The following is a 55,264-nucleotide window of genomic DNA, read 5'->3' as shown; positions in this document are numbered from 1 at the left end:
CCCGCATGGCTACTCTTCTGTATCGGATCGGACGATCCGCCTACCTTCACCGCTGGCGGTTCCTCGCGGTGTGGCTGCTGATTCTCATCGCCACCGCAACCGCCGCCGCGACCCTCAGCAAACCTACCACCTCGAACATGACCATCCCGGGGCTGCAGTCCCTGGAGACCAACGACCGCATCCAGGAAAAGTTCGGCGGCGAGGACGCGATGTCCGCGCCGTCGGGCAACGTCGTCGTCCGCGCGGCGGACGGCAAGACGCTGTCGGACCCGGACGTTCAGGCTGACGTCGACAAGCTAATAAAAGACGTGCAGTCGAAGGGCTACCTGAAGAATACCGACGGTATCGTCGACCCCGCCACCGCCGCCGCCGGCATGGAGCAGCAGTTCACGCAGCAGAAGATGCCGCAGCTGCTGGCGCAGGGGCTCAACGAGGAGCAGGCGAAGCAGCAGATCGCCACCGATGTAGCCGACATCTCGCCGCTGAGCGAGAACGGACGCACCGGCACCATCCCGATCACGTTCGACGCCTCCACGATGCAGGACGTCAAACCGGACGACAAGAAGGACCTGCAGTCCACCGTCGAAGGCGACGCCACCGGCAACCTCGAGGTGGCGTTCAACGGCAACGTCTTCCAGACCCAGGAGATCGGCGGCACCGCCGAGATCATCGGCCTCATCGTCGCCGCAGTGGTGCTGCTGGTCACCTTCGGCTCGCTCGTGGCCGCCGGCCTGCCGCTGATCACCGCCGTCGTCGGCGTGGGCACCGGCATGGGCCTCATCTTCGCCGGCACCGCGCTGACCGACACGATCAACTCCATGACCCCGACCCTGGCCTCCATGGTGGGCCTGGCCGTGGGCATCGACTACGCGCTGTTCATCGTCTCCCGCTTCCGCAGCGAGCTCGTCTCCCACATCGGCATCGACGAAATGAAGCCGAAGGACCTCGTCAAAGAGGTGAAGAAGATGAGCGCCGCCGAGCGCGCCCACTACGCGGGCCTCGCCGTGGGCAAGGCCGGAACGGCCGTGTGCTTCGCCGGCCTGACGGTGCTCATCGCGCTGGCCGCGCTGTCGATCATCAACATCCCGTTCCTCACCGCCATGGCACTCGCCGCGGCGCTCACCGTCGCCATCGCCGTGCTCGTGGCTGTCACGCTGCTGCCGGCGATCCTCGGCCTCATCGGCGCGAGCGTGTTCTCCGTGCCCGTGCCGGGCATCAACGCCCCGGACCCGGAGAACGAGAAGCCGACGATGGGACTGAAGTGGGTCCGCCAGATCCGCGCCCGGCCGACCATCTTCCTCATCGCCGGCGTGATCGTGCTCGCGCTGCTGGCGATCCCGGCCCTGCAGATGCGCCTGGCCATGCCCACGGACAGCACCTCGGCGCTGGGCACGCCCACCCGCACCGCCGCGGAGTGGATCGACGAGGACTTCGGCCCGGGCCGCAACGCTCCGATGATCGCGCTCGTCGAGGCCGACACGAACGCCTCGCCCGAGGACGCGCAGAAGGCTTTCACCACCGCCGTGCAGGACATCAAGGACGTCGACGGCGTGAAGAACGCGCAGATCGTCGGCATGACCGAGGACATGCACGACGCCCAGCTCCTGATCACGCCCGAGTACGGCGCCACCGACGAGCGCACCAGCGAGACGCTGCAAGCGCTTCGCGACGCCGCCCCCGGCTACCACGACGAAACCGGCGCAACCTACGAGGTTACGGGCACCACCCCGATCTACAACGACATCTCGGACCGCCTGTCCAACGTGCTCATCCCCTATATCGCGATCGTCGTCGCCCTCGCGTTCGTGCTGCTCATGGCGGTGTTCCGCTCCATCTGGGTGCCGCTGATCGCCGCGCTCGGCTTCGCGTTGTCCGTCGCCGCGACCTTCGGCGTCACCGTGGGCATCTGGCAGGAGGGCTGGTTCGGCCTGTCCAAGGACCCGCAGCCGTTGCTGTCCTTCCTGCCGATCATGCTCATCGGCATCGTCTTCGGCCTGGCGATGGACTATCAGGTCTTCCTGGTCACCCGGATGCGCGAGGGCTACGTGCACGGCAAGACCGCGGGCAACGCGGTGTCCAACGGCTTCAAGCACGGCGCCCGTGTGGTCACCGCCGCAGCACTCATCATGATCTCCGTCTTCGCGGCGTTCATGCTGATGGACGAGCCGTTCATCAAGGTCATGGGCTCCGCCCTGGCGATGGCCGTGTTCTTCGACGCGTTCATCGTCCGCATGACCATCGTGCCGGCGACGCTGTTCCTCCTGGGCGAGCGCGCCTGGAAGCTGCCGAAGTGGCTGGACAAGATTCTCCCGCGCGTGGACGTCGAGGGTGAGGGGCTGAAGGATCAGGGGGTCCCCGAGGCTCACGCTGATTCCGGATCCACTGCAGTGTCCGCGCAATGACCGGCGTGATGAAGAACTGCATCGAATCGAAGCTCACCCTGCGGGAACGCAAGAAGGAGCAGACGCGGCGGGCGCTGGCCCGCGCCGCCGCCGAGCTTCTCCTGCTCGCGGGCGACGAGGGGATGACAGTCGCCGCGATCGCCGCGCGCGCCGGGGTGTCCACGCGGACGTTCCACAACTACTTCCCGCGGCGTGAGGATGCGCTCATCGCGTTTCTGGAGACGACCGTCGCCGAGTTCGCACAGAAGGTGCGGCAGGCCCCGGAGGGGGAGACCCCGCTGGCGACGCTGCACCACCTGATTTCCGAGCGCGTCGGTTCGCACGAGTCGGGCTCGCCGGACACGCTGCTGAACCTCATGACCATCGGCGATCACCTGAGCTACACCACCAGCCCGGAGGAGCGCGAGCAGGTCCGGCATCTGCTCGACGAGCTCCTCGACGCCCTCCACCGCCGCGGCGGGGGCAGGTTGACCCGCCACGCGACGGCGCTGCTGCTCGGCTCCGCCCTCACGGCGGGGGCCATCGCCGTCGAGTCCGCGCAGGGCGGGAAGGACGCTCGGCGCCTGTCACCCTGGGTGCTCGCCGAGGACTCCCCGAGCACGACCGAGCTTCTCGACGCCCAATTCACCCTCCTGGCCGAAGGCTTCGGCGCCTAACTCCGCTAACCCGCTAGCCCGTCTGGCTCTGCTGCTTCAGCAGCCGGTAGTGATCCCCTGCAAACGCCGAAGCAGCAAGCATGGCGGAGCTGGCCAGGTAGTTGCGGGCAAAGAGAATGAGGATCGCGGCGATGGCCATCGCAATCGACGCGAAAAGGTAGAGGTGTTCGAACTTCATCGTGGTGTGCTCCTTCCCCAAGCTAGGAATTAAAGCAGTATTCAGCGACTCCGGCGACGCCGAGGACCTCAAGTCCCAAATTGCGTAGCGAGCCACCTGCCTGTTGAATGCTTGGCCAGCTGAAGTTGTGCGCTCGTAATTCTGCGACTGCGGCGTTTACCCCACCAAGCTCGTTGATGTAGCGCTTGATTTTCAAAACCTTGGCAACGGGGAGGGCGGCTGTCCCGATCGCGCTAAGGATGCGACGCGCACCCTCGCAAAGCGGGAGCTTATTCAGGCTGTAAGGCGAACTCACGGAAATCTGGCAAACGCGGCACGAAAGTTTCATTGGATGGTACGAAAGTATAATTTCGTTCGAACCTGTGGTCGGACGAGCTGCGTATCCAGACGCAATAGGCGGGGTCGCTGTTGGCTGCCTGTTGTTCAGCTAGCGGTGTCCGTTTGCAGGGGGTATGGCGGCGAGAAGCTTGCTACATCCTCTTCTTCGTGCGCGCCGTCGCGATCGCCGACCACGGGTCCTCGGGCCAGGGGTGCTTGGGGTAGCGGCCGCGCATCTCCTTGCGCACCTCCTGGTAGGGCCCGTCCCAGAAGCTGCGCAGGTCGTCGGTGACGGCGAGCTCGCGCCCGGCGGGCGAGAGCAGGTGGAATAGCACGCGCACGCCGCTGGCTTCGGGGCTTTCCGCCAGCCCGAAGCATTCCTGCAGCTTGACGCGCACGACCGGGCGCCCGGTGGCGTAGCTGATGCGCGGACGCGAGCCGCTCGGCACCTCGAGCCGGGCGGGCGCGAGCCCGTCGAGTCGCGCGGCCTCGGGCCAGGGCAGCTGCCGCATGAGCGCCGCCCGCATGTCGAGCTCGCTTAACGACGCCCCCTCCGCCAACCTGGCCACCTCCAGCGAGTAGTCGCCCTTCTCCACGTCCGGCCAGGGCGCACCCACGGTGGCGTGCAGGAAGTCGAGGCGCTCCTTCAGCTCGCGCGCAGCCTCGTCGAGGCGGAAGTCCGCAAAGCGGAGATCTGTCAGGGCTGCGGCGGCGTCTTTCGGGTCCAGGCGCACCGGGGTGGAGGTCAGTTCGATGGCGCCGACGGCTGTGACTTCCCGGGCGCGCACTTTGGCGTCGATGAGCGATGCCCTCTTTTCTTTCGTGACCATGTCCTTCGGGAACGCGATGGGTGCGGCCGCGCGGATGACGGCGCCGCCGCGGGTGAGCTGCACCTCGGCCGCCGCGATCCACTCGGGCGCGCCGAGCGCGACGCCGAGGCGGGCGCGCGTGCCGCTGGCCAGCAGGTACTCCTCGCCGACGCGCTTGGCCACCCACTGCGGAAACGCCGCGGCGACGACCTCGCCGGCGGGGACGGCCTTCGATGGGCGCGTGAGGCGGGCCAGCCTTTCTATCTGGCGTTTCGGTGCGCGTGCCTGGGTGAGGTCGCCGCTCATTCCCTCCGCGAGTGCCGCGACGGTCGGCGCCGCGCCCGAGCCGTGCTCGAGCAGCGCCGCGCCGAGGCGGGGGTCGACGGGCATGCGGGCGAGCGTTTCGCCTAGGTCGGTGATGGCGCCTGTGTCGTCGAGCGCTCCGATGAGGCGCAGGGTTGCGTGGGCGTCGTTAAGCGCCTGCGCCGGCGGCGCGGTGATGAGCGGCAGGTCCGGCGAGCCCCACGCGGCCATCGTCAGGGCGGCGCCGGTGAGGTCGCTCGTGGTGATCTCCGGGGCGATGTCGGCCTGAAAGTGCTGGTAGTCCGCCTGCGAGTAGGCGCGGACGACCTTGCCGGGCCCGAGACGCCCCGCACGGCCGGCGCGCTGATCCGCGCTCGTCCTCGCCGCGGAGACGGTGACCAGCCCGGTCATGTTGCGGGCGGCGTCGCGGCGCGGGACGCGCGACAGGCCGGCGTCGACGACCCTTCTCACCCCGGGGACGGTCAGCGAGGACTCCGCGATGGAGGTGGACACGACGATTCGGGCGTTGCCGCCCAGCGCCTCGTCCTGCTCCGCGCTGCTCAGCCGCCCGTGCAGCGGGGCGGCGTCGTCGAGGTGCTGGCAGACGAGGTCGACCTCCCGCGCGCCGGGCACGAAAACCAGCGTCCGTTCGGTGCCGCGCTGGGCCAGCTCCGAGACGTGCCGGTAGAACTCCCGGGTCCCCTCCGTGCGCCCCGGGTGCGGCGCGTAGCTGACCTCCAGCGGGTGGGTCACCGCCTCGGTGCTCAAGATCTGCGCGCCCATGTGCTCGGCGAACTTCTGCGCGTCGAGTGTTGCGGACATTGCGGCCAAGTACAAGTCGTCCCGGAGCACCGCCAGCTCCATGCACATGGCGAGAACCAGGTCGGTGTCCAGCTGGCGTTCGTGCACCTCGTCGATAACCACCGCGTCGACCCCCTCCAGGCCCGGGTCGCGGATGAGCCGGTTGAGCAGCACGCCCGGGGTGACGAATTCCACCAGCTCGGCCGGCGTGTGTTCGCCACGGATGGAATACCCCACCCGGTTTGCCTCCGGGCTGGTGTCCAGCTGCTTCAGGCGGCGCGCCGCCGCGCGGACAGCCACCCTGCGCGGTGCGGTGACCAGCGTTTTGCCCCTCAGGTTGCTGATCGCCGGGGGGATCAGCGTCGTCTTGCCGGTGCCGGGCGGGGCCTCCACGACCAGGGGGCCTTCCGCGGGAAGGTCGCCGATGACCCGGCTGACCGGCAGGCCCTGGCCTATGGCATCGAGGTCGAAGGGGAGCATGGGTGTCAGGGTAGTTGCTCGGCGCCGGAGCTCGGCCTGGGGCTGGTGGGGGGATGTTCGCTTGGGGACTCCCGAAGGGGGATAGGTCGCCGTCGCGGGTGGCGGCGGTGGTGGTGGGGGTGTGGCGAGATATCCCCTCGCCGGTATCCCGGTTTCGCCGCGGGGCCGCGGGGCGGCGCCGGGCGGGCAGTGGTGGTCGGCCGCAGCGCGCAGGTGGGACTTTAGAAGGGGGATATGTCGCCGACGCCGGCGAGGCGGCCCGGCGACCGTGGCGAGGTATCCCGCTTCCACAGTCCCGATTTCCCAGGAGCGCAGCACCACACGCCCAAGCCCGCCACCAGCCACAACGCGCCCACCCTTGCCCACATATACCCCCCGGGCGCGGCACCGATTCAGCTGCCGGGCGCGCTGACCCTGCGCAACGTCGAGGACCTCGACGCGATGAAGGAGGCCATCGAAGGCAAGAGCAGCGCCACGATCATCGGCGGCGGCTTCATCGGCCTGGAGGTGGCGGAGAACCTGCGCAAGCGCGGGATGGAGGTCACCGTCATCGAGGGCGGCCCGCAGGTCATGGCGCCGCTGGACCCGGAGATGGCGGGGATCGTGGCGAAGCGCCTGGAGGACAACGGCGTCAAGGTGGTCACGGGCACCATCGTCAAGGACATCAGCGAGCTCGACAGCGATGTCGTCATCGCCGCCATCGGCGTGCGCCCCGCCACGGAGCTGGCCGAAAGCGCCGGCCTGGAAACCAACCGCGGCATCGTGGTGGACGAGATGATGCGCACGTCGGATCCGAATATCTACGCGGTGGGGGATGCCGTCGAGAAGCGCCATGCGAACGACGGCGAGCTGACGCTCGTGCCGCTGGCGCAGACCGCGAACCGCCACGGCCGCCTCGTAGCGGACGTGATCACCGGCCGCACCACAAAGGCGAAGCAGGTCCTGGGCACCGCGGTCGTCGGCGTGTTCGGCCTCACCGTGGCCACCGTCGGCTGGGCGGAGAAGACCGCCCGCGCGCAGGGCCGCAACGTGCGCGCCATCCACCTCCACCCGGCGAACCACGCCGGCTACTACCCGGGGGCGACGACGATCCACCTCAAGCTTGTCGTCGACGCCGACACCGACGCCATCCTCGGCGCCCAGGCCATCGGGGAGGACGGGGCGGACAAGCGCATCGACGTCATCGCCACCGCCATGCGCGGCGGGCTCACCGCCTCGGACCTGGCCGACCTCGAGCTGGCGTACGCGCCGCAGTTCGGCTCGGCGAAGGACCCGATCAATATGGCGGGCTTTATCAACGACAACATCGTCACCGGCGCGAAGACGGTGCAGTACCACGAGGTCGCCGACTACGTCGCTGACGGCTGGAAGCTTGTCGACGTCCGCACCCCCGCCGAGCACACCGCCGGCACCATCGACGGCGCGGTGAACATCCCGGTGGGCGAGATCCGCGACCGGCTCGACCAGTTCACCGGCGAGAAGGTTCTGGTCTTCTGCCAGGTCGGCATGCGCGGGCACACCGCGGCCAGCCTGCTGCACAACAAGGGCGTCGAGGTGGCTAACGTGGACGGCGGATACCTGACGTGGAGCCTGGCGGGAGGGGCGTAATGCAGTTGACCGAGGCGGAGATGAAGCCGTCGATAAGCAGGCTCAAGCGGGCCCGCGGGCAGCTCGACGCCGTGATCCGCATGATGGAGGAGGGCCAGGACTGCACCGACGTGGTCACGCAGCTGTCCGCGGCGAACAAGGCTGTGAGCAGGGCGAGCTTCCAGGTGCTGTCGACGATCATGAAGCGCTCTTACGGAGACGACGCGGCGGGGATGGACCCGGCGGACGAGGAGAAGATGTTCCTCTCCTTCGCGTGACGCCTGTAGGGGGGATGTCAGTTGGGGGATATCTCGCCACCGCCGGTGAGACGCGGACGACGGCGTGGCGAGATATCCCCCTTCCGCTGTCCCGCCAGGGATATCCCCCCATTAAGCTGGCCCCCATGAGGAGGTTGTTCGCGGCAATTATGCTCCCCGATGCCGCCCGGGAGCACCTGGTCACGGCCCTGCGGCCCCTGCGCAGCCGCGAGCTGCGCTGGACTGAGCCCGACAACTGGCACCTAACCCTGGCGTTCTACGGCGACCAGCCGAACGACGCCGCCGGCGTCAGCGACGTCCTGGCGCAGGCCACCGCCTTCCGCCGCCCGCTCAGCCTGCATCTCCACGGCTCGGGGTGCTTCAACAACCGCACGCTGTGGGTCGGCGTCGGCGGGGACAAGGAGCAGCTGCGCGAGCTCATGGCGGACTGCCTGCTCGACTCCGCCGAACGGCACCGGCAGCGCGCCCACCTCACTGTCGCCCGGGGGCGCGACGGCTGGCTCATGGCCGACCACGCCCACGCCCTGAGCGTCTACCGCGGCCCCGATTTCACCGTTGACGAGGTCGCGCTGGTGGAGTCCCACCTGGGTGAGGGCCGCGGCGGGGGCCCGCGCTACGAGGTGGTGGACACCTTTACTCTGCGTTAGCGGGTGCCTCGCGCCGCGCCGCGAACACGGCGAGCAGCGCGGCGGCCAGCGCCACGACCGGGCCCAGCCAGCGGCCCTCGGAGAGCAGGAGGGCCACCGCGACCACCGCCACGACGGTGGCAACGACGGCGATCATGTTCACGTCACGTTTCATGCGCCCCAGGGTAGCGTGTGGGCATGCTTCTCGACGCCACCGACCTGCCCCGGCCCTCCGCACGCATAGCCCCGGGCGTCGTGCACCTGCCCGGGTTCCTGAGCCGGGAGCAGCAGAAGGAGCTGGTCGATCAGGCCCGGGCGATCGCGGCGCAGCACGCGGGCACCCCGGTGGCGATGCGCCGGCCCATGATCGGCCACAACCAGATGAAGGCCTACCTGATGTCGCTCGGCTGGTTCTGGGCGACGAACCCCTACCGCCTGGTGCAGGAGATCGAGGGCCACGCCGTCCCGCCGGTGCCGGAGAACTACCAGGCCATCGCGGACCGGGTCATCGGCGCGGCGCGGGAACTCGACCCCGCGCTCACGCCGATGCGCGCGGAGACGGCCCTGGTGAACTTCTACCCGCCCGGCGCCGGGATGGGCGAGCACGTCGACGCCCAGGAGGAAGCCGACAACCCGGTGGTCAGCCTCTCCCTCGGCGAGGAGACGACCTTCCGCATCGAGGGCCGCAAGGTCGTCCTCATGTCCGGCGACACGCTGGTCTTCGGCGGGCCCGCCAGGCGCGCCCGGCACGGGGTGACCCCGCCGCGGCCCGGGACGGGGCCGGACTCCATCGGGCTGGCCGAGGGGCGCATAAACATCACGATGCGCCAGGTGCGCCCCACGTAGACTGGCCGACTATGAACAAGATTGCAGTGGTAACCGGCGGTTCGGCGGGGATCGGGGAGGCGGCGGCGCGCGCCCTGGCCGCGGACGGCTGGACGGTCTACGTCGCCGCGCGGCGCCTCGAGCGCTGCGAGGAGATTGCGAAGGAGATCGGGGGTGTGGCGGTGGAGCTCGACGTGACGAGCCAGGAGAGCGTCGACAAGCTTGCGGCGCAGCTCGACCGCGTCGACCTTTTGGTCAACAACGCGGGCGGGGCGAAAAACCTCGACTACCTGCGCGATGCCAGCGAGGAGGACTGGAACTGGATGTACCAGACCAACGTCTACGGCACCGTGCGCGTGACCAAGGCGCTCTACCCGCACCTGAAGAAGGCCGAGGGCCTGGTGATCAACATCGGGTCGGTCGCGGGCACGGACGCCTACAAGGGCGGCTCCGGCTACAACGCGGCGAAGTTCGGGCTGCGCGGGCTGACCCGCGCGCTGCGCCGGGAGGAGGCGGAGAACTCGATCCGCGTCACCGAGATCGACCCGGGCCGCGTCAAGACCGACTTCGCCGCCAACCGCTTCGGCGGCGACGAGGCTCGCGCCGCCGAGGTCTACGAGGGCAAGCTCAACCTCACCGCCGAGGACATCGCCGAGACGATCCGCTGGGTGGCCAGCCTGCCCAAGCACGTCAACGTGGACACCCTGAGCATCATGCCGACCGACCAGGCTGAGCGATGAAGGCAGGGCGATAGAGTTGGACACCATGGACGTCACCATCAGCGGAGAGTCGATCAAGCTCGGCCAGTTTCTCAAGTTGGCCAACCTCGCCGAGACCGGCGGGCACGCCAAGGAGCTCATCAGCGCGGGCGAGGTGGAGGTCAACGGCGAGGTTGTCACGTCGAGGGGCCTCACGCTTCACGACGCCGACACAGTCACCGTCTCCGGCACAGCGGCCACCGTGGTGACCGGCGCCGAGGGCGAGGACGACTACTTCGACGAGCGCACCGCCAACGACGACTTCGATCCCGAAAAGTGGAGGAACCTGTAAATGCCGGCATTCGAGGCGATGGAGGGCATGCCGTACTGGCAGGACCTGGCCACCAGCGACACCATGAAGTCCACCTACTTCTACTCCCGGCTCCTCGGCTGGGAGGTCTCCGCCGACGCCTACCGGGTGGCCCGCAGGCAGGGCCTGCCCGTGGCGGGCTTCATCAACCAGCTCGACGACCCGACCATGCCCGATGCGTGGGTCACCTACTTCTTCACCCGCGATGCGGGGCGGGACCGGGAGGGCGTCGAGAAGCTCGGCGGGAACGTGCTCGCCACCGCCGAGGTGTCGCTGGGGGAGATGTCGCTGTGCACCGACCCCGCGGGCGCCGTGTTCGGGCTGATCGAACCCGCCGGTGAGGACCAGTTTGTCGCCGCCGGCGAGCCGGGCACCCCCGTGTGGCACGAGTACGTCGCCGTGGACAAGGCCCGCGAGTGCATCGACTTCTACGCCGAGCTGTTCGACTGGGAGGTCCGCCAGTCCGACGGCTACTACCTGGCGCTGCGCGACGGCGCCCCCTTCCTCGGGCTGCGCGACGAGTCCTCCCACGAGGACCTCGAGGGCATGCCCGGCTTCTGGGAGACCTACCTGGGCGTGGCGGACGCGCGCGCTGTCGCCCGGCAGGCGGCGGAGCTCGGCGGCGAGGTGCTCGTCGGCCCGGAGGAGCACCCCTTCGGACTGCTCGTCGTGGTGGCCGACCCGACCGGGGCGACGGTCACCCTCTGCGAGGTCGAGGAACCGACGTTTGAGGAGGTCAACGAGGCCGAATCTATTCTGGGCCTCTAGGGTGCCATAATGTGAGGCGTGAAAAAACTGGTCCCCTTGCTCTGCGCCTGCCTGCTCCTCTCGGCGGCACCGGCGCAGGCCTACGAGGTTGACCGCACCTACGACAACGAGCGCACCGCCCTGGCGGTCTACCACCCCGACGGCCGGTGGTCAGGAACCCGGGACGCCCTCGAGCCGCGGCCCGCGCTCTCCCTGGCCAAGCTCTACCTCGGCTACTACGTCCTCTACAACGGCACGGACGAGGAAAAAGACCTGGTGAAGAACATGGTGCGGCGCTCAAGCGACACCTACGCCCAGCAGCTCGACGCCGCCTACCCTGACGCGATCGACGAGATCGCCGCGGACTTCGACCTGCCCGGCACCTCCCGCAACGGCGCCTGGGGCCGCACGACGACGACCCCCTACGACATGTCGAAGTTCCTCGCCTCGATCCTCTGGGACCCGAAGGCGAAGCCGCTTCTCGACGGCATGCGCAGCGTCTCCTCCACAGCCGAGGACAGCTTCCCCCAGGTCTTCGGCGCCGCGAAGCTCGACAACGTGGAGGGCTTCAAGACGGGCTGGTCGGACGACAAGGAATCGGAGACCGGCAGCGTCGCCTTCGGCGAGATCGGCGACGAAACCTGGGTGGTGGCCGCACTGACCAACGGCGACGCCTACGACAACACCGCCGACGCGATCCGCGGGGTGAAGCAGATCGAGGAGCAGAAGCACCGCGCCCGCCTCATGCACAACCTGCGCGGCTGGAAGCTCGGCGACCCCCTCCCGGTGCCCTTCACGAAGCTCACCGGCTAGGGCCGCCCCGCTCAGGCACCCGCCCGCAGGAACTCGGCGACGTCCGCCACGCGGCGCCGCGCCTGGGCGGGGGTGGACACCCACCCGGCGGTGAAGTAGTCCTCCCGCCTCTGTACCAGCACGTTCTCCGCGGCCGAGACCTCTGCCTCCGGGAAGGTGGCCACGTAGGAGTCCGCCTCGGCCCGGGGAAGATCTCCCCGCGCCCCCAACGCCCACAGCGCCACGGAGGCCGCGCTCCGCGCCCGGGCGTACTCCACCGCGGCGGGGATGTCGCCCGCGTCGGCGACGTCGAGGATCGTCACCCCGGACAGCTCCGCCGCGCCGGCGACCTCCGGGCGCCACGCGTGCTCGCGCGCCTGCGGGCCCAGCACCGGCGCGCAGGAGACTGCCCATGCCCCCGACGGGCGCGACGGGGTGAACAGGGTGCCCAGCTCGACGTCCTCGGCCGACACGTCACCCGGGAAGGCCACGCCGGGCATCGTGTGGTCGACCGCCGAGCCGAGCATGAGCATCGCGGCGTGCGTCAGCCGGTCGGGCAGCCGCGCCAGGTAGGTGTCCGAGGGCTCGCCGTCCACCGGGTACGTGGCCTCCATGTAGGACACGATCTGCTCCATCTGCAGCTGCTCCGGCAGGATGCGCTCGACGCCGCCGACGTTGAACTCGGGGGTTCCCTGGACGTTTTCGGGGTAGGCGTCGTCAAGTGAGCCCTGCTCGAGGGGTTTTCTCACCAAATCGTCACCCGGTCCTGCTCGTCGAGCCACATCGCGGAGCCCGGCTCCACGTCGAAGGCCTCGTAGAACTCGGGGATGTTCGCCGCGATGACGTTGCAGCGGAACTCGTTCGGCGAGTGCGGGTCGATGGCCAGCAGCTGGGCCGCCATCTCCGGGCGTGTCTTCGAGCGCCACACGCGCGCCCACGAAAGGAAGAGGCGCTGGAAGCCGGTGAACTGCCCGTCGACGTCCGCCACGGGCAGCGCGGGGCCGTCGGAAAGCCCCTGCTCCTTCAGGTAGAGCTTGTACGCCACGACGGCGATGCCCAGCCCGCCGAGGTCGCCGATGTTCTCGCCGAGGGTGAACTTGCCGTTGACGCCGCTGATGTCCTCGCGGCCCTGCAGCACCGAGGGAACCAGGCCGTCGAACTGCTCCACCAGCTTCGCGGTGAGCTCGTCGAAGCGCTCGCGGTCCTCGTCGGTCCACCAGGACTGCAGGTTGCCCAGGCCGTCGTAACGCGAGCCCTGGTCGTCGAAGCCGTGCCCGATCTCGTGGCCGATCACCGCGCCGATGGCGCCGAAGTTGTCCGCCGCGTCCGCCTCCGGGTCGAAGAACGGAGGCTGGAGGATGGCGGCGGGGAAGGTGATGTCGTTGACCACCGGGTTGTAGAAGGCGTTGACGGTCTGCGGGGTGGTCACCCACTCGTCGCGGTCGGCGGGCTTGCCCACCTTCGCCGTCTGGTAGGCGTGCTCGAAGGCGGCGCCGCGGCGCACGTTGGCCAGCAGGTCCGCGCCCTTCGGGGAGAAGGTCAGCTCCGAGTAGTCGCGCCAACGGTCCGGGTAGCCGATCTTCGCGTTGAACTGCGCGAGCTTCTCCAGCGCCCGCTCGCGCGTGTTCGGGCCCATCCACTCAAGCTCGGTGATGCGCTCGCGGTAGGCCTGGATGAGGTAGCCGACGAGCTCCAGCATCCGGTCCTTGGAGGAAGCGGGGAAGTGCTTCTCGACGTACACCTGGCCCATCTCCTCGCCGACCAGCGACTCCGCCAGGCTCACGCCCCTCTTCCAGCGGTCGCGCTGCTCCGTCGCCCCGGACAGCACGGTGCCGTAGAACTCGAAGTTGGCCGCGCCGACTTCGTCGGGGAGCACGCCCGCCCGGGAGCGCAGGATGTTCCACGCGCCCCACAGCTGCCAGTCCGCGAAGGTCTCCGGGCGCAGCATCCCCGCCAGGTCCTCGGTGAAGGAGGGCATCATGTTGATCACGCGGCCGTCCCCGAGCCCGGAGGCGCGCAGCAGCGTCTGGATGATCGGCGGCAGCTCGCTCAGCTCGACCGGGTTGTACGTGGCCATCGCGTCGCGGGTGGACACGACATCCCAGTGGCTGTGCGCCAGCTGCGTCTCCAGGTTGACGATGCGCTGCGCCGCAATCTCCGGCGTCAGCCCGAAGAGGTAGGCGGGGTCGAGGAAGCCCAGCATCCTCTCCACGTGCGCGCCGTACTTCCGCAGCGTCTCGGCGTGCTCGGGGGAGTGGTAGTAGGCCTCGTCGGGCAGCCCGAGCCCGCTCTGGATGAGGTAGGGCACGGACTCCTCGCCCTGCGAGTCCTTCTCCACCCAGTAGGACAGCGGACCGCCGACGCCCTCGCGCTCGAGGAGACCGAGGTTGTGCACGAACTCCTCGATGTCGGCGGCGCCCAGCCGCGCGAGGTCCTCCTCCAGCGGGGCCATGCCCGCGGCGTTGACGGCGTCGGTGTCCATGAAGGAGAGGTACAGGTCGCCGCCGCGGCCGGCGCCCTGCTCCAGAAGGGCGCGGACGTCCTCCTCCGCCTTGTCGCGCAGGGCGTAGAAGGCGCCGTCGATGCCGCGGTCGGCGGGGATGGTGTGGGATTCCACCCAGTGGCCGTTGACTAGTTCAAACAGGTCGTTCATGCCACTACCTTAACGCGGGGCGGAAGACCGACGCGCGGGTTCGCGCGCCGGGCCCCGCCGCCTAGGTTTCGTCGGGGTTGCGGATCTTCATCGGGCCCGGCGACCACCAGCCGCTGCGGGTGATCTCGTCGTGGCTGATCTCCGCGAGGCGGGGCTCCCTGCCCGCCGAATCGGTGCGGCGCTCGTACTTCGCCACGGAGCCCCAGTCGCGCTGCCAGTCGCCGTCGAGGTAACCCGGGATTTCGTAGGAGTAGTTCACGGCCTCGGCGGTGGCGAGGGCGCCCCCGCCGAGGAAGTCCATGAAGCCCGAGAGCTGCTTCTTGCCCGGGGCGTCCGGCATGATGCGGAACTCGGGGATCTCCGCCACGCCCGCGTAGTGGTTGAACGTGCGCTGGCAGGGATACTGGAAGGCCACCGACCAGTCGAGCAGGCCCGGGGTGTCGGGCTCGAGGACGTCGCCCAGCGGAGCGAGCGTGGGCACGCGCAGCGGGGTCACCGCCATCCAGTCCTCCAGCTTCAGCGAGGCATCCTCGCCGACCAGCCGGGCCACGTCCGCCTCCTCGGGCAGGTCCGCCAGGGGGTAGCGCAGGTTGCGCCACGACGGGGTCGGGCCCTGGTCCAGCATCTCGACGTCGCCGAGCACCTCGACCTCACCGTCGCCGGTGCGCTTGCCGTACTCCAGCTTGAGGTCCGCGCCCTCCTGCTCCACGCCGTTGATGTCGTGGTGCGCGATGCGCCCGGCCACGGAGGTGACCAGCAGCGGGGCGTCCTCGCGGGCGTCGGGAAGCTCGTACCAGGAGGTCTCGATGTAGGAGGAGGCCTCCGGGTTGTCCGAGAAGGTGCCCAGGACGGGCACCCGGTTGTAGTCCAGGTTGAAGGGCAGGCGCACCGTGGAGCCGTTGACCCCGCGCATGTTGGCGGGCCTGTTGCCCTGGGTGCTGGTGCGGGAGGTCGACTGCTCCTGGGCGGTGGTGTCCGCCACCTTGGAGTCGGTGCCGCCCGCCGCCTGCGCGGTGTCGGTGGTGCCGTCCGTCGTCGCCCCGCCCGCATTCGTGCCCGCAGCGGCGTTGTCCGCCGGGGCCGCGGCCGCCGCGTCGCCGCCGGTGGTGCGCGAGTCGGAGGTGGCCACGTTGTCCTTCTCCGAGACGATGTAGGCGGGCACGCCCTCGGGGGCGAAGCCGCGGTTCTCTCCCGAGTCGAGGGAGCGGCCCAGCGGCACCCCGGCGAGCGGGGTGAGGAAGGAATCGTTCGTGTCGGTCTCCAGCAGCACCTCGCCGCCCAGGGCGCAGCTGTTGCCCGCGAAGGTCTTCACGTTGCCCATGCCCACCGAATAGGCCGGTGCCTGGTCGATGAACGCCTTGAGGAAGGTGAGGCAGGAGAACGCGACCATCAGGACGGACACGACGGCGATGGGGGAGGACATGACGCCTGCCCAGCGGCCCCGCTCGGCCCGGCTCAGGCGCCCGCCCGGGCGCAGGGCCTGCACCACCGCGACGCCCAGCACCAGCAGGGTGATGGCCAGCATCACCGTGTTCGCCTCCACGGCCTTCAGCTGGACCGTGCGGTCCCACCACGGGACGCCGAAGGAGGAAACGTACCACCAGGCGTTCCAGCCCGCCAGGGAAAGGGACATGATGAACAGCACCGCGGCAATCGCCAGGGTGCGGTTGCGCGCCGAGCGCAGTGCCACCTGGCTGAGCACCACCGCGCCCACGGCGGCGGCCGCGCCGCCGACGCCGGCGTAGATGCCGAAGTGGTGCGTCCACTTCGTCGGCGTGAACATGAAGAAGAACGTGGTCAGGCCGACGATCATGACCAGCCTGTTCACCGGCCCGCGGGAGGCGCCCGGCACCCCGCCGAAGCGGGAGAGCGCCCAGAGGATGAGCACGAAGGAGAAGGCGAAGATGAACATCGGGAAGCGGCGCGTCATCGAGCCGTCCACGGACTGCTGGAACAGCGTGTAGTAGCGCGCCGCCTCGGCGTACCACTCCAGGGCCGGTCCCACCTCCGAGCGCACCGCCGTGGCCTCCAGCACCGCCGCGAGGGTCTGGTCGTGGAACACCGGGATCATCACCGCGGTGCCCACGCCCAGGAACGCCGCCACGTAGGAGAGGCGGGGCGCCAGGTCCAGGCGGGCGTTCATGGTGCGGAACAGCTCCGGCAGGCTGATGAGGAACACGCCCACCGCCGCCAGGCCCGTCGGCCCGCACGCCAGGGTGAACGCGGCGATCAGGGTGCCCACGGCCGCCGGGAACAGGCGCTGCGAGGCGATCGAGCGCTCGAAGGCCGCCCAGGTGGCGATGAGCCCGAGGGCGATGATCGGCTCGGGGCGGGTGCCGTTGTCGTAGGGCAGCCAGAACGCGAGGAAGACGAAGGCGGCCGTCCAGTAGGCCACGCGGCGGTGCGCGATGGCGGTGCCCAGGCGCGGCAGGATCTCGCGGGAGAGGATCCACCAGATCAGGATGCCGGCGAGCAGCGTGGGCAGGCGCATCCACATCGACGCGGTGGACACCTTCGCCAGAAGCGAGAGCAGGTCGTAGAACGGGGAGCCGAAGGGCGACTCCGGCACCCCGTACCAGCGGTAGTAGTTGGCCATGTAGTCGGACTCGTTGGCCACCCGGGCCATGGTGAGCAGGTAGCCGTCGTCCGAGGTGTTGGCGCCGAAGACGTGCCAGAAACCGAGCACGCCCAGCATCACCCCGTCCAGCGGGGTGAAGGAGCGCCACGCGCGGGTGAACAGGGGCAGGCGGCGCCCGTCGGCGCGGTCGAGGCGCCAGAGGCTGTACAGGGCGACCAGCGTCGCCAGGGAGCCGACCACCATCGCCAGGGTCTTGATCAGGGTCGGCGAGGAGGTGAAGCGGGAGTTGATCTGCACCTGGGAGGAAAGTCCGGCGTCGCTAAGCGCGGCGGCGTCTCCCTCGAGCTCCGTGTAGATGCCGGTGACCTGGGGCCTGAGGTCGTCCTCCGTCTCCTCGCGGAGGTCGGTGCCGGGCACCTCGACGGTCGCGCTCTCGTCGGTCGCGCGGACCTTCACCGTCGCCCCCTGCGGCAGCTCCTTGACCTCCTCGGGGGTGAGCTCGAAGATCACCTTGTTGACGGAGTTGACCACGATGCCGCCCCCGGGCGCGGTGACGAACATGCCGCGGTCGTAGGCCTCGCTCGACGAGTCGGGCAGCGTGCCCACGATGGTGTTCTGCCCTTGCCGGATCGAGCCGATCGCGGAGACCGGCACGCTGAGCTCAATCTCGTCGGGGGCGAGCGAGATCAGCGGCGCGTTGACCGAATCCAGCGACCCCTGCTGCGGCCAGCTCAGCGAGGACTGGACCTGGTTGACCGGCAGCAACGGGGTGAGGACGAAGCAGACGAACGCCACAAGGCCCGAGACGGCGGCCAGGCGCGCGAAGCTTGTCGACGCCCCGCCGCGCGCCACCGACGTCGAGCCCGCCTGCTGGTTGGAGACTGTTTCAGGTGCTGTCACGTGTTGTCACTCTACTTTCCGGCTCACGGGTTGCGAACTGCCACCACGAAGGGGCCGATCTTCCTGACGTCCCAGGCGGGGGAGTCGAAGGCGGCGGGGTTGAAAAACAGTGCCTCGTAGCGCACGTTCGGCTGGCTGGGGAAGATGTCGTGCGCGATGTGGGTCTTCCACGGCTCGTCGGGGGTGTCCAGGTCGCCGCGGAAAATGAACGCGTCCGGCGCGCGCCAGGGAGCGGAGTCGAGCGCCGCCGTGAACTCCCCCGGCTCCGACAGCTGCGCGAAGGAGCCCGCGGACCACTCCTGGAGGGCCGCGTTGCGCAGGTGGAACTCGCCCAGGGGGTTGGCGTAGTGGCTGGTGAAGGCGTTGAAGCCGTAGAAGGGGTTGAACGCCATGAAGTTGATCTCGTCGGTGAACACGACGGAGTCCTGCTGGGGGTGGCCGTGGTCGACGATGAAGTCGGTGATCTCCGCGTAGTACTGCGCCGCGTCCGGGGGGAAGCGGTCGGCGCGCTCGCCGTAGCCGTCGGTGTCGGCGTAGGCCTGGTCGATGTGGGCCTCGTTCTCCTTCGGGATCTGCTGCACCAGCGATAGCCCCGCCCCGGCGAGCAGGACGGTGAGGACGGCTGTGACGGCGCGCTTCCCCGCCCCGCCAACCCGCGCGGGGTAGAAGTACTCGATTCCGATGAGGCGCGCCTCCGCCAGCGCCAGCACGCCCGCGGTGACGAAGAGCAGGGTGATCAGCACTTCGAGCCGGAAGCCCAGCAGCGACGTCCCAGCCAGGGAGGCGGCCATCGAGCCGAGCGCCCAGACGTAGCAGACCGCGATGGCCAGCGCGAGGCCGGTGAAGTCGGTGTTCTTGAGCCGCAGCAGCAGAAACGCCAGGCCCGCGAGGCTGAGCGCTCCCACGATGGAGAGGGAGAAGAACGGCAGGGGGAACACGGTGCCCTCGGTGGGCAGGAAGTGGTTCGCCGTGCTGCGCACCTCGTAGCCGCCGAAGAGCACCTGGTAGAGGTAGGGGCCCCACGAGATCAGCGCGATGAGGATCGAGCCGACGCCGATGGCCACCAGGTGCGTGACGGGGGTGAGGCTGCGCTCCTTCCGGGCGTAGCACACCGCCGCGAAAACGACCACGGTCAGCGCAGAGATGGCGGTGTAGAGGGTGTAGAAGTTCGCCGAAACACCCAGGTAGACGGCAAGCGCGGCGGTGGCCGGCCACGAGCCGGTGAGGGCCTTCGCCGAGGCGATCGCCGCGGCGGGGACGAACATCGCCACGATGGCGGCGTAGGGCTCGTCCGGCGTCTGCGTGAGCACAACCGCGGTGGTGATGAGCGCGACGGTCGCCGCCACCGGCAGGGACGAGGTCAGCTTCTGCCACAGCGGTGTGAGCGCCGCCGCCGCGGCCGCCAGGGAGACGATGGCCCACGGCTGGTAGACCTCCCATCCGGGCATGCCGAGCAGGTTCGCGGCCCGCCCGCCCAGCCAGAACCATCCCAGCGGGTAGAAGGTGGGCAGATCGATGTAGCTCATGTCGTGGTTGCCCAGCTGCTGCGCCATGCGCGACAGGAACTGGGTGCGGAAGCCCTGGTCCACCTGGATGCCGTCCAGGTAGAGCTTCGTCGCGCTGAGGGGCAGGCCCAGGGAGGTGAGCACCAGGGCCGAGGGGGCGAGGGTGGCGGCGACCTCCGTGAGGACGCGGCGCCACCGGGGGCGGGGCGCAGACGCGTCGGCGTCGCGCATCCAGAGCCACAGCAAAAGCGCCACCGCCACGATCACGACGAAGGAGGTCGCGGTGGCCAGCGCCCGCGTCGACATCGACGTGTTGAACGCCGGCAGTGAGACGGAGTGGAGGACGAACCAGCCCAGCAGGGCGAGAAGCGCGCCGCCCGCGGCGGCGGCAAGGGAGCGCCAGACGGTGGCGCCCACGCTCAGCGCGTCCGGGCTGTACTCGACGGTGCGGAACTCCGCGCGGTGGTCGGCGTCCGGGTCCGGGGGTGTTTCCGTGTGAGAAACGTGCATGCCTTCCAGTTTCTCACACGGGTCCGACAAACCGGTGGTGGCGAGCGGGCGGGGCCTGGGATCAAGCCGGGGATCAAGCCGGGGATCAGGCTGGGGATCTGGGCCGGCGCCCGTGGGGCGTCGTGAAGCTTAGAAGCTCAGGCGACGCATGATCGGGGCCGGAATGTGCTGGAGCACGAAGGAGACCGGGCCGAAGAGCTTGTGCACGAAGACGCTGCGCTCGCCCTTGAGCGCCGCCTCGACCGCGGCCTCGGCGACGTCCTCCTTGTTCACGGTCAGCGGGGCCTCGTCGAGGCCCGCCGTCATCTTCGTGCGCACCTGGCCGGGGCGAACCACGGTGACCTTCACCCCGTCGCCGCGCAAGGCCTCCCCGAGCTGCAGGTAGAAGCCGTCCATGCCCGCCTTGGCGGAGCCGTAGACGAAGTTGGAGCGGCGCACCTTCTGGCCCGCCACGGAGCTCAGGGCGATGATCGTGCCGTGGCCCTGCGCCTTCATCGCCTGGCCCAGCAGGACGCCGACGGAGACGTAGGCGGTGTAGTTGGTCTGCGCGGACTCCACGGCGAGGGCCTGGTCCTGCCACAGGGCCTCCTGGTCGCCCAGGGTGCCGAAGGCCACGACGGCCACGTCGACGTCACCGGCGGCGAAGGCCTCCCGGATCACCTCCGGGTGGGAGGCGAAGTCGGTGGCCTGGAAGTCGACCACGCGCACCTCGCCGGCGCCCGCGCGGGTCACCTCCTCGACGGCGGCCTCGGCGCGCGGGGAGTCCTTGCGCAGCGCGAGGGTGACGGTGGGGGCGCCGCCCCGGGAAATGATCTCGCCGACGGTGGCGAGGCCGATCTCCGAGGTGCCGCCGATGAGCAGGATGTGCTGGGCTTGGCCTACTGCGTTAAGCATGTGGTTTCTCCTTTGTGCGGGCTGCTAGTTGAGCTCGAGGCGGCGGGACATGTCGGAGGCGAACACGCCGGTCGGGTCGATGGCGTGGCGGGTGTCCAGCCAGCCCTGCATCCCCGGGTACATGGCGTGGAACTTCTCGGCGGAGGTGCGCGACTCCTTGGCCAGGTAGAGGCGCCCGCCGAACTCCATCACCTGCTGGTCGAGGCGGTCGAGGAACTCGCCGAGGCCCGGGCGGATGGGGAAGTCGACGCAGACGTTCCAGCCCTTCATCGGGTAGGACAGCGGGGCGCGGTTGCCCTCGCCGAACAGCTTGAACACGTTCAGCGCGGTGTAGTGCCCGCTGGACTGGATCTGGTAGATGATGTCCTTGAACGGCTCCACCGCGTCCGTCGGCACGACGAACTGGTACTGCAGGAAGCCGGCCGAGCCGTAGCCGCGGTTCCACTCGCCAATCAGGTCGAGCGGCTGGTAGAACTGCGTGAGGTTCTTCACCTGGTTCCGCGCCGGGGCGCCCATGAGGTAGTAGGCCTCGCCGATGGCCATGAGGGAGAGCTTGTTCATCGTCCACGAGGGGAAAATGTCCGGCACCGTCATCAGCTGCGGCGCGTTGAACTTCAGGGGGTCCTTGGCCAGCTTGGGCGCGAACTCCTCCAGCTGGGCCAGGGTGGCCAGGGAGCCGCGGGAGATGGTGGAGCGGCCCGTCTTCGGCGGGGCGGAGATGGCGTCGAACCAGGCGGAAGAGTACTCGTAGTTCACCTCGGAGCCGTCGGAGTGCGCCGCGATCGTCTCGTCGAGGGTGTCGGTCCGGTCGGTGTCGGCGATGAAGTAGGCGGTCTCCGTCTTCGTCATGCGGATGCGCGCGCGGAGGATGATGCCGGTCAGGCCCATGCCGCCGACCGTCGCCCAGAACAGCGTGCCGTCCGGGTCGTCGGCGCTGCCCTCCGGGGTGAGGTGGAGGACCCGGCCGTCTGCGACCAGGAGCTCCATGGACACGACGTGGTTGCCGAAGGAGCCGGCGGTGTGGTGGTTCTTGCCGTGGATGTCCGGGCCGATCGCGCCGCCGATGGTGACCTGGCGGGTGCCGGGCAGGACCGGGACCCACAGCCCGAAGGGCAGCGCGGCCTTCATGAGCTGGTCGAGGTTGACGCCGGCGTCGACGTCGACGATGGCGGTCTCGGGGTCGATGGAGTGGATCTCGTTGAGCGGCTTCATGTCCACGACGAGCCCGCCGCCGTTCTGAGCCGGATCGCCGTAGGAGCGGCCCATGCCGCGGGCGATCACGCCGCGGCGCTGGTGCTCGGGGAGAGCCTCGTTGTCCGCCGCGACCTGCGCCACCGCCTGCTTGATGATCTCGACGTCGGGGGTGGACAGGACGTGGGCTGTCGACGGGGCCGTCCGGCCCCAGCCGTGGAGCGACTCAAGGGTGGTGTGAAGTTCCATGTTCTTCGGTGGGTTCTTCAAGGGTTCTCCTTCATAGGCGACGCAATCCAGCCTAGCCCGCGTCCGCCGAAAGTCGGATCGGAACACTGTTATATGCGTCTCCGATGAGACCGGCTAAAGGTCCATGATCTCCCGGATTTCCGCAGGTAGCTCCTCCTGCGAGGAGATGACCGGGCGGCCCGCCGCCTTATGCTCACGCAGCAGGTCGTAGACGCGGGTGCGGGAGACGGAATCCAGGAAGGGCAGCTCCTCGGCGAAAAGCCGGGCCATGAAGTCGGACAGGGGGGCCTCGATGCGCTGGGCCGCCTCGTGCGTCGCGTTGGGGTCGTCGCCCTTGTAGTGCTTCCTCATGCCCACCGAGCTTAGTTCCCCGCTCCGCGGCTGCGTCTACCATGGGCCAGCATGAACGCACCCCACTCCCCGCAGCAGCACGACGCCCCCGAGCAGATCGACTACAACGCCCTCGACGACACCTTCGGCGGCCAGCTCATCCAGGCCGGGTTCATCGTCGGCTACTACGCCGTGGCCGACGTCACCCGCCACGTCGTCGCCGCGCGGCTCGCCCTCGCGGCCGCGAACCTCGCCACCGTCGCGGCGTTCAACGCCTTCGACGAGGAGCCGGGCAACGACCTCACCTCCGCCGTCACCCGCGAGGCGAAGGGGCCCGCGGTCACCTGGGCGGTGCTCGGCGGCGGCGCGGCAGCGGCAGCGGGGGTGACGGCGGCCAGCGCGAGGCTGCACCGCGCGGCGGCCCGCTCGCTGAGCCGGCGCGGGGTGCGCGCCCCGTTGACGTTGATGGGCGCGGTGGTTGCCGCGGGCTACCTCGCCGCGAAGAACGTGAAGCCCGCCGCCCGGTGACATGAGCACGGACCCAGGGCTGCACCGCGCCCCCGTGATCGACCTGGCGCTCGCCCGCGCCCGGCTCGGCCCGGCGCAGCGGCGGGGCTCGACCCTCGTCGTGCGCGTGTCCACGATGAAGGCGGACGAGGAGATCTACCGCTACCTCGGCCTCGACGAGGACACCGCGCTCGCCGACGTCCCCCGCGTCATCGCCACCGCATTCTCGCTTCCCGACGCCCCACCGGCCCCCGCCCACTTCGCCGGCGCGCCGGGCGCCGCCGCTCCGGGCACCCTCGGCGAGGCGCTGCGCGACGGGTTCTCCTTCACCTGGGGGCTGTGGCGCTTCGACCTGGAGCTCGCGCAGCGCCACCCCCGCGACGGCGCCACGCCGCCGGCCGTCTGCATCGCCGGCGCCGGGGACCTGGGCGGGGAGCCCTTCGACATCGCCGCGGTAAACCGCCGCCTCATCGGCGACGACCGGGCCGACGACATCCTGCGGGCGGTGCGCCCCGAGCTCCGGGACGTGATCCTGCGCTCCCGCATGTTCGACTACGTGCTGCTGCTACAGGCCCTGGATGTGCGGGAGGGGGGCGTCGACGAGCGTGCCCGCGAGGCGGCCGCGACCCTGCCCCGGGAGCGCAGCGCCCGAGGCCGCGACGCGTTCTGGTGCGTGCTCCTCGCGCTGGCGTGCTTCGCCGACGAGGAGACGACCGACGCCATCACCGAGTCCACGTTCGAGGCTCTCGGCTGGGGGTTCATGACCGCCCCTGAGGTGCGGGAACTGTGCGCGGGCTCGCTGGTCAGGCTGGCCTCCCTGGGGGTTTGGGGGCCGGGGGAGGCGGCGCCCGTGGACCGGCTGGAGGTTTTTCGGGCGCTGCTGCGCAGGTAAGCTGGTCGCCCGTGTGCAAGGAGTACAAGCAATCCGTGCTGAAGCAGCTCGTGCCGTTCATCATCATCGGCATCGGCTGCGCCGTCGTCGACTTCGGCATCACCTACTCGCTGACCGAGCTGACGGGCCTGTCCCGCACCTCCTCCAAGGTCGTCGGCTGGATCTTCGGCACCCTCATCGCCTACGTGCTCAACTCGCGCTTCGCGTTCCAGGCGCAGGTCAACGCCAAAAAGGCCGGGGCGGTCTTCGTGCTCTACGCCGTCACCTTCCTCGTGCAGGTCGTGCTTTACGACGTCACCGACGCGCCCCTCCAAGCCCTCGGCCTGGTCAACCCCTGGAAGGACGGCGTCTCCTTCGTCATCGCCCAGGGCGTGGCCACCGTGACGAACTTCGTGCTGCAGCGCCGCGTGATCTTCAAGGAGGAGACCAAGATCGTGCTCGAGCAGGACCCCGTGTAGCTATTCGGGCCTGCTTCTAGGGCCTCCTCTTAGGGCCTCCTGAAGTCCTCCCGCGCCCCCATCCGCAGCAGCTTCGCCCAGCGGAAGAACTCGCGCGGGTTCTTCTTCTCCACCAGGAAGAACCAACCGAACCGTACGACCTCCTGCAGCTTCATCTTCCGCATGCCCTGCTGGTTCATGATGTAGCCGCGGTTGCGGTAGGTGAAGAAGCGCTTCGTCTCGTTGTCGGGCCACTGCGCGTGCGCCCGCCCGCCCATGATGGGCAGGAACTCGCCGGAGCCGTCCGGGTGGAGATAGGCGGTGGTCAGGGCCGTGCCGTACTTCAGGCCCGAGTTGGCCAGCCGCCGGTGGTACTCCACCTCGTCGCCGCGGATGAAGAGCCGGTAGTCGGGCACGCCGATGCGCTCCATCGCCTCCGCGCTGATGAGCGCGCCGTTGAACAGCGAGGCGTACTGCGGCAGGAACTCGCCCTCGAGCTCGGCGGTCGTGCGCTTCCACGTCAGGCCCTGGCGCAGCGGAAACGCCAGCTTTCCGGGGTCGTCGATGTTGACCACGATGGGGCTCACCTCGTGGAGACCGTGCTGGCCCGCGACGGCGTAGAGGGTCTCCAGGACCCGGACATCGGCGGGGCGCCCGTCGTCGTCGGCGCACCACACGGCGTCCGCGCCGAGCGCGAGGGCGTGGAGGAAACCGTAGGCGAAGCCCCCCGCCCCGCCCAGGTTCGTGTGCGAGGGGAGGTAAACGGCCCTGTCACCGGCCTTGTCCCGCAGCAGCTCCTCGACCTCCGGCTGCGCCGCATTGTCCACCACGATCACCCACTCCACCGGGTGCGTCTGGTTCACCACCTGCTCCAGCGAGCGACTCAGCAGCTGCGGGCGGTTGTGGGTGACGATCACCGCAGCGGTCGTCCCGCGCGGGTTCAGGGTGGCAGTCATGCCCTCCATTGTGCACGAGGGAACCGGCGGCGCCCGACAGGACTCTAAGTGGGTATGCACTCCTTCCACGTCGACTGCCCCTGGTCGCTCTCTCGCGACGGGGAGGTCCGCATTTCCCGCCGCCATTACCTGCCCGAAGCTGAGCTCCTGCCCGCCGACGAAGCCAACCTGCGCGCCCGCGCGCACCCCAGGGGGGTTGCGTACCGCGCCCCCGCCGGCGCCCGCGCGCTCGCCCATGCGGTGGAAAACCCCGGTTGTGTGATCAGCGGTTTCGGTGCGCTCGCGCTGCACGGGTTGCCCTACCTCGTCGAGGGGCACGACACCTTGCTTGTGGCCCCGCGAGCCACCAATCAGGTTGGTGACGAGCACCGCCCCGCGGTCCGCCGCCGCGGTTGCCGCCCCTCCGAAGTGTGGACATTCCACATAAACGGCTACCCCTTCCGCGTCGCCTGCCCGGCCGCCGCGACCATCCAGGCGTTGAAGGAGATCCCGCGCGAGGAGCTCCCCGCAGTACAGCTCCTTGACTGTGTCCGGCGCTTCCTCGGGGCCCAGCCGAGTGAGATTTTCGACGCCGGCCGCCACCGACTGAGCAAAGAATGGCTGCAACACATTCTTCGTCTCTCCAGTCCGCACCCCGACTCCCCGAAGGAAACCGAGATGCGCCTGCTTGTTGAGGAGGTTGCGAACCGCTTCGGCCTCACCGTCCGCGAACAGCACCCCGTTCACCAGTCTGGGCGGCTCATCACCGTGTTCGATCTGGCCCTCATCGAGCCCCGCGTCGGCATCATGTACGACGGCCGGCACCATTGGGACTATCAGCAACGTCAGAAAGATGCTCTGATCAATCTGGATGTCACTGCCGAGGGGTGGACCCCGCTTCGGTTTTCCTCCGGGACGCTGCCGGAGCTTCCAGCCCGGCTCGAGCGGCTCCTCAGTGACAAATATCGAGCGGGAGGAAAACCCACCTGGGGAAAGTGACAAATATCGGGCTTCACGGCCCAAATCTGTCACTCACCGAGTCTCCCGGGTGACAGATTTCGAGGTGCCGGGAACCCCACCTGCAGAAAGTGACAAATTTGGGGCGACGGAACCCCAATCTGGCACCCCCAAACCCAAAACCAACCTAGCCGTGGAAGCGCTCCACCATCTCGGCGACGTGCTGCCCGGCTTCGGGGCCTTCGTAGGCTTCGACGACGTCGGCGACGAGGCCGGCCTGGCGGATTTCTCCCTTGTCCACCCAGAGGGCGGTGGTGCAGAGCTGGGCGAGGAAGTCGTTGGAGTGGGAGGCGAAGACGAGGATGCCGGAGCGTTCGACCATTTCGGCGAGGCGGACGCGGGCCTTGGCCATGAAGGCGGCGTCGACGGCGCCGATGCCCTCGTCGAGAAGCAGAATTTCGGGCTCGATGGAGGTGACCACGCCGAGGGCGAGGCGGACGCGCATGCCGGTGGAGTAGGTGCGCAGGGGCATGTTGAGGTAGTCGCCGAGCTCGGAAAATTCGGCGATTTCGTCGATTTTGGCCTTCATTTGCTTGCGGGTCTGGCCGAGGAAGAGCCCGCGGATGATGATGTTTTCGTAGCCGGAGATCTCGGGGTCCATGCCGACGCCGAGGTCGAAGACGGGGGCGACGCGGCCGCGGACGTCGGCGACGCCGCGGGTGGGTTCGTAGATGCCGGACAAAAGGCGCAGGAGGGTGGACTTGCCGGCGCCGTTGTGGCCGACGAGGCCGACGCGGTCGCCTTCGCGCAGGTGGAGGTTGATGTCGCGCAGCGCCTCGACGACGACGGTGTTGGAGGCGTTCTTGCCGATGGCGCCGCCAGCGGAGGAGACGACGGCCTTTTTCAGGGAGCGGGACTTGGCGTCGAAGATGGGGAAGTCGACGCAGGCGTTGTAGGTGTCGATGGAAACCATGGGAGTCCTTAGGAAAGGGGCTAGACCCAGTAGGGGACGCGGAAGCGCCACTGGCGCATGACGAGCAGGGCGAGGAGCAGGCCGACGACGGTGCAGACGCCGACGATGCCCCAGTGGTAGGCGGCCACGTCCTTGCCGATCAGGGGCGCGCGGACGATCTCGAGGTAGTGGTAGAGCGGGTTGAGCTCGGCGATGCGGGCGCGCTGCGCGACCTCGCCGCCCTGCTCCTTCAGGGTGGAGGTGGTCCACACGATGGGGGTGACGTAGAACAGCAGCTGGACGAGAGCCTCGAGCAGCGGCGCGACGTCGCGGAAGCGGGTGGCGATGATGCCGAAGAGCATGGTCACCCACACCCCGTTAAGCACGAGCAGGGCGAGAGCCGGGACGGCCCAGAGGACCGACCAGCCGAGGGGGATGCGGAAGACGAGGACGAGGATCACCCAGATGACCATGTTGTGGGCGAGGAAGAGCAGTTGGCGCCAGACGAGGCGGTAGACGTGCACCGACAGCGCGGAGGGGAGCTGTTTGATCAGGCCTTCGTTCTCGATGAAGACGTTGGCGCCGTCCTTGATGCAGCCGGAGATGAAGCCCCAGATGATGAAGCCCACGGTGACGTGGGGGAGAAACTCGCGCACGGAGATCTGGAAGAGCATGGAGTAGAGCAGTCCGAGGGCGAGGGCCATGACGCCGGTGGCGATGGTGATCCACAGGGGGCCGAGGGCGGAGCGGCGGTAGCGCTGCTTTATGTCCTGCCAGCCGAGCTGGAGCCACAGCTCGTGCTGCCCCCATCCGCGGGTCAGGTCGCTCAACGCCATGGCGAGTGTCTTGGAGCGCGACTTCGGCGTTTCTCCGGCGGCCGCCGATGTCATGCGGGAGACGTCGGCGAGCAATTGTTTCTTGTCCTGCACGCCCACAACACTAGCGCCCGTGGCCCTGGTCTCCGTGAAGCGCGGGGTCCGGCCGGACTGATTCATGCCGGTTTTCTTACGTGTCGAGCAGGGAAAACGCGCCCGCGGGGCCCGAGCAGGGGGTGTGCATAAGGGCGTGCGGGTGTGCATAATTGGATGCGTTATTTTCTCGTCCGGTTTTGAATTATATTCGTTGGTCGACAGTTCTTTGGAGGTGGAACGAATGGCTTATGACGTCGCGAGCGTGCGCGGCCTGTACACCTCCCTGTCGGACGGGTGGACCTACCTCAACGCCCACGCGTGCCCGCAGATCCCCGAGCGTGTTTCGGCCGCCGTGTCGCGCTCGTTCCGCATGTCCACTGCGGTCGCTCGCCCGGAGCCGGCGGCCGGTTCGCACTGGCGCCAGTCGGCCGGCCAGCCCGAGGGCTTCGCATTGCTTAGCGACGCCCGAACGGCCGTCGCCGACCTCGTCGGCGCCGCCCCGGAGCGCGTGGTCCTCGGCCCGAACCTGCACGCCCTGTACTCGGCGCTGGCCGCGTCGATGCGGCCGATGTTCCGCCACAACTCGACGGTGGTGCTGAACAACCTGGACCGCCCGGAGCTGACCTCCGCCCTGTCGCGCGCGGATGCCGAGGAGCGGTGGGCGCAGGCGGATCTGGGCACGGGGGACCTGCCGGCGTGGCAGTACCGCGATCTTGTCGACGGGACCACGCGCCTGGTCTCGGTGCCGGCGGCGCACGGCCTGCTGGGCAACGTGGTGGCGGTGGCGGACGTGGTGGACACGGTGCGCAGCCGCTCGCGTGCGTGGGTTGTCGTGGACGCCTCGGCGTTCGCGCCGTACCGCCCGATCACCTTCGACGAGTGGGGCGCCGACGTGGTTGCGGTGGACCTCGGGGAGATGGGCGGGCCGGACGTGGCGGCCCTGGTGTTCCGCGACGAGGCCATGTTCTCGCGCCTCGAGCCTCTCGGCCGCCCGGACGCCGAGGGCGCGGCGAAGCTGGCGCAGCGCGTGTCCCCCGGCCTGGCGGGCGGTGTTTCGGCGACGGTGGAGCACTACGCCGCGCTCGCGGAGCCCGCCGCGGGAGGGCGCCGTTCGCGCCGCAGCCGCCTGGTGGGTTCGATGGCCGAGGCGTCGGCCTACCTTAACGGCCTGCGCGATGACCTGCACACGTTCCTCGGCACGCTGCCGGCCGTCCACATCGTGGGCGTGTCGGGGGAGGCGGCCGACGGGGCGTCGGTGGACCGCGTGCCGAGGCTCAGCTTCGGGGTCCTGGGGGTGCCCTCGTCGACCGTGAACCAGCGGCTGTTCGCCAACGGCATCGTGGCCACCGAGGCCCCGTCGAGCCAGCTTTTCGACGACATGGGGGTCGCCGAGATGGGCGGGGCCGTGACCATTGCCCTCGGCCCCTTCAACACGTCGAACGACGTGGACCACCTCATCCGCGCGGTGGCCTCGCTGGCCTAGTCGGCTCGGCCGTCGCCCGCGGTGAGCACGATCTTTCCGGTGTTGTCGCCGGAGTCGAGGTAGTCGTGGGCGCGGGCCGCCTCCGCGAGGGGGAAGGTCCGCGAAATGGTGGGGGAGATGGTGCCGTCCTCGAGCAGCGGCCAGACGTTCTTGACGGTGTCGGCGACGATCTCTGCCTTCATGTCCACGGGTCGGGCACGCAGCGTCGTGGCGTGGACGGAGAGGCGCCGCGGCATCATCCGACCCAGGCTCAGGGTGCCCTTCGCCCCGCCCTGGAGGGCGATGACGATGAGGCGGCCGTCGGCGGCGAGGGACTTGATGTTGCGCTCGAGGTAGTCGCCGCCGATGACGTCGAGGATGACGTCGCAGGATTCCTTGAGCTCCTCGGCGAAGTCCTGCTCCCTGTAGTTGATGAGGATGTCGGCGCCCAGCTCCCGGCAGTACTCCAGCTTCTCGGCGCTGCCGGCGGTGACCGCCACCTCGCAGCCGAGCGCCTTGCAGAGCTGGATGGCGAAGGAGCCGATGCCTCCCGAGCCGCCGTGGATGAGGACGCGGTCGCCCTCCCTGATCCCCGCGAGCATCCCCAGGTTCGACCAGACGGTGGCGGCCACCTCGACGACTCCCGCCGTCTCCTCCAGGCTGTATCCCCGCGGCACGGGGGTGAGTTGGCCCTCGGGAACCGCGACGTACTCGGCGTAGCCCCCGCCGGCGAGCAGGCAGCCCACCTCCTCGCCGACGGTGCGGCCAGTGTCGCCAGCGTCGGCGATGACGCCGGCGCACTCCAGGCCGATGATCTCGGAGGCCCCCTTCGGCGGCGGGTAGATGCCCTGGGCCTGGGCGAGGTCGGCGCGGTTGACGCCGGCGGCTGCGACCTTCACCAGCACCTCGCCTTCGCGGAGGGTGGGCGTGTCCACCTCTGTGAGCTCGAGGGATCGGGGGTTGTCGGGGTCGGTGAGCGTGATTGCCTTCATGCCGCCCCAGATTATCCAAGTTTTGCGCATCCGGGCTAAGATCAGTGCGCTGGAGACGTGGCAGAGCGGCCGAATGCACCGGTCTTGAAAACCGGCGAGGGTCACACCTCCGCGGGTTCAAATCCCGCCGTCTCCGCCACGGCAGAACCCGGGCGCACGCACCGTGCGGCCCGGGTTCCTGAGCTTTTTGGGGGTTCTAGCCGATCTGGTCGAGCGCCTCGATGAAGCGCTGCGCCGCCGCCTCGGGGTCCTCCCACTTGTCCAGGCCGAACAGGCCGATGCGGAAGGTGGAGAAGTCCTCGCCCTCGTCGATCTTCAGCGGCACGCCCGAGGCGATCTGCAGGCCGTGCGCCTTGAAGGCGGCGCCGGACTGCTGCTCGGGGGTCTTGGAGTAGAGGACGACCACGCCGTTGGACTCGTACCCCTCGGCGGCGACGGAGGTGTAGCCGCGCTCGTAGGCGGCCTCGCGCACGAGCCGGCCCAGCTTCTCCTGGCGGGAGGCGAGGGTGTCCAGACCGTCGCGGGTGGATTCCTTCATGATCTCCAGGTTGTGCACGATCGTGTCCGTCGGCAGCGTGGAGTGGTAGCCGGCCTTGCCCTCGCGGTAGCCCTCGAAGATCTCCAGCCACTTCTTCAGGTCGAGGGTGAAGGAGGTGGACTGCGAGGAGTTCACGGCCTCGCGGGCCTTCGCGTCGAGCATGACGTAGCCGGTGGCCGGGGAGCCGGACCAGGACTTCTGCGGGGCGGAGACCAGCACGTTGACCCCCGCGTCCTTCATGTCGGTGAAGGAGGCGCCGGCGGCGATGCAGTCGAGGACGAACAGGGCGCCCGCCTCCTCGGCGATCCCGCCGAGGCCGCGCAGGTAGTCGGCGGGGAGCGTGAGGCCGGCGGCCGTCTCCGTGTGCGCGGTGACGATCACGTCGGGGGAGAACTTCTCGACGGCCGCTCGGACGTCGTCAAGCGAAGGCGGGGCGAAGGAGGGGTTGGGCGTGTCGGATGTCGGGCGGGCGTTGAGGACCTCGACCCGGTCGGTGATCGCACCGGCCTCGATGATCTGCGACCAGCGGAAGGTGAACGGGCCGGAGCGCAGGATGAGAACCTTCCTGCCGGTGAAGAGCTGGCGGGCCACCGCCTCCATCGCGCCCGTCCCGCCGCCCGGGACGAGGGCCGCGGTGTCGGCGTTGTAGGCGGAGGTGAGGATCCCCAGAATCTCCTGCGCAGCCGTGATGAACTTCTGCGACATGTGGTTCAGGGAACGGTCGGTGAAGACGACCGAGTACTCGAGGAGGCCGTCGGGGTCGATGTCGGGGCGGGGCAGATTCGTCATAGATCCTGAGGGTAGCCCGAAGCCGCCCGCCCGGCAGGCGGTTTAGCGCGGGCCCGGGCCGCCCATCCCCCTGCCCGCGGCGGTGGCCGTGTTCGTGGTCACGGCCGTCCCGTTGACCTGGTAGGTCTGCCCGGCCGCGACGTCCGGGGAGGAGTAGACGAGGTTCTGTGCGACCTTCGGGGTGGTCACCGAGGCGAGCACGCTGCCGTCCTGGCCCGTGACCTCGACGGTGTCCCCCGCCGCGGCGCTGATGGAGGACTGGATCCAGGCCTGGGCGCTGGAGGAGTCGGGGGTTTCGGCCATCCCGGCGGAGCCGACCGCCAGCAGGGAGCCGCCGGAGACGGTGAAGGTCCCCGCCACGTCGAGCGCGCCGTTGCCGTTGTCGGTGGGGCCGAACACGGTGGTCGAGCCGCCGCTGATGGTGGCGTCGCCGTTGGAGTCCAGGCCGTCGCCGCCCGCGTTGACGGTGACGGTGCCGCCGGAGATCGTCAGCTGCTCGCCGGTGGAGGCGTCCATCCCGCCCTGCGGCGGCTGGCCCGCCTGACCCTCCAGCATGAAGGACATCGGGGGCATCCCGGCGCCGGTGTCGGCCGCGTCAGTGGCACCGGTATTTCCGGCATCGCCCGACTCGGCGACGGCCGCCTCGCCCTCCTCGACGGTGGTGGAGCCGGAGGCGTTGATGCCGTCGTCGGTGGAGGTGAAGTCGACGGTGCCGGCCGAGATGGTGATGAGGCCGCCCTCGAGGGCCTCGCCGGACTTGGCGACGGTCACGTCCGCCCCGTCGAGCACGGCCGCCACCTCGGCGTGGATGCCGTCGTCGCCGGCGCTGGCGGCGAGGGTGCCGCCGCTGAGTCGCAGGGCGCCGTCGGAGTGGACGGCGTCGTCCTGGGCGTCGATGGTGGCCTCGCCGCCCGAAGCGAGGATGTAGCGGCCGGCGGAGATGCCCTTGTCGGTCGCGGTGGCGTTCAGCGTGCCGTCCGTGAGGATCACGTCGGTGGAGGCGGAGAGGGCGTCGTCGCCCGCGGTGAGGGTGGCCGTGGCCCCGCTCAGGCTGATCCAGCCCTTCGTCGCGTCCTCAGCCGCGTCCTTGGTGGAGGTGACGGCGTCGGCGCCGGCGGTAACGGTGACCGCGCCGCCGGCGAGGGTGACGGAGTCGGTGCCGCGCAGGCCGTCGTCGGCGGCGTCGACCGTGAGGGTGCCCGACTGGACGACGAGGTCGTCCTTGGCCACCACGCCGTCGCCCGAGGACGTCACGCGCAGGGAGCCGGACCCGGTGACGGTGAGGTCGGAGGCGGCGTTGATTGCCCCGGCGTCGGTGCCCACGCCCTCGGCCGCGACGGTGGAGTCGCCCTCCAGCACCAGTGCGGCGTCGCCGGCGTCGACAGAGATCTGCCCGGTGATGGTCGCGCTGTCCAGGATGAGCACCACCTGCTGGTCGGGGGCGTTGACGGTGACGCGGTCGTGGGTGCCCGTGATGCGGTAGACGCCGCCGGTGATCTCTCCGCCGTCCCAGTCGGTGGCGCCGGAGGTGTCGGCCTCGACGGTGGTGGCCTGGGAGTTCGCGGCCAGCTGCTGCTGCGCGGTCGGTGGGTTGGTGGTGTCGGCGTCCGCCGCGGAGCTGGCGGTGGTTTCCGAGGCGGCGCTGGCGGTGAAGGAGCCGTCGGCGTCGAGGGCGGTGCAGGAGGCGAGGGTGAGGGAGCAGGCGGCGGCGAGGGCGAGGTACTTACGCATGGGAGGTGGTCCTTTCGAAGTGGCGGTTGAGGGTGCGGGTCCATTTGCCGGCGGGAAGCTCCGGGTGGAGGGCGGCCATGCCGCAGCCGAACTTGGACACGCTGACGGGGCGGTGGCCGCGCGACCAGAGCAGCCGGTCGATGGAAGAGGGGGTGGCGGTGGATTTCGTTTCTACGAAGACCAGGTCGAGTCCCTCCAGGGTGGACCCGGAGGTCCAGGTCAGGTCGGTGTCGATGGTCGCGCGCCCAGCGTCGGGCGGGCTGAGCGTCATCCGCCGGTAGGTGTTGGTGAGCACCGGGGCCAGCTTGTCGACGTCCCCCTCGCGCAGCCGCCCGCCGAGCGAGTGTGTGAGCCAGGAGGCCGGTGTGGCGTCGACAAGCGTGCGCTGCTTGACGGTGACCCCGCGCGGGCCCTTGGTCTTGACCTCCAGGAAGGACACGCCGGTGTCCTCGTAGGTGCGGGTGCGGACCTTGAAGCGCAGGCGGCGGCGGTAGGCGGCGTCGTGGTAGCAGCGCAGGTCGGGCGTGTCGTAGTACACGGTGGTGTAGCGCTGGCGGGTCGTCCCCGCGATGTCGAGGACCCTCGTCCCTGCGGGCAGGCCGTCGAGGAGGAGCTCGAGGTGGCTGTGGCGGATGAGGTACTTGCGGTCGACGCGGGTCATCATGGCGTCGCGGCTGTTGAGCTGCTCGAGCGTGATCGTCTCCAGCATCAGCTGACACCTACCGGGGTGTTGCGCACGACGAGCTCGTGGCGGCGCAGGCGCGCGTTGACGAGGGTGGTGTCGTTGACGAAGTCGAGGCGGAGCACGTCGAGGCCGAGGACCTCCGCCCCGGTCAGCTCGGCGACGCGGTCCTCGAGGGAGAGGCGGTCGGTGTAGGCGTGGTCGACGAGCAGCGTTTCCTGGGTGTGGCGGGAGTACATGCCGTCGGCGGCCGCGAGCACGGCGACGATGAGGGCGACCACGGCGCCGGCCGTTAGCGGGCTGCCGGAGATGCCGCAGATCAGGCCGATGGCCAGGGCGGCGAAGTAGTAGGCGACCTCGCGCTGGGAGATCTCGGAGCTGCGCAGGCGGATGATGGAGAGGACTCCGAAGAGCCCCATCCCGAGCCCGACGCCGATCTCCGAGGTGGCGAGGACGCTGGCGACCCCGAGGACGCCGACGTTGACGCCGAGGAAGGCGACGACGAGGTCGCTGCGCTGGTGGCGGGGGAAGTACACCCCGAAGACGAGCAGGGCCATGGCGGCGAGGTCGATGCCCACCATGGTGAGGAGTGTGGAGGAGACGGCCATGGGTGGCCTCCTTTCTGGGACTGGGTACGCCACTTATGCTGCACGGTTAACGTTCGGTTAAACCCCCATGTCGCTGGGGTAATGCGAGGACTTAGCCAAGCCTTGCCTGTGCTAGGCTGGACGAATCCTGTGAGCGTTTGTGGCCCAGGTGGGTAACCCGCCGGCGGCGGGCATTTGGCCGCCGGCCCCGTCGTTGGGTAGTATTCAACGAGGTCTGGAGACGTGCCAGAGTGGCCGAATGGGGCTCCCTGCTAAGGAGTTGCCCTCTTTGCGGAGGGCCGCAGGTTCAAATCCTGTCGTCTCCGCCACGCGCCCGTAGCTCAACGGATAGAGCATCTGACTACGGATCAGAAGGTTGGGGGTTCGAATCCCTCCGGGCGCACCAACCACAACCCCGCTTCGGCGGGGTTTTGTGTTGCCTGGGGGGCGGGCGGGACACTGTAGTGTTGTGTGGGCTTAGCGCGGGCAGCGAATCGAGAGGTCAAAGGCGGTCGAGTCATGGCGAGGTCGGGTGCGAAACTGTTCCAGCGGCTGGGGAGACGCCGCGACGTCAGCCCCGGCGAGCTCGAGCACATGCAGGCGCAGCTGGAGTCGATGTCGCTGCGCGAGATCACGAGCCTGGTCGAGCGCCTCGCCTCCGTCGACGGCGCGAAGGTGCTGCGCATGCTGCCCCCGGAGCGCTCGCTCGCCGTCTTCGACGTGCTCAACCCCGGCCACCAGGCCGACATCGTGGCAGCGCTTGGCGACGACAACGTGGTCGACTACTTCGACTCGATGGGCGCCGAGGACCGCGTCGCCCTGCTGGACAACCTTCCCGCGCAGATCGCGGAGCGCCTGCTCCAGGACCTCGACGAGGACGACCAGCGCGTTACCAACGTCGTGCTCGGCTACGGCAAGGGCACGGTGGGGCGCAGCATGTCCCCGGCCGTGCCGGACGTCACGCCCGGGATGACGGTGCAGCAGGTCGTCGACATGCTCCGCGCGGACGTGGAGAAGCTGGAGACGATCTACACCATCCCCGTCATCGACGACGACCGCGGCCTCGTCGGCGTGACCAGCCTGCGCCGCCTCTTCCGCAGCTACGGCGACCAGCTGATCGGCGACGTGCTCTCGGAGGCGACCCCCGTGCGCGCGACCGACGAGGTCGAGGGCGCCGCCCGCTGGCTCATGTCCACCGACATGCTCGCCGTGCCCGTGGTGGACGAAGACAACCGCCTCGTGGGCATCTTCACCTACGACGAGGCCCAGGACGTCGTCGAGCACGCCGACACCGAGGACTCGGCCCGCACCGGCGCCTCCGAGCCGCTCGGCAAGCCGTACCTGTCCACGCCGGTCCAGCAGCTGGTCCGCAGCCGCATCGTCTGGCTGCTCGTCCTCGCCGTCTCCGCCACCCTCACCGTCCAGGTCCTCGACGTCTTCGAGGAGACCCTGGAAAAGGCCGTGGTGCTCTCCCTGTTCATCCCGCTGCTCACGGGCACGGGCGGAAACACCGGAAACCAGGCGGCCACGACGGTCACGCGCGCGCTCGCGCTAGACGACGTCCGCAAGCGCGACATCCTCGAAGTCATGTGGCGCGAGCTGCGGGTGGGCATGATGCTCGGCGCCGTCCTGGGCACCCTCGGCCTGGCCGTCGCCTCGGCGGTCTACGGCGCCGACATCGGCATCGTGATCGGCTCCACCCTGTTCCTGATCTGCTCCATCTCGGCCACCGTCGGCGGCATGATGCCCATCGTGGCCAAGGCCGTCGGGGCGGACCCGGCCGTGTTCTCCAACCCCTTCATCTCGACCTTCTGCGACGCCACCGGCCTGATCATCTACTTCTTCATCGCCAAGGCGGTTCTCGGAATCTAGCGCTGTGCAGGCGTTTTGGAGGTGCGCGGGGCGCGGTGTAAAGTTCCTTTTCGTTGTCAACGACACCGCGCCCGTAGCTCAACGGATAGAGCATCTGACTACGGATCAGAAGGTTGGGGGTTCGAATCCCTCCGGGCGCACCACCTGAAACCCCGCTTCGGCGGGGTTTCCGCGTTAGGGAGTAGCTCTATATGAGGTTTCTCAGCGTCAGGGAGCCAGCGTCCTGTTCCCCACGGGGTCACGGCCTGCGCAGCCAGGGGGCAGCGGCGCGAAAACTGAGGCGCCCGACGGGGCGTCGCGAAGCGGGGCCTAGAACACCTCGACGCGTCCGCCGAGTGACTCGATCTGCCTCAGGTGCCCCACCCAGCCGGGCGCCCCGGGGTGGACGCGCATGACGGGGCGCGACGAGATCCGCACCGGCGAGACCGACTCGCGGCGCGCCCCGGAGCGGGCGTTGATGCGCACGTAGGCGCGGTTGCCGTACTCGGCCAGGTCCTTCATCGAGGGCTTCTCGCCGGCCAGCCCGTCCCGGACCTGCTGGAGCAGGGCGATGAACTCGTCGAGAGTGGGGACGAGGGCCGCGGCGTTGGTCTCCACCATGTTGCGCACGAGAACGGGGTCCGTCCCGGCGACGCGTGTGGCCCCCCTGAACGATCCCGCGGCGAGGGACTGGGCGAGGGTGCCGCCCTTGTCACCGACGATGGACAGCGCCTCCGCGAGCACGTGGGGCAGGTGGGAGACGCGGGCGACGGCCTCGTCGTGGCGGGAGACCGAGACGGGCACGGCCTCGGCGCCGGTCAGCGCGGCGAGCTTGCACACCTGGGTGAACAGGTCCGCCCATTCCTGGGGCACCCGCTTTCCCTCCTCGTCGAGCTCCACCGCCCAGTCGTAGGTCACGGCCCACGCCGCGCGGTGGAACAGGCCCTCCTGGGCGGCGTTCCACCCGGAGTTCTCGGTGCCCGACATCGGGTGCCCGCCCACGTACTGTCCCTGCAGCCCGCGCTCGATAATGAGGTCGTAAACGGGCTGCTTCACGCTCACGACGTCAGTGATCCCGCACCCCGGGGCGTGCTCGACGACGGCGTCGAGGATCTGCGCGACCGCGTGCATCGGCGTGGCGATCACGATGAGCGCGTCGTCCTCCGCGGCGCGCGCGAGGGTCTCGGCGAGATCGTGGGAGACTGCGTAGCCGTCGCGCTGCGCCTGCCGCGCGCCGGAGCGCGAGAGCGTGTGCCCGAACACCTCCGCGCCTGCCGTTGCGGCGTCGCGCATGATGGACCCGCCGATGAGCCCGAGGCCGACAATGCAGAGGGGGCGAAGCGGTTGCGGGTACTGATCAGTCACGGTGACAAGTCTTACACAACCCCGCTATCCTCACTAGGCATGAGCCAGGATTACGAGGATGGTTTCGCCGTCACCGTCGCCGCGCGCGATGGCGCGTGGGTCGTGCGCGAATTCGAGGACGACTTCACCTCCCTCGACACCTCGGTGGCGGCGGTGCGCGCGCTGCGCAGCGAGGGCGCGGCCTTCGCGCTCCTCAACGTGGAGGAGGACTACTTCGTGATCGTGCGCCCGGGCCCCTCGCGCACCCGCCTCCTCATCTCGGACGCGACGATGGCGGTGGACGACGACTTCGCCGCCGAGATCCTCGACGAGGCGGGGGCGGAGATCCCCGACATCGCCCCGGAGTCGCTCGATGACATCGACGGCTGGGCCGAGGGCGATTTCGCGATCCTCGAGGACCTCGGCCTGTCCGAACAGGTCCTCAGCATCATCGTGGACAGCGACGAGGAGCCGGGGGAGGCCATCGAGCGCATCGCCGACGAGCTCGGCTTCTCCGGCGAACTTGCCGACTGCCTGGACTAGACGCGTGCGCCCCAGCCAGCCGGAACGCCGCGCGCGCGAGCGCATGGAGCGGGCCCTCGAGGTTGCGCGGAGCACACCGCCTGGCGACGTCCCCGTCGGCGCGGTGGTCTTCGACGCGCGCGGCCGTGAGGTGGGGCGCGGGGTGAACCGTCGTGAAGCGAGCTGCGATCCCACCGCCCACGCCGAGGTGGTGGCGATCCGCGAGGCCGCGCGCACGCTGGGCACCTGGCGCCTCGACGGCTGCGAGCTGGTGGTCACCCTCGAGCCGTGCACCATGTGCGCCGGGGCGATCCTCGGAGCGCGGGTGCGAAGCCTGGTCTTCGGTGCGTGGGAGCCGAAGACGGGGGCAGTGGGCTCGCTTTTCGACGCCCTCCGCGACCCGCACCACCTCCACACCGTCGAGGTCCGCGGCGGCGTCCTCGAGGCCGAAAACGCGCGGCTGCTCAGCGAGTTCTTCGCCGACCTGCGGTGAAACGCAATGAAATCGTTACTCGGTGCCGGAAAAGAGTGTCTATGGTTGAGACTGTTAGCACGAAATCGAACAAAGGAGAACATCATGGCACTTGAAGGATTTGGCGACCAGCTGAAGGGCAAGGCCAAGGAGGCCGCCGGCAACATTTCCGACGACAAGGGCCTCGAAAACGAGGGCAAGGCCGATCAGCTGAGCGGCGATGTCAAGGAGAAGGCCGCGGACGCCCGCGACGCCGTTAAGGACAAGGCGAACGAGGTTGCGGGCAAGATCCAGGACCGCCGCGAGGAGAACTAAATTTGGTTTCGCGGACGCGTTGCCGTTAATCTGATTGACGGTAGCGTGTCCGAGCGGCCGAAGGTACTCGCCTCGAAAGCGAGTGTGGGTAAAACCACCGCGGGTTCAAATCCCGCCGCTACCGCCAGCTAAGACGAAAACCCCTGACCTGCAGGTCAGGGGTTTTGTCGTATGCGACCTATAAGATGGTGCGAAACGCGGGGCCGACCCGCGCACCGCCCCACAATCGACGACTGATATCGGAACCTCATGGCGAAATTCCTTTTCCGGCTGGGACGCTGGTCGTACCTGCACAAGTGGCGCGTCATCGTCGCCTGGCTCCTGCTGCTCGCTGCGGCGGCGGCCGGGGCGGCGACGCTGTCCAAGCCCTTCACCTCGGAGTTCGCGATCTCCGGCACGCCGTCCATCGACGCGCTGAGCACGCTGGAGGACAACTTCCCCGGGGCGGGCGACATCGCAACGGCGCCCACGGTGAACCTGGTCTTCGCCGCCCCGGAAGGAGAGACGCTGGATCAGCCGGACAACATGCGGGCCATGGACGAGACGGTAGGCTACGTCCGCGAGCACCTCGGCGACATCGAGAACACCGAGCGCTTCGGCAACCCCGTCGTGGTCAACGAGGAGCTCGGCCGCACCATCGTCGAGCAGATGACCCAGATGGGCATGCCCGAGGAGTCGGCCCGCGCCGACGCCTACAACGTGCGCACGCTTTCCGACGACAAGCGGATCGGCTACACCTCCTTCGACTTCGGCGCGGAATCCTCCATGACCGTCACCGAGGAGGAGCGCGAGGTGGTGAACCAGGCGATGGAGATCGGCCGGGCCGCCGGGCTGCAGGTCGAGGCGGGCGGCGCGGGCTTCGGCGAGCCCATCGAGATCAAGACGGGAAGCGAGCTCGTCGGCCTCGGCGTCGCCTTCCTCGTCCTGCTGGTCACCTTCGGCTCCCTGATCGCTGCGTCGATGCCGGTGATCACGGCGGTGATCGGCGTGGGCATCGGGGCGCTGCTCATCCTCATGACCACCCACTGGGTGGAGCTCAACGACGTCACCCCGGTCCTGGCCGTGATGATCGGCCTGGCTGTGGGCATCGATTACGCCCTGTTCATCCTGTCGCGCTACCGCCAGGAGCGCGCCACCCTCGACGGGCCCGAGGCCGCGGGCCTCGCCACGGGCACGGCCGGGTCGTCGGTGGTCTTCGCCGGCACCACGGTCTTCACCGCCCTGGTGGCCCTGTCGCTCGCCCGCATCGAGTTCCTCACCTGGATGGGCCTGGCCGCAGCGGTCACGGTGCTCATCGCCGTGCTTATCGCGCTGACCCTCATCCCCGCCCTGCTCGGGGCGTGGGGCGAGCGCTCCTTCGGGGTCCGCATCCCCGGGGTGGCCGGGCACGCCGGGCCGGGGTCGAGGCCGGCGAAGGACCTCGCCCGCCGCTCGATGGGGCGCAGCTGGGTCCGCTTCGTGCGCCGCTTCCCCGCGCTCGTGATGGCTGTCGTGATCCTCGGACTCGGGGCTCTGGCCCTGCCGGTGCTGGACCTGGAGATGGCCCTTCCCTCGGACACCACCTCGGACAAGGACACCACGCAGCGCAAGTCCGCCGACCTCCTCGCCGAGGGCTTCGGCCCGGGCGTCAACGGCCAGTTCATGGTCGTCGTGGACGCCCACGGGGTGAACCCCGACGCAGAGATCCTGCAGCCGTACATGTCCGCCATCCCCGACGAGGCCGGGGGAGAGGCGACGAAGGCCGCGCTGGCGTCGTTCCTCTACACGGTCAACGAGGCCGGCAGCGTCAACGGCATCCGCCACGCGCAGCTCATCAACGTCAACGAGGACCTCACGGCCGCCCAGGTGGTGGCCACCCCGGTGACAGGCCCGGAGGAGGGCTACACCCTCGACGTCGCCCACGGCCTGCGCGACACGGCGGCCCAGGTGGAGGACGCCACAGGGGTCCAGATCGGCCTCACCGGGCTCACGGCAGTGCAGATGGACATCACCGAGGAGCTCGCCGGGGCGATGCCGCTCTACCTCGCCATCGTGGTGGGGCTGGCCATCGTTCTGCTCGTCGTCGTGTTCCGCTCGATCATGGTCCCGCTCGTCGCCGGCCTCGGGTTCCTGCTCTCGGTCGGGGCGGCCTTCGGCGTCACCGTCGCCGTGTTCCAGATGGGCGTGACCGGGCTGGTCAACACCCCGGGCCCGATCCTGTCCTTCATGCCGATCTTCCTCATCGGCGTCACGTTCGGCCTGGCCATGGACTACCAGGTCTTCCTGGTCACCCGCATCCGCGAGCGCTACCTAGAGGCGCGCAGCGCCGGGGCGCCGGACGCCGAAAACGCCGCCGTCGAAACGGCCACCGTGGAGGGCTTCGCCCAGGGCGCGCGCGTGGTCACGGCCGCGGCGATCATCATGATCGCGGTGTTCGTCGCCTTCATCGACCAGCCCCTGCCCTTCATCAAGATCTTCGGCTTCGCCCTCGGCGCCGCAGTGCTTTTCGACGCCTTCTTCGTGCGCATGGCACTCGTTCCCGCAACGATGTTCATCCTGGGCCGCGCCACCTGGTGGATGCCCCGCTGGCTGGACCGCATCCTGCCCGACCTGGACGTGGAGGGAACCGGGCTGGAAAAGGAATTTGAGGGGCGCCGAGGTGGCGTCGCCAAGCGCGAAAGCGTGGAGGTTTAAGGTGAGCGAGGATCTGTCTTACGAGGTCACGACCACGCTGTACGACGCGCCGGGCAAGCACGGCCGCACGGGGGTGATCCACACCCCGCACGGCGACATCGCCACCCCGGCGTTCATCCCGGTGGCGACGAAGGCGACGGTGAAGACGCTCACGCCTGAACAGGTCCGCTCCACGGGAGCGCAAGCGATCCTCTCCAACGCCTACCACCTCTACCTGCAGCCCGGGCCCGACATCGTGGACGAAGCCGGGGGAGTGGCTGCCTTTGAGAACTGGCGCGGGCCCACCTACACCGACTCCGGCGGCTTCCAGGTGATGAGCCTCGGCGTGGGCTTTAAGAAGGTTCTGGCCATGGACACGGCCGGGCTTAGCGAGAGCGACATCCGGGCGGCGAACAAGGACCGCATGGCGCGCGTCGACGACGACGGGGTGGACTTCAAGAGCGTCATCGACGGCTCACAGCACCGCTTCACCCCCGAGGTGTCGATGCAGATCCAGCACCAGCTCGGCGCCGACATCATGTTCGCCTTCGACGAGCTGACCACGCTCGTGGACACCCGCGCCTACCAGGAGCATTCCGTGGAGCGCACCCGCCGCTGGGCGCAGCGCTGCCTCGACGAGCACGACCGGCTCACCCGGGAGAGGGCGGACAAGCCGAAGCAGTCGCTGTGGGGCGTGGTGCAGGGCGCCCAGTACGAGGACCTGCGCCGACACGCCACCCGCGGGCTGCTCGACCTCGACGCCCGGGCGCGCGCCGAGGGCCGGCGCGGGTTCGGCGGCTTCGGCATCGGCGGCGCGCTGGAGAAGGAGAACCTGGGCACGATCGTCGGCTGGGTCACCGACGAGCTGCCCGCCGACAAGCCCCGCCACCTGCTGGGCATCTCCGAACCCGACGACATCTTCACCGCCGTCGAGGCTGGCGCCGACACCTTCGACTGCGTCGCCCCGACCAGGCTGGGCCGCCGCGGCGGGGTCTACACCCTCGGCGGGAGGATGAACCTCACCGCGGCCCGCTTCCGCCGCGACTTCTCCGGCGTGGACGAGGAGTTCGGCGGCTACGTCTCGGAGAACTACTCGCGCGCCTACATCCACCACCTGCTCAAGGCCAAGGAGTACCTGGCCGGGACGCTGTGCACGCTGCACAACCTGGAGTTCATGGTGCGGCTGGTGGACAACATCCGCGCCGCGATCGATGAGGGGCGCTACGAGGAGTTCCGCCGGGAGTTCCTGGGGCGGTACTACGGGGCGTCGTAAAGCGGCTCGTTCTCGGTGCGGCGGACCCAGGCCACCGCCGCGTAGGTCAGCGGCATGACGATGACCTCCATGAGCGTCTTCCACAGGAAACCGACCACCACGTAATTGATGAACTGGCCCGGCGTCTCGATGCCGATGACGCCGGCGGCGATCGCGCAGAACAGCAGGGTGTCGGCGAACTCCCCGACGATGGTGGAGCCGATCAGCCGCGCCCACAGGTTGGCGGCCCCGAGCCGGTCCTTCATTTTCTGCAGCACCCACGCGTTGAGGAGCTGGCCCACCACGTATCCGGCCAGCGAGGCGACGACGATGCGCGGCAGCAGGCCGAGGACCGCCGCGAAGGTGTCCTGGGCGTCGTAGAAGCTCGCCGACGGCAGTGCAATCGCGATGTAGAAGGACGCGATGCCCAGCAGCGCGATGCCGAAGCCGGTGAACACGGCGCGCCGGGCGGCGCGGAAACCGTAGACCTCGGCGATGACGTCGCCGATGACGTAGGACAGCGGGAAGAGGAAGAATGCGCCGTCGGTGATGAGCGGGCCGATCTCCACGCCCTTCTGGGCGGTGATGTTGGAGATGAGGAACACCGAGCAGAACACGGCGACGAGGACCGGGTACGGGGAGCGGGTGGAAGTGTGTGTCACGTCCAATATCCTATGGCTATGGCAGCTGGCAGATACGCACCCTCGCCAAGTGGCGACCTCCACTTCGGTAACCTGCGCACCGCGGTGCTGGCCTGGTTGTTCGCCCGCCAGTCGGGCCGCAAGTTTTACCTGCGCGTCGAGGACATCGATTCCGAGCGTTCCTCCGCGGAGTCGGCCGAGCGCCAGATCGCGGACCTGGAGGCGCTGGGGCTGGATTTCGACCCGCCGATCGTCCACCAGTCTGCCCGGGGTGCGGTGTACGAGTCCGCGCTGTCGCGGTTGCCGGCCTACGAGTGCTACTGCACCCGCCGCGACATCCGCGAGGCCGCCGGCGCGCCCCACGTTATGCCCGGCATGTACCCCGGCACCTGCCGCGACCTCACCGAGGAGCAGAGAGCTTCACGACGCCACGCGCTCGCCGCCGAGGGCCGCATGCCCGCCCTGCGCCTGCGCGCTTCCGCAGCCGAATGGACCGTGCGCGACTTCTACCGCGGCGAGTACACCGGACCCGTCGACGACGTTGTCCTGCGCCGGGGCGGCAACCTCAACCAGGCCCAGGCCGGCGACTGGGCGTACAACCTCGCGGTGGTCGTCGACGACGGCGAATTCCTCGTTGACCAGGTCGTGCGGGGCGACGACCTGGTCGACTCCGCCCCCGCGCAGGCCTACCTCGCGCACCTGCTCGGCTACGCAGAGCCGGAGTACGTGCACGTGCCGCTGGTTGTGAACGAATCCGGCAAGCGCCTGGCCAAGCGCGACGGGGCCGTCACCCTCCGCGAGATGGGTCTCGACGCCGCGTGGGAGGAGCTGGTCAGGTCGGTGGGATGCCTCGGGGTTCGCTCGGCGGAAGAGCTGGTGGAGGTGTTCGATCCTTTGCGGCTGCAGCGGGAGCCGTGGGTGTGGGGGTAGGTAGGTTTCACGTGGAACGGGGGCAGCGTGGCAAGGTGGAAGAGCTTCCGCTTTCCACGAAGTGGGGCGGGCGTGGTCCTCGGTCTCCAATCAGCCACGCGACGGGCTTGCGGGTGCGCTCGTGAATTCCGGTTTCACGATTAAATATGGAGAGTTTCCAAATTAAATCGCTAGATTGCGAATGTTGGTACCTATTTAGGGGATTCGATTGCGCGGCTGGCGGCATGAGCTCCGCAGAACATCGATACCGGCACGGACTACAACCGAGAGGGAAATGCGCGAAATGGACCCCTCCGACGGCCAGGTGCGTTACGCTCTGGCCCCGCTGCTGGAAAAGGGGATTGTCGGGATGGACGGCGGGCGGGGCAAGTCCACCACGTACTTCCTGCGCTGAAGGGGAGCGGAAAAAACAAGACCGGCGCCTCGTGTGTTCGAGGCGCCGGTCTCGGCCTCAGCCGCGGCTGAGGACAATGGCGGAGGATGTGGGATTTGAACCCACGAGGGTATTGCTACCCGCACGCGTTCCAGGCGTGTGACATAGGCCGCTAGTCGAATCCTCCATAAGAAACGCTGTTGGCGTCGGGGGATTACTCTACTGTACGCGCCGTGCAGTTACAAAATCGCCGATGGGGGCGTGGGTGGGCGTGCTTTTTGTGCCCGCCTACGCCTTCGGGTTAGAGTGTGGGGCAGGATCCCACGCGGTGCTTATCTTGTGAACTCCCCCAGGGCGGGAACGCAGCAAGGGTCAGCGAGCTCTGGCAGGTGCGTGGGGTCCCCTTATTTTTGCCTGGGCCTCGGGGGTTGGCCGGTGGGCAGTGACAGATTTCGCCCCGCCCTATTTCCCGCCTGGGGAAAGTGACACATTTCGGCCGTCGGGCCCCACATTTGTCACTGTACCCGCGAAGCGCAGGCCGACCCTCCCGCGTGGCACATTCCCCACCCGGCAGGAAGATGCGCTGACCCTCGGCACACCGACTCCACCACCGCACGTGTCGGGCACCCCGGGTACCATAGTTGGGACAGATTTTGTGGTCTTTCATCTCACAATTCACCCTCACCATCCCACCTACGGAAGTGATGCACTGATGTCCTTGCTTGAACTCGCGCCGAACGAGCTGGAGCAGCTCGCCGCCGACGTCCGCGCGCGCTACGACGCGCTGAAGGCCAAGAACCTCAACCTCGACCTGACCCGCGGCAAGCCCTCCAGCGAGCAGCTCGACTTCAGCAACGACCTGCTCGAGCTGCCGGGCAAAGACGCGTACAAGGACAAGACGGGCGCGGACGTGCGCAACTACGGCAACCTGCAGGGCATCGCGGACATCCGCGAGCTGTGGGCGAAGGTCCTGGGCGTGGATGCTGCGAACGTCATCGCGGGGGACGCGTCCTCGCTGAACATCATGTTCGACCTCATCTCCTGGTCGTTCATCTTCGGCAACAACGATTCGGAGCGGCCGTGGCGCGAGGAGGACGTCGTTAAGTGGATCTGCCCCGTGCCGGGGTACGACCGCCACTTCGGCATCACCGAGAAGTTCGGCTTCGAGATGGTCTCCGTGCCGATGTTGGAGAACGGTCCGGACATCGACGCAATTGAGAAGCTGGCGCAGGACCCGCAGGTCAAGGGCATGTGGGCGGTGCCGATCTTCGGCAACCCCACCGGCATCAACTACTCCCGCGAGGTCACCGAGCGCCTCGCCGCGATGGACACCGCCGCGCCCGACTTCCGCATCGTGTGGGACAACGCCTACGCCGTGCACTCGCTGACCGACGAATTCCCCGACAACCCCGACGTCATCGCGCTGTCCGCGGAGAAGGGCCACCCGAACCGCTTCTGGTACATGAGCTCCACCTCCAAGATCACCCACGCGGGCTCGGGCGTGTCCTTCTTCGCCTCCTCGAAGGAGAACCTGGACTGGTACGCCTCCGTCGCGGGCATCCGCGGCATCGGGCCGAACAAGGTCAACCAGCTCGCGCACGCGAAGTACTTCCACGACGCCGAGGGCGTGCGCGCGGTCATGCGCAAGCATGCGGGCTCGCTCGCCCCGAAGTTCCGCTCCGTCATCGAGATCCTGCAGAACCGGCTCGGCGAGTACAACGTGGCCAGCTGGACCGAGCCCGAGGGCGGCTACTTCATCTCCCTCGACGTCATCGACGGCACCGCGACGCGCGTGTGGGAGCTGGCGAAGGAGGCGGGCATCACCCTGACCAAGGCGGGCGCCGCCTTCCCGCACGGCCACGATCCGCGCGACCGCCACATCCGGCTCGCGCCCTCGCTGCCCCCGCTCGACGAGGTCACCGAGGCGATGGATGGCGTCGCCACGTGTGTGCTGCTCGCGGCCGTCGAGAAGCTCGGCGCCTAAGTGACGGGTGACGAAGCCGCCGCGTGGCTCGCGTCGCTGTTCGCCGGCCTGAGCCTATCGCTTCACGACGGCATCCCCACCGCCTCGGCCACCCACGACGGCCGCCCGGTGGCGGTGACGGTCGGGTTCAGCTCCGTCGACTCGGGCCTGGTCATGGACGCCGACCCGGCGACGGCCGTGCGCTGCGAGATCGTCTGCTCCGCCGACCAGCCCGCCCCGGTGCTGGAAGCCGCTGTGGTCGCCGCGGCGCGCGAGCTGGAGATGCTGGGCGTCCCCGCACAGCCCGGCGTCGCCCTCGAGGGGCTGTTCGACCGCGTCGAGACGGCGCAGGTCAAGAGCGTGCGCCACGGCTACCTGCGCGAGCCGCAGCTGTTTGAGCGCGGCACGCCGACCTACTCCGAGCCGGGCCAGCTGACGCTGCTGCTGGAGCTGGTGGCCCTGACCGACGAGGAGTTCCAGATCGCCGCCGAGCAGGGCCCCTACGTCCTCGAGCGGAGGCTGCGGCGCCGCGGGGTGCGGCTGGGGGACTGGCACCGCAGCCGGGATTAGGTGTCCGGGTGATGGGCTAAGCTGGTCGCCGTGGCTTTGTACCGGAAGTATCGCCCCGCGACCTTCGGCGACGTGATCGGCCAAGAGCAGGTCACGCGCCCTTTATCCGCCGCCCTGGACAACGGGCGGATCAACCACGCCTACCTGTTCTCGGGCCCCCGCGGCTGCGGTAAGACTTCCTCGGCGCGCATCCTGGCGCGCTCCCTGAACTGCGTCCACGGCCCGACCTCCACGCCGTGCGGGAAGTGCGCGTCGTGCGTCTCCCTGGCCCCGGGCGGGGCCGGCAACCTGGACGTGATGGAGCTGGACGCGGCCTCGAACGGAAGCGTCGACGACATGCGCGAGCTGCGCGAGCGCGCCCTGTTCGCCCCGGCGGAGTTCCGCTACCGCGTGTTCATCATCGACGAGGCCCACATGATCTCCAAGGTGGGCAACAACGCCCTGCTCAAGATCGTGGAGGAGCCGCCGGAGCACCTCATCTTCATCTTCGCCACCACGGAGCCGGAGAAGATGCTGGGCACGATCCGCTCGCGCACCCACAACTACCCGTTCCGCCTGCTCACGCCGCAGGCCATGCACGGGTTGTTGACCAAGGTGGTGGCGGAGGAGGGCGCGCACGTCGAGGAGAGCGTCTACCCGTTGGTCATCCGGGCTGGCGGCGGTTCGCCGCGCGACACCCTCTCGATCCTCGACCAGCTGCTCTCCGGGGCCGGCCCCGAGGGGCTGACCTACGAGGCCGCCCTGCCGCTTCTCGGGGTCACGGACCTCACGCTTGTCGACGCCATCGTTGACGCCCTCGCGACCCGCGACGCATCCCTGATGTTCCGCACCGTCGACGAGATCATCGAGGCCGGCCACGAGCCGCGCAAGTTCGCTCTCGACCTGCTCGACCGGCTGCGCGACCTGATGATGATCCGCACGGTCCCCGACGCCATCTCCCAGGGCCTGGTCAACGCCCCGGCCGAGCGCGCCGACATCCTGCGCGCGCAGGCCGAGCGCTTCAGCGGCCACGAGCTGGCTGAGCTCGCCTCCGAGGTCAACGACCGCACCTCCGCGCTGCGCGGTGCCACCAGCCCCCGCCTGCTGCTCGAGATCATGATGGCGCACCTGATCACCGCCCCCGAAGTCTCCGCCGAGGTGCCCGGCCCGCAGCGGCGGACAGCGGAGCCGCAGCTCGCGCCGGACGCCCCGGCCCCCGTCACGCAGGGCCGCACCGGTGCCGCGGCGGCGGCAGCCGCGGCCGCGGCGGCGGCCGAGCGCCCCGTGCACAGCTCGTCGACGCCCGCGCCGCGCCGGGCCCCGCAGCCCGAGCGCGCGCAGGAGCCCCAGCAGGCACAGCAACCGCAGCACCCGAAGCAGCCGGCCGAGCCCGCGCAGCAGGCCCCCGAGGCACGCCACAACGAAGCCCCCGAGAACACCACGCCCGCCGCTCAGGCCGACTGGGTGCGCCGCGCGGAGGCCAGCGAACCGGATACCCGCCCCGAGCAGACCCGCCAGCAGGCCGCCGAGCAGCGCGAGGAAAAGAACGCCGAGCAGGGCGACGTCTACGAACCGACCCGCCAGCCCCCGGAGCAATCCCAGGCGGAGCACCAGGAGCAGCAGGCGGGCCAGGCTGGCCAGGCCGGCGGCGCGGACCTCTTCGACACCGTCCGCCGCCAGTGGACCTCCCTGCGCCAGTCCGTGGGCGCGCGAAACCAGACGGCCGAGATCATGCTCACGGAGGCCAAGCCCCTCGGCTTCGACGGCGACACCCTCGTCGTCGGGCACAACACCGGGGCCCTGGCGCAGCGCATCAACGCCACCGACCACAACCGCGACATCGCCGCCGTGTTCTCCGAGCACCTGGGCACCCAGGTCAAGGTGCGCTGCGTCGTGGGCACCGACGCCGCTAAGGCCGGGGTGGGCGCGAGCGCCGCGCCGCGGCCGGTGTGGAACCCCAACGCTGGCGCCGCGGAGGCCCCGGGCCCCGAGCCAGAGGATCCTGCCCCGGCGGCCGAGACCGGCCAGGCCGGCCAAGCCGACCCAGGCAGCCAGGGCGGCCACGGCAGTAGGCCCGCGAACGACTGGCGCGCCGCGGCCGCCGCCGCGAGCCAGCGCGCGGCGAAGCGGGCGCGTCGGGAAGCGGAGGAGATCCCCCTTCCCCCCGAGCCCGCCGACGAGGACTACCCCGACGAAGAACCCGGGTACGGCGCGCCGCCCCCGCGCGAGGAGCCGCCGCAGCAGGAGCCGGCGACCTACTCCCGCGAGGACGAGGAACGCGACATGGCAGACCAGGCCCAGGAGGAGGGAGAGCGCGACCGGCGCGACGCGACGACGGTGGCCATGGATCTCCTCGCGGCGGAGCTGGGCGCCAAGCCGGTGTAGTGGCCGGTACAATGGCGTGCGAACTGTGTCGGTGACGATTGTTGAAAAATGAAGGAAGGGCTCACCCCATGACCAACCCCAACATGCCCCAGGACATGCAGGAACTGATGCGCCAGGCCGCCGAGGTGCAGGCCGCGCTGCAGAAGGCGCAGCAGGAGCTCCTCGCCGCCACCGTCACCGGCACCGCCGGCGGCGAGCTGGTCACCATCACCATGACCGGCGGCGCCGAGATCAAGGACATCACCATCAAGCCCGAGGCCGTCGACCCGGAGGACGTCGAGACGCTGCAGGACCTCATCCTCGCCGCCTACCGCGACGCCCACAACAAGGCCGGCCAGCTCGCCCAGGACAAGATCGGCCCGTTGACCAACCCCGGTGGCGCGGCCCCCCAGGGTGGCGCCGGTGAGATCCCCTTCGGCGGTATCGTCTAGCCCACTCGCACCCCGCCCGGCCTGCGCTGGCCGGGCGTTTTCCATTCCCCACCCCAAGGAGACACCCAGGCATGTTCGAAGGCCCGCTGCAAGACCTCATCGACGAGTTTTCGCGCCTGCCCGGCGTCGGCCCGAAAAGCGCGCAGCGGATCGCCTTCCACCTGCTCAAGACGGACCCCGAGGACGTCGACAGGCTCGCTGCGGCCCTCGTCGCCGTGCGCGACGGCGTGACATTCTGCCGAATCTGCAACAACGTCTCGCGGGAGGAGATCTGCCGCATCTGCGCCGACTCCGGGCGCGACCGCTCGCTCGTGTGTGTCGTCGAGGACGCCAAGGACATCCAGGTCATCGAGCGCACGGGGGAGTACCGGGGCCGCTACCACGTCCTCGGTGGGGCGCTCGACCCGCTGGCCAACGTCGGCCCCCGCGACCTCGCCATCGCGCCGCTGCTGCAGCGCATTGGCGGTGTGCTCGAGGACGTGCCCGGGCAGGAGCCCCTGAGCGTGCAGGAGGTCATCCTCGCCACCGACCCCGACACCGAGGGGGAGGCGACGGCCTCCTACCTGGCCCGCCTGCTCAAGGACTTCCCCGACCTGACCGTCTCCCGGCTCGCCTCCGGCATGCCGCTCGGCGGGGACCTCGAATTCGTCGACGAGCTCACCCTCTCCCGGGCACTGACGGGCAGGCTGAAGCTCTAGGAGCCCCCCGGGAGGCTCGACCGAGCTAGCGCAGGCGCTCCATGCGCAGCCGGTCGATGACCGAGATCTCCAGCGGCTCCAGCTCGTCCAGCCGCACGCCGAGCGCCCGCGCGAGCAGCAGGTCCGCCAGCTGGGGGTTGCGGGCCAGCGCGGGGCCGTGCATGTAGGTAGCCACCACGCTGCCCTGCACCACGCCCTCGCCGGAGGACCCGTCGGTGCTGGTGTTGCCCACCCCGCGCGTTACCCGGCCCAGCGGCTGCGCGTCCGGGCCGAGGACGGTGCCGCCCATGTGGTTCTCAAATCCCGACAGCGGCTCGGTGAGCTCGGCGGTGACGCCGGCGCGCGAGGGCGCCGAGGCGACCTCGCCGATGGCGCGGGTCTCCATGGCGGAGGTGGTGGCGTCGATAAGCCCGATGCCCTCGACCGTCTCCCCGTGGGCGGTGAAGGTGCGGCCGAGGACCTGCATGCCGGCGCACACGGCGAAGATGGGCGTGCCCTCGGCCGCTGCGGCCTGCAGCCCCGGCGAAGCCGCCAGGCGGGCGGCGGCGATGACCTGCGCGGAGTCCTCGCCGCCGCCGAGGGTGTAGACGTCGCAGTCGGCAGGGATCTCTTCACCCAGCAGGATGTGCTCGACCTCGGCGGGGATGCCGCGCATGCGGGCGCGCTGCCGCAGCACGAGCGCGTTTCCGTCGTCACCGTAGGTGCCCAGCACGTCGGGCAGGACAAGGCCGATTCGCAGCGTCTTAGGCACGGTAATCCTCCTGCTTGGTCAGGGCCTTCTTCAGGTCGCGGAAGGCGGTGTAGTTGGCCAGCACCTCGACGCGCCCCGGCGGGCAGGCCCGGATCGCGGCGACGGGGTCGTGGACGAGCTCGTGGTCGATCCCCGCGTAGAGGAGGCGCACCGCGAGGTCGGTGCCCCGCTCGCCGGCGGCCTTGACGGAGACACCCGAGAAGTCCTCGAATTTCACGTCCCACAGCCACGACAGGTCCTCGCCGTCCGCGACCTGGCCGTTCACCGCGATGGCCAGGCCGTCCGCGGAGCGGTCGACCATGGACAGGGCCTCCTGCCACCCCGCGGGGTTTTTGGCCAGCAGCAGGTGGATCTCGCGCTCGCCGAGGTGGACCGTAGAGTAGCGTCCCGCGACGTCGGCGACGGACTCGGCGGCGGCGACGGCCTTGTCCAGCGGCACCCCGAAGGCCTCCACGGCGGCGGCGACGGCCTGCGCCGCGTTGCCCCGGTTCGCCCGGCCCGGCAGGGCGAGGTTGAGCTCCACCTCGCCCTGCGGGGTGACCAGGTGGGTGTCGGTCAGCGAGTAGGAGGGCGTCGGGCGGCGGAACTCGCGGCCGTCGGCGAGCTTCTCGACGCCATACCAGTCGCCCCCCGGCTCACGCACGATGTGCCCGCCCGAGCGCGGGTTGGTCACCGAGTCGCCCATCCACCCTGCGCCGGCGGCGACCCACACGACGTTCGGGTGGTCGTAGGCGACGGAGGAGATGAGAACGTCGTCGCAGTTGGCCACGACCGTCATCTCCGGGTTCGCCTCCACGGCGGCGCGCAGGGTGCGCTCGATCTTGTTGATCTCTCCGACGCGGTCGAGCTGGTCGCGCGAGAGGTTGAGCAGGACGAGGGCCTGCGGGTGGAGGCGCTGCGCGACGTGCGGCACGTGCAGCTCGTCCACCTCGAGCGCGACGTGGGAGGCGCCTCTGCCGGCCATGAGCGCGGAGATGATGCCAGCGTCCATGTTGTCGCCGCCCTCGTTGGTGGCCACGCTGTATGTGCTGCGCAGTGCGCTGGCCAGCATGCGCGTGGTGGTGGACTTGCCGTTGGTGCCGGTGACCAGGGCGGTCGGGCGCCCGCCGCCCAGGGAGTCCATGATGTTCGGGTCGATCGCGCCGGCGACCAGCCCGCCGATCATGCCGCCGGCGCCCCGCCCGGTGGCCCGGGAGGCCGAGGTGGCCAGGCGAGCGGCGGACAGCGCCGCGCGGGTGCGCAGGCGGGAGAGGGGTCCTTTCGGATTCATGGCGTCTACGTTAGCCGACGCCCCCGGCTCAACCTACCGGCCGGGCGCCTTCGACACGGCGGTGAAAAACTCCTCGGCGGAGAGCACCGGAATGCCCTTGCGGTGGCCGTGCATGGCCTTACCGTGCAGCTGTGCGCCGACGGCCGGGGCGTCCGACACCACCAGCGAGGTCTGCCGGGTCAGCTTCTCGGAGTAGGTCAGGCCCGCCCCGAGGGCGGCGGCGATGACCTCGTCGGGGTCCGCGCTGATGTCGTCGGCCACGACGATCTCCATCCCCTTGGCCAGGCCCGCGGCGGGGGAGTACACGCCGGGGTTGCCCGCCGCCGGCTCGGCGCGCTCGGCCTCGACGCGCGCTGTGCTGCGCTGCAGCCCGAACCTGTCCGCCGAGAGCTCGTCCGGGGCGACCGAGACGGCGGCGTCCTTCGCGCGCAGCTCGAGGAACATCCTGACCAGCGTCATCGTCTCCTCGCGCGAGGTCTCCTCCTCGCTGCGCCGCGCCCGTTCCACCGAGGCCACCGGCGAGGCGGCCTCGACGCCGAGGAGCTGCGCCACCGCGCCGATGCGGATGTCGGTGGGGATGAGGCCGCTGCGCCGCGCGCTGTCGAGCGTGTCCACAATCTCCGTGGGGCGGGGGATGTGCCCGACCCGCTGGCGCCGCCGCCCGTTGCGGCGGTTGCGCGAACGGTTCGCCCGCGCCGCCGCGTTCATCGCGCGCCGCGCCTCGGAGACGATGAGCCCCCAGGTCAGGGGGGAGTTGTGGACGACGAGGGTGCGGGCGTCGAGAAGCTTGTCCAGTGCCTTGAGGTGGCGGCTGAACCGCGGGGCTTGCGCGAAGTCGCTCGGCGAGAGCCCGTGGGTGTGGCGCGGGCCGGGATCCCCGCCCGGGTTGAATACGAGGTGGAGGTCCTCGCCGACGGTTCCCTCCTCGTCGAAGGCGACGGCGTCCAGCGTGAGCAGGCGCGAGGTCGTGGGGTGGATCCCGGTGGCCTGCACGAATACCGCCACGTAGGGGTAGCTACCGGGGTCGGTGTTCGTATCGCTCATTGCTCCGAGTCTAGTCCACCACCGCTTTACGACGCCCCACCAGCGCCTACCGCGGCACGGCGGAGGCCGGGGCGGAGCACGCGCCGTCGAACTCCGCGCTGTTGCGCACGACCTCGCTGACGTTGCAGGCGTCGGCGTCGGAGGCGCGCGTGTGCCCCACGAGGGTGGCGATCCCGACCGCGGAGAGGATGAGGGAGCCGGCGATCGCCACGATCCCGGCGACCCTCTTCCCGCGGGGCGCGGCCGGGGGAACGTCGTCGTGCTCGGCCTGGAGGGCGGCGGCGCGCGCGTCCTGCTCGGCGAGGAACGCCGCGCGCGGCGCCGGCGCCGGGACCTCGCCGTTGTCGGGCACGGCCGAGACGGCGGGCTGCGGCGCGGGATCCGTGCATTCCCCCGGCGGGTCGGCGAAGATCGTGAGGGTTTCCTCGGCGGGGTCGAGGTAGCCTCTGGCGACGGCGAGGGTGTGGCAGTTCTCCACCTTCCGCAGGGCGGGCGCGAGCTGGGCTGCGTCGCGGGACTCCAGGGCACCGACGGGGGAGCCGTCGATGCTGGCCACGATCTCGCCGGCGGTGTCGAAGGAGAGGCTCGCCAGCACGTGGGCCGCGCTACTCACAGGGCGGCTCGCCGGGCTCAGCAGCGGGGGGAACGCGGTGGGGTCGTAGGAGATGAGGCGCAGCTCTCCGTCTGTCTCTTATACACCCTGTCTCTTCTGTCTCTCTCTGTCTCTCGTGACTTCTGCGGTCTCCCGGGCCGTCACAAAAAAACACGA

Annotated in this window: 51 protein-coding genes, 6 tRNA genes and 1 other RNA gene; 33 read left to right on the top strand and 25 right to left on the bottom strand. The window is 69.5% G+C overall.

All coding sequences use genetic code 11. The annotated features are described in order from the left end of the window. Positions 1 to 5 precede the first annotated feature (5 nt). A complete protein-coding gene (locus tag DYZ02_RS06460) occupies positions 6 to 2,402 on the top strand; it encodes an MMPL family transporter (protein ID WP_115685505.1) in 2,397 nt (798 codons plus the stop codon). Beyond that, positions 2,399 to 3,058 (top strand): TetR/AcrR family transcriptional regulator, encoded by a 660-nt coding sequence (locus DYZ02_RS06455; RefSeq protein WP_245945688.1) that lies wholly within the window; start codon positions 2,399 to 2,401, stop codon positions 3,056 to 3,058. The genes DYZ02_RS06460 and DYZ02_RS06455 overlap by 4 nt, the downstream gene beginning before the upstream one ends. A gap of 13 nt (positions 3,059 to 3,071) precedes the next feature. Here DYZ02_RS06455 and DYZ02_RS11345 read toward each other — a convergent pair whose 3' ends face one another. Both DYZ02_RS11345 and DYZ02_RS06450 read right to left on the bottom strand, forming a co-directional pair. After that, positions 3,072 to 3,236 (bottom strand): hypothetical protein, encoded by a 165-nt coding sequence (locus tag DYZ02_RS11345; RefSeq protein WP_181896909.1) that lies wholly within the window; start codon positions 3,234 to 3,236, stop codon positions 3,072 to 3,074. 470 nt (positions 3,237 to 3,706) lie between these two features. Beyond that, positions 3,707 to 5,947, bottom strand: a complete 2,241-nt coding sequence (locus tag DYZ02_RS06450; protein WP_115685504.1) for an ATP-dependent RNA helicase — start codon at positions 5,945 to 5,947, stop codon at positions 3,707 to 3,709. A gap of 234 nt (positions 5,948 to 6,181) precedes the next feature. Between DYZ02_RS06450 and DYZ02_RS06445 the strand changes: the two genes are divergently transcribed. The 3 genes from DYZ02_RS06445 (at position 6,182) to thpR (ending at position 8,459) form a co-directional block, all read left to right on the top strand. Then, positions 6,182 to 7,555 (top strand): FAD-dependent oxidoreductase, encoded by a 1,374-nt coding sequence (locus DYZ02_RS06445; RefSeq protein ID WP_115685503.1) that lies wholly within the window; start codon positions 6,182 to 6,184, stop codon positions 7,553 to 7,555. Further along, positions 7,555 to 7,812, top strand: a complete 258-nt coding sequence (locus DYZ02_RS06440; RefSeq protein ID WP_115685502.1) for a metal-sensitive transcriptional regulator — start codon at positions 7,555 to 7,557, stop codon at positions 7,810 to 7,812. Before DYZ02_RS06445 ends, DYZ02_RS06440 begins: the two co-directional genes overlap by 1 nt. Positions 7,813 to 7,937: 125 nt before the next feature. Further along, positions 7,938 to 8,459: an RNA 2',3'-cyclic phosphodiesterase gene (thpR, locus tag DYZ02_RS06435; RefSeq protein ID WP_115685501.1), complete on the top strand. Its 522-nt coding sequence runs from the start codon at positions 7,938 to 7,940 to the stop codon at positions 8,457 to 8,459. Here the strand turns inward: thpR and DYZ02_RS11340 are convergent. Next, positions 8,446 to 8,613 carry a hypothetical protein gene (locus DYZ02_RS11340; RefSeq protein WP_181896908.1) on the bottom strand — a complete coding sequence of 56 codons (168 nt, stop codon included), beginning with the start codon at positions 8,611 to 8,613 and terminating at the stop codon, positions 8,446 to 8,448. The two genes, thpR and DYZ02_RS11340, sit on opposite strands and share 14 nt — an antisense overlap. Positions 8,614 to 8,636: 23 nt before the next feature. Between DYZ02_RS11340 and DYZ02_RS06430 the strand changes: the two genes are divergently transcribed. From DYZ02_RS06430 to DYZ02_RS06410, 5 genes are read left to right on the top strand one after another with little or no spacing between them, the layout of a single operon-like run. Then, entirely contained in the window at positions 8,637 to 9,284 is a 648-nt protein-coding gene (locus DYZ02_RS06430) for an alpha-ketoglutarate-dependent dioxygenase AlkB (protein ID WP_115686403.1), read from the top strand. 11 nt (positions 9,285 to 9,295) lie between these two features. Beyond that, positions 9,296 to 10,003: an SDR family oxidoreductase gene (locus DYZ02_RS06425; RefSeq protein ID WP_115685500.1), complete on the top strand. Its 708-nt coding sequence runs from the start codon at positions 9,296 to 9,298 to the stop codon at positions 10,001 to 10,003. A gap of 25 nt (positions 10,004 to 10,028) precedes the next feature. After that, entirely contained in the window at positions 10,029 to 10,313 is a 285-nt protein-coding gene (locus tag DYZ02_RS06420; protein WP_181896907.1) for an RNA-binding S4 domain-containing protein, read from the top strand. After that, positions 10,314 to 11,099 carry a VOC family protein gene (locus tag DYZ02_RS06415; protein WP_115685498.1) on the top strand — a complete coding sequence of 262 codons (786 nt, stop codon included), beginning with the start codon at positions 10,314 to 10,316 and terminating at the stop codon, positions 11,097 to 11,099. Between the two features lie 18 nt (positions 11,100 to 11,117). Then, positions 11,118 to 11,891, top strand: coding sequence for a serine hydrolase (locus tag DYZ02_RS06410; RefSeq protein ID WP_115685497.1), 774 nt, complete (start codon positions 11,118 to 11,120; stop codon positions 11,889 to 11,891). An 11-nt stretch (positions 11,892 to 11,902) separates the two neighbouring features. On the opposite strand, the gene DYZ02_RS06405 is transcribed toward DYZ02_RS06410, so the two are convergent. The 7 genes from DYZ02_RS06405 to DYZ02_RS06375 form a co-directional block, all read right to left on the bottom strand. Next, on the bottom strand, positions 11,903 to 12,619 hold the full coding sequence (locus DYZ02_RS06405; RefSeq protein WP_245945687.1) for an alpha/beta hydrolase: 717 nt from the start codon (positions 12,617 to 12,619) through the stop codon (positions 11,903 to 11,905). After that, positions 12,616 to 14,523 (bottom strand): M13 family metallopeptidase, encoded by a 1,908-nt coding sequence (locus DYZ02_RS06400; protein ID WP_115685495.1) that lies wholly within the window; start codon positions 14,521 to 14,523, stop codon positions 12,616 to 12,618. Before DYZ02_RS06400 ends, DYZ02_RS06405 begins: the two co-directional genes overlap by 4 nt. 61 nt (positions 14,524 to 14,584) lie before the next feature. Continuing rightward, positions 14,585 to 18,001, bottom strand: coding sequence for an arabinosyltransferase domain-containing protein (locus tag DYZ02_RS06395; protein WP_342767216.1), 3,417 nt, complete (start codon positions 17,999 to 18,001; stop codon positions 14,585 to 14,587). 23 nt (positions 18,002 to 18,024) lie between these two features. Next, complete coding sequence (locus DYZ02_RS06390) at positions 18,025 to 20,016, bottom strand: galactan 5-O-arabinofuranosyltransferase (protein ID WP_115685494.1); 1,992 nt, start codon at positions 20,014 to 20,016, stop codon at positions 18,025 to 18,027. A 129-nt stretch (positions 20,017 to 20,145) separates the two neighbouring features. Then, positions 20,146 to 20,910: a decaprenylphospho-beta-D-erythro-pentofuranosid-2-ulose 2-reductase gene (gene dprE2, locus DYZ02_RS06385; RefSeq protein WP_115685493.1), complete on the bottom strand. Its 765-nt coding sequence runs from the start codon at positions 20,908 to 20,910 to the stop codon at positions 20,146 to 20,148. A 24-nt stretch (positions 20,911 to 20,934) separates the two neighbouring features. Continuing rightward, positions 20,935 to 22,350, bottom strand: a complete 1,416-nt coding sequence (gene dprE1 / locus DYZ02_RS06380; protein WP_115686401.1) for a decaprenylphosphoryl-beta-D-ribose oxidase — start codon at positions 22,348 to 22,350, stop codon at positions 20,935 to 20,937. A gap of 114 nt (positions 22,351 to 22,464) precedes the next feature. Continuing rightward, complete coding sequence (locus DYZ02_RS06375) at positions 22,465 to 22,701, bottom strand: hypothetical protein (RefSeq protein ID WP_115686400.1); 237 nt, start codon at positions 22,699 to 22,701, stop codon at positions 22,465 to 22,467. 51 nt (positions 22,702 to 22,752) lie between these two features. On the opposite strand from DYZ02_RS06375, the gene DYZ02_RS06370 reads away from it, so the two are divergent. The 3 genes from DYZ02_RS06370 to DYZ02_RS06360 are packed head-to-tail and all read left to right on the top strand — an operon-like array spanning position 22,753 to position 24,537. After that, a complete protein-coding gene (locus tag DYZ02_RS06370; protein ID WP_115685492.1) occupies positions 22,753 to 23,208 on the top strand; it encodes a hypothetical protein in 456 nt (151 codons plus the stop codon). A 1-nt stretch (position 23,209) separates the two neighbouring features. Continuing rightward, positions 23,210 to 24,079 carry a hypothetical protein gene (locus tag DYZ02_RS06365; RefSeq protein WP_115685491.1) on the top strand — a complete coding sequence of 290 codons (870 nt, stop codon included), beginning with the start codon at positions 23,210 to 23,212 and terminating at the stop codon, positions 24,077 to 24,079. An 11-nt stretch (positions 24,080 to 24,090) separates the two neighbouring features. Next, positions 24,091 to 24,537 (top strand): GtrA family protein, encoded by a 447-nt coding sequence (locus DYZ02_RS06360; protein ID WP_245945686.1) that lies wholly within the window; start codon positions 24,091 to 24,093, stop codon positions 24,535 to 24,537. A 29-nt stretch (positions 24,538 to 24,566) separates the two neighbouring features. Here DYZ02_RS06360 and glfT1 read toward each other — a convergent pair whose 3' ends face one another. Beyond that, positions 24,567 to 25,472, bottom strand: a complete 906-nt coding sequence (gene glfT1, locus DYZ02_RS06355) for a galactofuranosyltransferase GlfT1 (RefSeq protein ID WP_115685490.1) — start codon at positions 25,470 to 25,472, stop codon at positions 24,567 to 24,569. A 54-nt stretch (positions 25,473 to 25,526) separates the two neighbouring features. Between glfT1 and DYZ02_RS06350 the strand changes: the two genes are divergently transcribed. Continuing rightward, complete coding sequence (locus tag DYZ02_RS06350) at positions 25,527 to 26,450, top strand: hypothetical protein (RefSeq protein WP_115685489.1); 924 nt, start codon at positions 25,527 to 25,529, stop codon at positions 26,448 to 26,450. 145 nt (positions 26,451 to 26,595) lie between these two features. On the opposite strand, the gene wzt is transcribed toward DYZ02_RS06350, so the two are convergent. Further along, positions 26,596 to 27,381 (bottom strand): galactan export ABC transporter ATP-binding subunit Wzt/RfbE, encoded by a 786-nt coding sequence (gene wzt, locus DYZ02_RS06345; RefSeq protein ID WP_115685488.1) that lies wholly within the window; start codon positions 27,379 to 27,381, stop codon positions 26,596 to 26,598. Between the two features lie 20 nt (positions 27,382 to 27,401). Next, on the bottom strand, positions 27,402 to 28,250 hold the full coding sequence (wzm, locus tag DYZ02_RS06340) for a galactan export ABC transporter permease subunit Wzm/RfbD (RefSeq protein WP_484027309.1): 849 nt from the start codon (positions 28,248 to 28,250) through the stop codon (positions 27,402 to 27,404). A 262-nt stretch (positions 28,251 to 28,512) separates the two neighbouring features. Between wzm and DYZ02_RS06335 the strand changes: the two genes are divergently transcribed. Then, entirely contained in the window at positions 28,513 to 29,754 is a 1,242-nt protein-coding gene (locus tag DYZ02_RS06335; protein ID WP_115685486.1) for an aminotransferase class V-fold PLP-dependent enzyme, read from the top strand. Here the strand turns inward: DYZ02_RS06335 and DYZ02_RS06330 are convergent. After that, entirely contained in the window at positions 29,751 to 30,725 is a 975-nt protein-coding gene (locus DYZ02_RS06330) for an NAD(P)H-quinone oxidoreductase (protein ID WP_115685485.1), read from the bottom strand. The two genes, DYZ02_RS06335 and DYZ02_RS06330, sit on opposite strands and share 4 nt — an antisense overlap. A gap of 51 nt (positions 30,726 to 30,776) precedes the next feature. On the opposite strand from DYZ02_RS06330, the gene DYZ02_RS06325 reads away from it, so the two are divergent. Further along, positions 30,777 to 30,864, top strand: a tRNA-Ser gene (locus DYZ02_RS06325). 57 nt (positions 30,865 to 30,921) lie between these two features. On the opposite strand, the gene DYZ02_RS06320 is transcribed toward DYZ02_RS06325, so the two are convergent. From DYZ02_RS06320 to DYZ02_RS06305, 4 genes are read right to left on the bottom strand one after another with little or no spacing between them, the layout of a single operon-like run. Beyond that, positions 30,922 to 32,052: a pyridoxal-phosphate-dependent aminotransferase family protein gene (locus tag DYZ02_RS06320; RefSeq protein WP_115685484.1), complete on the bottom strand. Its 1,131-nt coding sequence runs from the start codon at positions 32,050 to 32,052 to the stop codon at positions 30,922 to 30,924. A 42-nt stretch (positions 32,053 to 32,094) separates the two neighbouring features. Next, positions 32,095 to 33,783 (bottom strand): carbohydrate-binding domain-containing protein, encoded by a 1,689-nt coding sequence (locus DYZ02_RS06315; RefSeq protein WP_115685483.1) that lies wholly within the window; start codon positions 33,781 to 33,783, stop codon positions 32,095 to 32,097. Beyond that, complete coding sequence (locus DYZ02_RS06310; protein WP_115685482.1) at positions 33,776 to 34,492, bottom strand: polyphosphate polymerase domain-containing protein; 717 nt, start codon at positions 34,490 to 34,492, stop codon at positions 33,776 to 33,778. The genes DYZ02_RS06315 and DYZ02_RS06310 overlap by 8 nt, the downstream gene beginning before the upstream one ends. Then, positions 34,492 to 35,073 (bottom strand): DUF4956 domain-containing protein, encoded by a 582-nt coding sequence (locus DYZ02_RS06305; RefSeq protein WP_115685481.1) that lies wholly within the window; start codon positions 35,071 to 35,073, stop codon positions 34,492 to 34,494. Before DYZ02_RS06305 ends, DYZ02_RS06310 begins: the two co-directional genes overlap by 1 nt. A gap of 216 nt (positions 35,074 to 35,289) precedes the next feature. On the opposite strand from DYZ02_RS06305, the gene DYZ02_RS06300 reads away from it, so the two are divergent. From DYZ02_RS06300 to DYZ02_RS06285, 4 genes are all read left to right on the top strand, one after another. After that, positions 35,290 to 35,381, top strand: a tRNA-Ser gene (locus DYZ02_RS06300). A gap of 1 nt (position 35,382) precedes the next feature. Further along, positions 35,383 to 35,458: transfer RNA gene (locus DYZ02_RS06295), tRNA-Arg, on the top strand. Positions 35,459 to 35,571: 113 nt separating this feature from the next. After that, entirely contained in the window at positions 35,572 to 36,924 is a 1,353-nt protein-coding gene (gene mgtE, locus DYZ02_RS06290; protein WP_115685480.1) for a magnesium transporter, read from the top strand. 67 nt (positions 36,925 to 36,991) lie between these two features. Then, positions 36,992 to 37,067, top strand: a tRNA-Arg gene (locus DYZ02_RS06285). Positions 37,068 to 37,233: 166 nt separating this feature from the next. Here DYZ02_RS06285 and DYZ02_RS06280 read toward each other — a convergent pair. After that, complete coding sequence (locus tag DYZ02_RS06280; protein WP_115685479.1) at positions 37,234 to 38,268, bottom strand: prephenate dehydrogenase; 1,035 nt, start codon at positions 38,266 to 38,268, stop codon at positions 37,234 to 37,236. Between the two features lie 39 nt (positions 38,269 to 38,307). Here DYZ02_RS06280 and DYZ02_RS06275 point away from each other — a divergent pair, with 39 nt between their 5' ends. The 6 genes from DYZ02_RS06275 to tgt all read left to right on the top strand — a co-directional run bounded on the left by DYZ02_RS06275 (position 38,308) and on the right by tgt (position 43,481). Further along, complete coding sequence (locus tag DYZ02_RS06275) at positions 38,308 to 38,790, top strand: tRNA adenosine deaminase-associated protein (protein WP_115685478.1); 483 nt, start codon at positions 38,308 to 38,310, stop codon at positions 38,788 to 38,790. 43 nt (positions 38,791 to 38,833) lie between these two features. Beyond that, positions 38,834 to 39,262, top strand: coding sequence for a nucleoside deaminase (locus DYZ02_RS06270; RefSeq protein ID WP_115685477.1), 429 nt, complete (start codon positions 38,834 to 38,836; stop codon positions 39,260 to 39,262). Between the two features lie 84 nt (positions 39,263 to 39,346). After that, positions 39,347 to 39,556 (top strand): CsbD family protein, encoded by a 210-nt coding sequence (locus DYZ02_RS06265; protein ID WP_115685476.1) that lies wholly within the window; start codon positions 39,347 to 39,349, stop codon positions 39,554 to 39,556. 39 nt (positions 39,557 to 39,595) lie between these two features. After that, positions 39,596 to 39,683 (top strand) — tRNA-Ser (locus DYZ02_RS06260). A 122-nt stretch (positions 39,684 to 39,805) separates the two neighbouring features. Continuing rightward, positions 39,806 to 42,229: an MMPL family transporter gene (locus DYZ02_RS06255; protein ID WP_115685475.1), complete on the top strand. Its 2,424-nt coding sequence runs from the start codon at positions 39,806 to 39,808 to the stop codon at positions 42,227 to 42,229. 1 nt (position 42,230) lies between these two features. Further along, the gene (tgt, locus tag DYZ02_RS06250) at positions 42,231 to 43,481 is read left to right on the top strand and encodes a tRNA guanosine(34) transglycosylase Tgt (protein ID WP_115685474.1); all 1,251 of its coding nucleotides are present in this window, start codon (positions 42,231 to 42,233) and stop codon (positions 43,479 to 43,481) included. Here tgt and DYZ02_RS06245 read toward each other — a convergent pair. Next, complete coding sequence (locus tag DYZ02_RS06245; RefSeq protein ID WP_115685473.1) at positions 43,466 to 44,122, bottom strand: queuosine precursor transporter; 657 nt, start codon at positions 44,120 to 44,122, stop codon at positions 43,466 to 43,468. The two genes, tgt and DYZ02_RS06245, sit on opposite strands and share 16 nt — an antisense overlap. A gap of 18 nt (positions 44,123 to 44,140) precedes the next feature. On the opposite strand from DYZ02_RS06245, the gene gluQRS reads away from it, so the two are divergent. Continuing rightward, a complete protein-coding gene (gluQRS, locus tag DYZ02_RS06240; RefSeq protein ID WP_115685472.1) occupies positions 44,141 to 45,031 on the top strand; it encodes a tRNA glutamyl-Q(34) synthetase GluQRS in 891 nt (296 codons plus the stop codon). A gap of 471 nt (positions 45,032 to 45,502) precedes the next feature. On the opposite strand, the gene DYZ02_RS06235 is transcribed toward gluQRS, so the two are convergent. Then, positions 45,503 to 45,591, bottom strand: a tRNA-Ser gene (locus tag DYZ02_RS06235). A 125-nt stretch (positions 45,592 to 45,716) separates the two neighbouring features. Between DYZ02_RS06235 and ffs the strand changes: the two genes are divergently transcribed. From ffs to recR, 6 genes are all read left to right on the top strand, one after another. Further along, positions 45,717 to 45,815: signal recognition particle sRNA small type (ffs, locus tag DYZ02_RS06230), an RNA gene on the top strand. 301 nt (positions 45,816 to 46,116) lie between these two features. Continuing rightward, entirely contained in the window at positions 46,117 to 47,388 is a 1,272-nt protein-coding gene (locus DYZ02_RS06225) for an aspartate aminotransferase type Ic (RefSeq protein ID WP_115685471.1), read from the top strand. Beyond that, on the top strand, positions 47,389 to 47,937 hold the full coding sequence (locus DYZ02_RS06220) for a hypothetical protein (RefSeq protein WP_115685470.1): 549 nt from the start codon (positions 47,389 to 47,391) through the stop codon (positions 47,935 to 47,937). A 30-nt stretch (positions 47,938 to 47,967) separates the two neighbouring features. Beyond that, positions 47,968 to 50,301: a DNA polymerase III subunit gamma and tau gene (locus DYZ02_RS06215; protein ID WP_115685469.1), complete on the top strand. Its 2,334-nt coding sequence runs from the start codon at positions 47,968 to 47,970 to the stop codon at positions 50,299 to 50,301. A gap of 68 nt (positions 50,302 to 50,369) precedes the next feature. Next, positions 50,370 to 50,732: a YbaB/EbfC family nucleoid-associated protein gene (locus DYZ02_RS06210; protein ID WP_115685468.1), complete on the top strand. Its 363-nt coding sequence runs from the start codon at positions 50,370 to 50,372 to the stop codon at positions 50,730 to 50,732. 71 nt (positions 50,733 to 50,803) lie between these two features. Then, the gene (gene recR / locus DYZ02_RS06205; protein ID WP_115685467.1) at positions 50,804 to 51,430 is read left to right on the top strand and encodes a recombination mediator RecR; all 627 of its coding nucleotides are present in this window, start codon (positions 50,804 to 50,806) and stop codon (positions 51,428 to 51,430) included. A gap of 25 nt (positions 51,431 to 51,455) precedes the next feature. Here the strand turns inward: recR and DYZ02_RS06200 are convergent, their stop codons facing one another. Genes DYZ02_RS06200 through DYZ02_RS06185 form a run of 4 tightly spaced genes read right to left on the bottom strand, consistent with a single transcriptional unit; the run spans position 51,456 to position 55,090 of the window. Then, positions 51,456 to 52,181: a type 1 glutamine amidotransferase gene (locus tag DYZ02_RS06200; RefSeq protein ID WP_115685466.1), complete on the bottom strand. Its 726-nt coding sequence runs from the start codon at positions 52,179 to 52,181 to the stop codon at positions 51,456 to 51,458. Continuing rightward, the gene (locus tag DYZ02_RS06195; protein ID WP_115685465.1) at positions 52,174 to 53,451 is read right to left on the bottom strand and encodes a Mur ligase family protein; all 1,278 of its coding nucleotides are present in this window, start codon (positions 53,449 to 53,451) and stop codon (positions 52,174 to 52,176) included. The genes DYZ02_RS06200 and DYZ02_RS06195 overlap by 8 nt, the downstream gene beginning before the upstream one ends. Positions 53,452 to 53,484: 33 nt before the next feature. Beyond that, positions 53,485 to 54,495 carry a DNA polymerase III subunit epsilon gene (locus tag DYZ02_RS06190; protein ID WP_115685464.1) on the bottom strand — a complete coding sequence of 337 codons (1,011 nt, stop codon included), beginning with the start codon at positions 54,493 to 54,495 and terminating at the stop codon, positions 53,485 to 53,487. Between the two features lie 46 nt (positions 54,496 to 54,541). Further along, positions 54,542 to 55,090 carry a hypothetical protein gene (locus DYZ02_RS06185; protein ID WP_115685463.1) on the bottom strand — a complete coding sequence of 183 codons (549 nt, stop codon included), beginning with the start codon at positions 55,088 to 55,090 and terminating at the stop codon, positions 54,542 to 54,544. Positions 55,091 to 55,264: the final 174 nt, after the last annotated feature.

It is taken from the genome of Corynebacterium senegalense (assembly GCF_900411315.1).
In the GTDB taxonomy this organism is placed as follows: Bacteria; Actinomycetota; Actinomycetes; order Mycobacteriales; family Mycobacteriaceae; genus Corynebacterium; species Corynebacterium senegalense.
Note: the sequence above shows the minus strand (reverse complement) of the source record. Positions and strands in the feature narration are given on the sequence as shown.

Excerpts from the sequence above, each read along its gene's own strand:
- DYZ02_RS06270 (WP_115685477.1), top strand. The coding sequence starts at position 38,834 with ATGGAGCGGGCCCTCGAGGTTGCGCGGAGCACACCGCCTGGCGACGTC.
- gluQRS (WP_115685472.1), top strand. The coding sequence starts at position 44,141 with ATGGCAGCTGGCAGATACGCACCCTCGCCAAGTGGCGACCTCCACTTC.
- DYZ02_RS06420 (WP_181896907.1), top strand. The coding sequence starts at position 10,029 with ATGGACGTCACCATCAGCGGAGAGTCGATCAAGCTCGGCCAGTTTCTC.
- DYZ02_RS06390 (WP_115685494.1), bottom strand. The coding sequence starts at position 20,016 with ATGCACGTTTCTCACACGGAAACACCCCCGGACCCGGACGCCGACCAC.
- wzt (WP_115685488.1), bottom strand. The coding sequence starts at position 27,381 with ATGGTTTCCATCGACACCTACAACGCCTGCGTCGACTTCCCCATCTTC.
- DYZ02_RS06375 (WP_115686400.1), bottom strand. The coding sequence starts at position 22,701 with ATGAGGAAGCACTACAAGGGCGACGACCCCAACGCGACGCACGAGGCG.
- DYZ02_RS06365 (WP_115685491.1), top strand. The coding sequence starts at position 23,210 with ATGAGCACGGACCCAGGGCTGCACCGCGCCCCCGTGATCGACCTGGCG.
- DYZ02_RS06315 (WP_115685483.1), bottom strand. The coding sequence starts at position 33,783 with ATGCGTAAGTACCTCGCCCTCGCCGCCGCCTGCTCCCTCACCCTCGCC.
- DYZ02_RS06305 (WP_115685481.1), bottom strand. The coding sequence starts at position 35,073 with ATGGCCGTCTCCTCCACACTCCTCACCATGGTGGGCATCGACCTCGCC.
- DYZ02_RS06320 (WP_115685484.1), bottom strand. The coding sequence starts at position 32,052 with ATGACGAATCTGCCCCGCCCCGACATCGACCCCGACGGCCTCCTCGAG.
- DYZ02_RS06370 (WP_115685492.1), top strand. The coding sequence starts at position 22,753 with ATGAACGCACCCCACTCCCCGCAGCAGCACGACGCCCCCGAGCAGATC.
- DYZ02_RS06210 (WP_115685468.1), top strand. The coding sequence starts at position 50,370 with ATGACCAACCCCAACATGCCCCAGGACATGCAGGAACTGATGCGCCAG.
- DYZ02_RS06425 (WP_115685500.1), top strand. The coding sequence starts at position 9,296 with ATGAACAAGATTGCAGTGGTAACCGGCGGTTCGGCGGGGATCGGGGAG.
- DYZ02_RS06430 (WP_115686403.1), top strand. The coding sequence starts at position 8,637 with ATGCTTCTCGACGCCACCGACCTGCCCCGGCCCTCCGCACGCATAGCC.
- DYZ02_RS06440 (WP_115685502.1), top strand. The coding sequence starts at position 7,555 with ATGCAGTTGACCGAGGCGGAGATGAAGCCGTCGATAAGCAGGCTCAAG.
- DYZ02_RS06265 (WP_115685476.1), top strand. The coding sequence starts at position 39,347 with ATGGCACTTGAAGGATTTGGCGACCAGCTGAAGGGCAAGGCCAAGGAG.
- DYZ02_RS06445 (WP_115685503.1), top strand. The coding sequence starts at position 6,182 with ATGTCGCCGACGCCGGCGAGGCGGCCCGGCGACCGTGGCGAGGTATCC.
- DYZ02_RS06400 (WP_115685495.1), bottom strand. The coding sequence starts at position 14,523 with ATGAACGACCTGTTTGAACTAGTCAACGGCCACTGGGTGGAATCCCAC.
- dprE2 (WP_115685493.1), bottom strand. The coding sequence starts at position 20,910 with ATGCTTAACGCAGTAGGCCAAGCCCAGCACATCCTGCTCATCGGCGGC.
- glfT1 (WP_115685490.1), bottom strand. The coding sequence starts at position 25,472 with ATGACTGCCACCCTGAACCCGCGCGGGACGACCGCTGCGGTGATCGTC.
- DYZ02_RS11345 (WP_181896909.1), bottom strand. The coding sequence starts at position 3,236 with ATGAAGTTCGAACACCTCTACCTTTTCGCGTCGATTGCGATGGCCATC.
- DYZ02_RS06255 (WP_115685475.1), top strand. The coding sequence starts at position 39,806 with ATGGCGAAATTCCTTTTCCGGCTGGGACGCTGGTCGTACCTGCACAAG.
- DYZ02_RS06275 (WP_115685478.1), top strand. The coding sequence starts at position 38,308 with ATGAGCCAGGATTACGAGGATGGTTTCGCCGTCACCGTCGCCGCGCGC.
- DYZ02_RS06330 (WP_115685485.1), bottom strand. The coding sequence starts at position 30,725 with ATGAAGGCAATCACGCTCACCGACCCCGACAACCCCCGATCCCTCGAG.
- thpR (WP_115685501.1), top strand. The coding sequence starts at position 7,938 with ATGAGGAGGTTGTTCGCGGCAATTATGCTCCCCGATGCCGCCCGGGAG.
- DYZ02_RS06310 (WP_115685482.1), bottom strand. The coding sequence starts at position 34,492 with ATGCTGGAGACGATCACGCTCGAGCAGCTCAACAGCCGCGACGCCATG.
- DYZ02_RS06450 (WP_115685504.1), bottom strand. The coding sequence starts at position 5,947 with ATGCTCCCCTTCGACCTCGATGCCATAGGCCAGGGCCTGCCGGTCAGC.
- DYZ02_RS06350 (WP_115685489.1), top strand. The coding sequence starts at position 25,527 with ATGCACTCCTTCCACGTCGACTGCCCCTGGTCGCTCTCTCGCGACGGG.
- recR (WP_115685467.1), top strand. The coding sequence starts at position 50,804 with ATGTTCGAAGGCCCGCTGCAAGACCTCATCGACGAGTTTTCGCGCCTG.
- DYZ02_RS06455 (WP_245945688.1), top strand. The coding sequence starts at position 2,399 with ATGACCGGCGTGATGAAGAACTGCATCGAATCGAAGCTCACCCTGCGG.
- DYZ02_RS06460 (WP_115685505.1), top strand. The coding sequence starts at position 6 with ATGGCTACTCTTCTGTATCGGATCGGACGATCCGCCTACCTTCACCGC.
- DYZ02_RS06225 (WP_115685471.1), top strand. The coding sequence starts at position 46,117 with ATGTCCTTGCTTGAACTCGCGCCGAACGAGCTGGAGCAGCTCGCCGCC.
- mgtE (WP_115685480.1), top strand. The coding sequence starts at position 35,572 with ATGGCGAGGTCGGGTGCGAAACTGTTCCAGCGGCTGGGGAGACGCCGC.
- wzm (WP_484027309.1), bottom strand. The coding sequence starts at position 28,250 with ATGACATCGGCGGCCGCCGGAGAAACGCCGAAGTCGCGCTCCAAGACA.
- dprE1 (WP_115686401.1), bottom strand. The coding sequence starts at position 22,350 with ATGGAACTTCACACCACCCTTGAGTCGCTCCACGGCTGGGGCCGGACG.
- DYZ02_RS06335 (WP_115685486.1), top strand. The coding sequence starts at position 28,513 with ATGGCTTATGACGTCGCGAGCGTGCGCGGCCTGTACACCTCCCTGTCG.
- DYZ02_RS06190 (WP_115685464.1), bottom strand. The coding sequence starts at position 54,495 with ATGAGCGATACGAACACCGACCCCGGTAGCTACCCCTACGTGGCGGTA.
- DYZ02_RS06195 (WP_115685465.1), bottom strand. The coding sequence starts at position 53,451 with ATGAATCCGAAAGGACCCCTCTCCCGCCTGCGCACCCGCGCGGCGCTG.
- DYZ02_RS11340 (WP_181896908.1), bottom strand. The coding sequence starts at position 8,613 with ATGAAACGTGACGTGAACATGATCGCCGTCGTTGCCACCGTCGTGGCG.
- DYZ02_RS06415 (WP_115685498.1), top strand. The coding sequence starts at position 10,314 with ATGCCGGCATTCGAGGCGATGGAGGGCATGCCGTACTGGCAGGACCTG.